The organism is Pseudomonas oryziphila, from assembly GCF_003940825.1.
GTDB classification, from domain to species: Bacteria; Pseudomonadota; Gammaproteobacteria; order Pseudomonadales; family Pseudomonadaceae; genus Aquipseudomonas; species Aquipseudomonas sichuanensis.
Map to the genome: position 1 here is coordinate 3,907,443 of NZ_CP034338.1, position 57,070 is coordinate 3,964,512.

Genomic DNA, 57,070 nt, shown 5'->3' on the forward strand with positions numbered 1-57,070 from the left:
CGTCGCGCAGGGTGATCGGCGCGATTTTCGGCAGGTGCTGTTGGCTGACGGCTTCGACGATCGGGCCGGCTTCACCGCCGACGATCTCCAGCAGCAGCGCGGTGGCGCGCTCCATGGCTTCGCGGGCCAGTTGCGAATCGACACCGCGCTCGTAGCGGTGCGAGGCGTCGGTGTGCAGGCCGTAGGAACGGGCCTTGCCAGCGACGGAGATCGGCTCGAAGAAGGCGCTTTCCAGGAACAGGTCGCGGGTCTTCTCGGTGTTGACGCCGCTGTGCTCGCCACCCATCACGCCGGCAATGGCCAGGGCGCGGGTGTGGTCGGCGATCACCAGGGTGTCGGCGCGCAGGGCAACTTCCTGGCCGTCCAGCAGGACCAGCTTCTCGCCCTCTTCGGCCATGCGCACGCGGATGCCGCCGTTGATTTCGGCGAGGTCGAAGGCGTGCATCGGCTGGCCGAGTTCGAGCATCACGTAGTTGGTGATGTCGACGGCGGCGTCGATGCTGCGCACGTCGCTGCGGCGCAGGCGTTCAACCATCCACAGTGGGGTCGGCTTGCTCAAGTCGACGTTACGGATGACACGGCCCAGGTAACGTGGGCAGGCAGCCGGGGCACTGACTTCCACCGAGCGCACTTCGTCGTGGGCAGCGGGGACAGCCGGCACAACCGGGCGGGTGACCGGGACGTCGTACAGGGCGCTGACGTCGCGGGCCAGGCCGGCCAGGGACAGGCAGTCGCCGCGGTTCGGGGTCAGGCCGATCTCGATGCTGGCGTCGTCGAGGTTCAGGTACTGGCGAATGTCCTGGCCGACCGGGGCGTCAGCGGCCAGCTCCAGCAGGCCGTCGTTCTCTTCGCTGATCTGCAGTTCGGCAGCCGAGCACAGCATGCCGAAGGACTCGACGCCGCGCAGCTTGGCTTTCTTGATCTTGAAGTCGCCCGGCAGCTCGGCGCCGATCATGGCGAACGGGATCTTGATGCCTGGGCGGGCGTTGGGGGCGCCGCAGACCACCTGGAAGGTTTCTGCGCCGTTGCTTACCTGGCACACGCGCAGCTTGTCGGCGTCCGGGTGTTGTTCGGTGGCGAGGATCTCACCCACCACGATGCCGCTGAACTGGCCGGCAGCGGGGGTTACGCTGTCGACTTCGAGGCCGGCCATGGACAGGCGAGCGACCAGTTCGTCACGGGAGACTTGCGGGTTTACCCAACCGCGCAGCCACTGTTCACTGAATTTCATGCTGTTCTCCTAGAATTTGCGTCGATTGGGCCTAGCGGAATTGCGCCAGGAACCGCAGGTCGTTGTCGAAGAACAGACGCAAATCGTTGACGCCATAGCGCAGCATGGCCAGGCGCTCGGCGCCCATGCCGAAGGCGAAGCCCTGGAACTCTTCCGGGTCGATGCCGGACATGCGCAGCACGCTCGGGTGGACCATGCCGCAGCCCATCACTTCCAGCCAGCCGGTCTGCTTGCACACGCGGCAGCCTTTGCCGGAGCACATCACGCACTGGATATCCACTTCGGCGCTCGGCTCGGTGAAGGGGAAGAACGACGGGCGGAAGCGCACGGCCAGTTCTTTCTCGAAGAACACCCGCAGGAACTCTTCGATGGTGCCCTTGAGGTCGGCAAAGTTGATATCGCGATCGATCAGCAGGCCTTCGACCTGGTGGAACATCGGCGAATGGGTGATATCCGAGTCGCAGCGGTAGACGCGGCCCGGGCAGACAATGCGAATCGGCGGCTGGCTCGACTCCATGGTACGCACCTGCACCGGCGAGGTGTGGGTACGCAGCAACATGTTGGCATTGAAATAGAAGGTGTCGTGCATCGCCCGGGCCGGGTGGTGGCCGGGGATGTTGAGCGCTTCGAAGTTGTGGTAGTCGTCTTCGACCTCGGGGCCTTCGGCGATGCCGTAGCCGATGTGGGTGAAGAACTGCTCGATGCGCTCGAGAGTACGGGTGATCGGGTGCAGCCCGCCGGTGGTCTGGCCACGGCCTGGCAGGGTGACGTCGATGCATTCGGCGGCCAGGCGAGCGTTGAGCTCGGCCTCTTCAAAGGCGGCCTTGCGTGCGTTGAGCACGTCGGTGACGCGTTCCTTGGCGTCGTTGATCAGCGCGCCAACCTTGGGGCGCTCTTCGGCTGGCAGGTTGCCCAGGGTCTTCATCACCTGGGTCAGCTCGCCTTTCTTGCCGAGGAATTGGACCCGGATCTGTTCCAGGGTTGTGATGTCTTCAGCGCGTTCCACGGCCTCAAGGGCTTGGGCAACCAGCGCGTCCAGGTTTTCCATGTACAGACTCCAGATACGAAAATAGGGGAAGAGCTTTTGAAGGCTCTTCCCCTATCGATGACGTTTTACACCCGACGGCGCAGGGCGCCGACGGATGATTGTCGTGGGTACTTAGGCCAGAACGGCTTTAGCTTTCTCGACAATTGCAGCAAACGCCGCTTTTTCGTTCACTGCCAGGTCAGCCAGAACCTTGCGGTCGATTTCGATCGACGCTTTTTTCAGGCCAGCAATCAGACGGCTGTAAGACAGGCCGTTGGTGCGTGCACCGGCGTTGATACGAGCGATCCACAGAGCGCGGAACTGACGCTTCTTCTGGCGACGGTCGCGGTAGGCGTATTGGCCTGCCTTGATGACAGCCTGCTTGGCAACACGGAATACGCGCGAACGTGCACCGTAGTAGCCTTTAGCCAGTTTCAGAATTTTCTTGTGACGCTTACGAGCGATGACGCCACGCTTTACACGAGCCATGAGTAACTTCCTCTATCTTTGACCGAAATTAACGTACGCGCAGCATGCGCTCGACTTTTGCAACGTCAGACGGGTGCAGCAAGCTGGCACCGCGCAGTTGACGCTTACGCTTGGTCGACATTTTGGTCAGGATGTGGCTTTTGAAAGCGTGCTTGTGCTTGAAGCCGGAAGCGGTTTTCAGGAAACGCTTCGCAGCACCGCTCTTGGTTTTCATTTTTGGCATGTTGGAACTCCGCATTCGATAAAATTACACATAATCATCAGGCCTGCCGTGCCCGGGAGATTACTTCTTTTTCTTGGGGGCGATGACCATCATAAGCTGGCGTCCTTCCATCTTCGGATGCTGCTCAACGGTGCCGTATTCGGCGAGGTCAGCTTCAACCCGCTTCAACAGCTCCATGCCCAGCTCCTGGTGGGCCATCTCACGGCCACGGAATCTCAGAGAGATCTTGGCCTTGTCCCCATCGGTAAGGAAACGTACCAGGTTGCGTAGTTTTACCTGGTAATCCCCATCCTCCGTCCCTGGACGAAACTTGATTTCTTTAATCTGAATCTGCTTCTGGTTTTTCTTGGCTTCGTTGGCCTGCTTCTTCTTCTCGAAGAGGTGCTTGCCGTAGTCCATGACCTTGCAGACAGGCGGTACCGCGTCTGCAGAGATCTCTACCAGATCCAGCTTCGCTTCATCAGCAATACGAAGCGCTTCATCAATCGAGACGATGCCAACCTGCTCGCCATCAGCGCCAATTAACCGAACCTCGCGGGCCGAGATATTCTCGTTGATCGGGGCTTTCGGTACAGCACGCTTATCGTTTCTCATTTCACGCTTAATAGTCATTACTCCGATTCTTGGCGACCACGCCGGGAAACCGCCTGATTCAGCAGCTCAGCGAACTGGGCGACGGGCATGGAGCCCAGGTCAGCGCCTTCGCGAGTACGCACTGCGACGGTTTGCGTTTCGACTTCACGATCCCCTATAACCAAAAGGTACGGGACCTTGAGCAAAGTATGCTCGCGGATTTTAAAGCCGATCTTCTCATTTCTCAAGTCCGACTTGGCACGGAAACCGCTACCGTTCAGAGATTTCTCGACCTCGAGGGCGAAATCGGCCTGCTTGTCGGTGATATTCATGACCACTGCCTGCGTCGGCGCCAGCCATGCCGGGAACACGCCGGCATAGTGCTCGATGAGCATGCCGATGAAGCGCTCGAACGAACCGAGGATGGCGCGGTGCAGCATCACCGGGCGCACGCGGCTGTTGTCTTCGGCAATGTAGCTGGCGTCGAGGCGCTCAGGCAGGTTCGGGTCGTACTGCAGGGTGCCGCACTGCCAGTTACGGCCCAGGCAGTCGCGCAGGGTGAACTCGATCTTCGGGCCGTAGAACGCGCCCTCGCCCGGCTGGTATTCCCACTCCAGGCCGGAGTCGTTCAGCGCTTCGGCCAGGGCGCCTTCGGCGCGGTCCCACAGCTCTTCGGAACCCACGCGCTTGGCCGGGCGAGTCGAGAGCTTCATGGCGACGTCGGTGAAACCGAAGTCCTTGTACACATCGAGGGTCAGCTTGATGAAGTCGGCGGCTTCTTTCTTCACCTGTTCTTCGGTGCAGAAGATGTGCGCGTCGTCCTGCACGAAGCCACGCACGCGCATGATGCCGTGCAGCGCGCCGGACGGCTCGTTGCGGTGGCAGGCACCGAACTCGGCCAGGCGCAGCGGCAGGTCGCGGTAGGACTTCAGGCCCTGGTTGAACACCTGCACGTGGCATGGGCAGTTCATCGGTTTTACCGCGTAGTCGCGGCTTTCCGACGAAGTGGTGAACATGTTCTCGGCGTAGTTGGTCCAGTGGCCGGAACGCTCCCAGAGGATGCGGTCGACGACCTGCGGGGTCTTGATTTCCGAGTAGCCGTTTTCGCGCTGGACTTTACGCATGTACTGCTCGAGTACCTGGTAGATGGTCCAACCGTTGGCGTGCCAGAACACCATGCCCGGCGCTTCTTCCTGCAGGTGGAACAGGTCGAGCTGCTTGCCGATCTTGCGGTGGTCGCGTTTTTCGGCTTCTTCGATGCGCTGGATGTAGGCCGCCAGCTGCTTCTTGTCGGCCCAGGCGGTGCCGTACACGCGCTGCAGCTGCTCGTTCTTGGCATCGCCGCGCCAGTAGGCGCCGCTCAGCTTGGTCAGCTTGAAGGCTTTGAGGAAGCGGGTGTTCGGCACGTGCGGGCCGCGGCACATGTCGACGTATTCTTCGTGGTAGTACAGGCCCATGGCCTGCTCATTCGGCATGTCTTCGACCAGGCGCAGCTTGTAGTCTTCGCCACGGCTGGTGAACACGTCGATGACTTCGGCACGCGGGGTCATCTTCTTGACCACGTCGTAGTCGGTGTCGATCAGCTGCTGCATGCGCTTTTCGATCGCAGCGAGGTCGTCCGGGGTGAAAGGACGCTCGTAGGCGATGTCGTAATAGAAGCCTTCCTCGATCACCGGGCCGATCACCATCTTGGCGGTCGGGTACAGCTGCTTCACTGCGTGGCCGATCAGGTGGGCGCACGAGTGACGGATGATCTCCAGTCCCTCTGCATCTTTGGGGGTGATGATCTGCAGGGTGGCGTCGTGATCGATCTTGTCGCAGGCATCGACGAGCTTGCCGTCGACCTTGCCGGCCAGGGTGGCCTTGGCCAGGCCGGCGCCGATCGAGGCGGCGACTTCGGCTACGGATACCGGCTGGTCGAACGTGCGTTGACTGCCATCGGGAAGAGTAATAACGGGCATGGCGCCTCCTCTCCTAGTGGTGACCCCTACCAAAGGTCACGTGGGTTGGGATGAGCCAGTACAAGATCCGCCCTGCCTTTCCCGCGGGAAAGCCTGCCTCACAGTGGCAGAGACCTTTCGGCCGGTCAGGGGCGAACCAGAGTGACTGGAGGTATAAAAAGAAATGCGGCTGCCACAGGCATACCGCAAGGGAGGCATGCTAGCACGGGGCTAGAGGGGTCGGCAGAAAATTTTGGTAAGCGTGCCTGCCAGGTGAACTTGTACGGAAAATTTCCTATCAGACCTTCTGAAGCAACCTACTCTTGATGAGACCTTAACCCAAGGAGTATCCGGTTATGCGACTTCCCTCCCTTCTGGCCGCCTGCGCCGTTAGCGCCCTGCTGCTGCCCTTGGCTGCCACTGCGGGCGACTTCCCGGCGGGCAAGGAGAAAAACTACATGGCCCAGTGCCAGCAAACAGCCAAGGCGCAAGGCGTCGACGCCGCGACGGCGACCAGGCACTGCACCTGCGGCGCCCAGATCATCAAAAAGAACTTTACCGACGAGGAGATCAAGGACCTCGACAGCTCGGACGGTGTCGACGCCAAGCTGATGCACCGTGCTCAGGCCGCCGTGCAGGACGCCTGCCAGCCGAAATAGCCGAAATAGCTGCGTTTTATGCGGCCTTGGCCCCCTTCATTTACGCTTTATCGACATAGTGCGAAGGTAATAGGCGCCTGATCCGCAGAATTAGACTATGATGTAGCCGGTGCCCCTGTAGCCTTGGCCACATCGCACCTCGAAAAAAAATCATGTTTCTGGAGATTCATCCCATGTCCAATCGCCAAACCGGCACCGTCAAATGGTTCAATGATGAAAAAGGCTTCGGCTTCATCACCCCACAAGGCGGCGGCGACGACCTGTTCGTACACTTCAAGGCCATCGAAACCGACGGTTTCAAGAGCCTGAAAGAAGGTCAGACTGTTTCCTTCGTCGCCGAGAAAGGCCAGAAGGGCATGCAGGCTGCACAGGTTCGTCCGGAGTAATTCGGATAGCTGTAAAAAACCCGCCACTTGTGGCGGGTTTTTTATTGGCTGCGAAAAGGCGCCATCGCCCTTGCAGGTCTCATCGCGATGCGACTTGCCCCGCGAGCACCATCAGCCGCAGTTGACGCGGGTGACCACACCTTTGTCATCGACATTCAGGTTCAGGCGCTCGGAGCGATACTCCAGGGTGATCATGTCGTGGGGTTTGAGGATGCGCGCCATCTGCGAGCCACTGGCTTTGCGCGCCTGCTCGAGCAACTCCGCGGTAGCCGGCTTGCCGACGGTGAAATCGGCGCCACTGGCTTCGCAGCGGCCATCGTTGCCGGCCGGGGCGGCAGGTGCGGCGGTGCCACCCGAGGTGCCGCCGGTGCTGCAGCCTGCAAGAACGGTGGCCAGCAACAGGGTCGCCAGGGAAGCGCGGGTACGGAACATGAATCCTCCTAATCGATCGTGGGAACTGGCCAATACGACAGCCCCTAAAACTGATTGTTGCAAAACTGCAAGATTCTGCCTGAACCCGGCCGTAGACGCGAAGGGCAATCGTGACGGGATTTTGCACCGAACCACTGGTTCACCCTGGCGCCGCCCTTATGCCTAAGTCGCAGGGCCAAGGTGACCAAGGCATGATTTACTGCAAACAGTGGAGTGCGCAACGCCTCCCCCTCGAACGCCAGGACCCGGTATTCGACCCCTCAGCCCAGGCCCCAGCGAGAACGCTTCATGAGCAACCACAGCATCGATGCCGACATCAAGGTCAAATGGGACGAAGGCCAGAGTGCCTATAGCCCGGGTTCGCCCGAAGAACTGGTACTGATCGCCATCGATCTGCTGGTGCGCGACCGCGGTGGTGAAGCGGCGCGCAGCTTCATCGAGCAGGTACTGGAACGCCACGCGCCTCAGGCTGCTATTGCAATCGAGCCAGGCGCGCGCTGAGCAGGTCGAAGAAGCCTTTTGCGTCACCCTCCTCCACCCAGGTGACATTGGCGGGCTGCTTGAGCACGCCGTACCAGTCGGCAACGGTCTGGCCAAAGGTCGGGCCCTCACGGCTGTCGACCACCATGTGAATGTCCCGCCCCTTGAACAGCTCGGGCTTGAGCAGGTAGGCGATCACGCTGGCATCGTGCACCGGGCCGCCAGGCATGCCGTAGGTGTCCATGTCGAACTTGATGTAGGCGTTGAGGATATCCACCACCAGCTTGCTGGCCTTGTTGTTCACCGCCGCCAGTTGCTTGAGGCGTGCATCGCTGGTGAGCAGCTTGTGGGTGACGTCCAGCGGCAGGTAAGTGAGTTTGACGCCACTGGCCAGCACCACCTCGGCGGCGTGCGGGTCGGCATACAGGTTGAACTCGGCCGCCGGGGTGATATTGCCGCCATTGAAGTGAGCGCCGCCCATGACCACCACTTCCTTGATGCCCTTGGCGATGTCCGGCTGCTGGATCAGCGCCAGGGCCAGGTTGGTCTGTGGGCCGAGCATGGCGACGGTGATGCTGTGGGGCTCGGCGGCGCCCAGGGTATCGACCAGGTATTGCACGGCGTTGCCTTTGGCCAAGGGTTGTTTCGGCTCATGCACCTGGATACCGGTCAGCCCCTCTTCACCGTGCACATTGGCAGCGTAGATCGGCGCGCGTACCAACGGCCGCCCTGCCCCGGCATAGACTGGGATATCTTCACGGCCACCCCATTCACGGGCCAGCCGGGCGTTGCGCGAGGTCTTGTCCAGGCGCACGTTGCCGGCGACCGTGGTGATGGCGCGGATTTCCAGCTCGTCAGGCGAAGCCATGGCCAGCAGTAGCGCGACCACGTCGTCGGCGCCGGGGTCGGTGTCGATGATCAGGTCGCGTGGGGCGGCCATGACGGCGGTAGTGGCTAGCGCGGACATGAGCACGGCTCCTTGCAGCAGGCGTTTGAACATTGGGTTTTCCTTTCTCCAATTGGTTGACCTTATCGCCCCCCTGTGGGAGCGGGTTTACCCGCGAACACCGGCGAAGCCGGTGCCATGCATCGGCGGCGCCTGATTCGCGGGTAAACCCGCTCCCACAAGGGTTGTAGATAGCTTGGCAGCGGCATTACCACCAAGGCTTCAGAAAGTGACGCCCGCCACCAGGGCAATATTGCTGTAAGGCTTGCACTCCCCCGTGCGCACCACGGCCCGGGCCTGCTGGCACAAAACCTTGAACTCAGCGTGGGTCAGTAATTGGCGCAGACCGATCAGCCCCTCGCCACGCAAACGTTCAACCTCCACCAACGCCGGCGGCGCAGCCAGGAGGATTTCCTCGGCCAGTACATGCCGCTCAACCTGCATCTCGCTCAACACCACCCGCAGCACGCTGGCGAAGTCGGGAATCCCCGGCGTCAGCGCCAGGTCGATCAGTTCGACCCCGGGCGGCACCGGCAAACCGGCATCACCGATCACCACAATGTCGCCATGGCCCAACCCGGCAATAACCCGTGACAGGGCAATGTTCAGCAGCGGCGTCTTCTTCATGGCGCCAGCTCCCGCAGATAGGGAATCGAAGGCTGGGCACCCGCGCGGGTAACCGACAACGCCGCTGCACGCTGCCCGAAAACGATTGCGTCGTTGAGCGAAAGGCCACGGGCCAAGCCGGCGGCAAAGCCACCGACAAAGGTGTCACCGGCCGCCGTGGTGTCCACCGCGTTGACCGGCGCGACGGGGAAATGCCTGTCGCCCTGCCCGTCGACAAACAATGCCCCCTGGGCACCCAGGGTGACGATCACCGTCCCTGCCCCCAGCTTTATCAACTGCTCGCCGGCACGGCGAGCACTGTCGAGGTCGGTCACCGCCACCCCGGTCAGCGCCTCGGCCTCGCTTTCGTTGGGGATCAGGTAGTCGACCTGGGCGTACCAGCCCGCCGGCAGCGGGCCGGTGGCCGGCGCCGGGTTGAGGATCACGGTCTTGCCCAGCTCGCGCCCCCGCGCCAGGGTCCAGGCCACAGTCTGGGCAGGCACTTCAAGCTGGCAGATGATCACCTCGGCCTGCTGCAGCAACGCGTCGAAGCGCTGCACCGACTCAGGGCTGAGCAAGCCATTGCCACCCGCAATGATGACGATGGCGTTCTGGCTGGCGGCATCCACCACGATCAGCGCCACGCCACTGGAAACCCCCGGGCAAACGCCGACGCCCCGGCAGTCGACACCCTCCACTTCCAGCGCCTTGCGCAGCTGCTGGCCATAGGCATCGTCACCCACATTGCCGACCATCGCCACGCTGGCGCCCAACCGGGCCACGGCCACGGCCTGGTTGGCGCCCTTGCCGCCGGGCACGGTGAAGAAGCTGTCACCGGCCAGGGTTTCACCGCCCCGTGGCAGGCGCTGGGCGCGGGCCACCAGGTCCATGTTGAGGCTGCCGACCACTACCACCTTGGCATCCATGGGCATTCCTTAACGGTAATCGTTGAACAGGTCCGGGCGCGGCCCGGTGGATTCGCGCAGGACGATGCGCGGCGCGACGATGCGCTGCTCCACCGCCCCACAGCTCGGAGCGCCAATGCGCGACAGCAGCAGCGCCGCCGCGCTCTCGCCCAGCTCGCGGATCGACTGGCCGACGGTGGTCAGCGCCGGGTACACATAGCGGCTCAGTTCGATGTCGTCGAAACCGATCACCGACAGCTCGCCTGGCACGTTGATATTGCGTTCGGCGGCGGCGCGCAGCACGCCAAAGCCGATCATGTCGTTGCCAGCGAAGATCGCCGTCGGCCGCTGGCCATCGAGCAGGCGCGCCGCGGCGGCATGGCCCCCAGGGCTGGTGAAGTCGCTGTGCAACACATGGCCGGCGGCAATGCGCAGCCCGGCCTCGGCCATGGCCCGACGGAAACCGGCCAGGCGCAGTTGGCTGACGCCGGTGTCCACGGGGCCTGCGATGGTGGCGATGTCGCGATGGCCCAGCTCCAGCAAATGGCGGGTGGCCAGGTAAGCGCCATGCTCGTGATCGATCCGCACAAGGTCTGCCTCGACGCCGTCCAGCGCGCGGTCGACGATGACCATGGGCGTGCGCACGCAGGCCAGGCTGTCGAGCAGGTCACGCTCCTCGCCCACCGAGGCGACGACCAGGCCGTCGATGCGTTTTTCCAGCAGCACACGCAGGTAGCTGCGCTGCTTCTGCGGATCGTCGTCGGAGTTGCACAGGATCACGCAGTAGCCGTTGCGCTCGCAGGCATCCTCGATGCCCCGGGCCAGCTCGGCGAAGTACGGGTTGACGCTGTTGGGCACCAGCAGGCCGATGGTGGCGGTGCTGCGGGCCTTCAGCGAGCGGGCCACGGCGCTGGGCACGTAGTCGAGCTCGGCGATCGCCGCCTCGACCTTCAGGCGCACGTGTTCGCTGACCGGACGGGTCTTGTTCAGTACATGGGACACGGTGGTGTAGGAAATACCCGCCAGTGCCGCGACATCTTTGATGGTGGCCATGTTTTATCAGTTCCGCCGGTTCGCACGCCGGCTACGGTAAGTGTCGAGCACCACGGCGATGACGATCACCGCCCCGGTGATGATGCGTTTGGTGGGCTCCGAAGCACCGATCTGGGCAAGGCCTGCGGCCAGCACCGAGATGATCAGCACCCCGAAGAACGTACTGATGACCGAGCCACGCCCACCCATCAGGCTGGTGCCGCCGATCACCACGGCGGCGATCACCTGCAGCTCCAGGCCGGCACCGGCGTTGGGGTCGGCGGCCTCCAGGCGGGAAATCTGGAACAGCGCAGCCAGGCCTGCGAGCACGCCCATCAGGGCGAACACCAGGATCTTGTAAGGGCGCGGGTCGATACCGGCGAGGCGCACGGCTTCTTCGTTGGTCCCAATGCCGATCAGATAACGGCCGAACACCGTGCGGGTCAGCACCAGCTGGGCCAGCACGATCACCAGCAGGCCAATGATGAAGGCCGGCGAAATGCCGAAGGCGATGGGGTTGGAGAACCAGGCGAAGGCATCGCCGATGTAGGCGGTGCGCGAGTCGGTGAACTGGTAAGCGAGGCCCCGAGCCATCTCCAGCACGCCCAGCGAGACGATGAACGACGGGATGCGCCAGGCCACGGTAATGCTGCCGGTGATGCTGCCGGCCAGCGCCGCCACGGCCATGCCGAGCAAGGCGGCGGGCAGCACGCCCCAGCCCCAGCCGAGGATCGCCACGCTGACCGTGGAGGCGGCCAGCGCCAGCACCGAGCCCACCGACAGGTCGATGCCGCCGATGATCAGCACGAAGGTCATGCCCACCGCCAACACCATCAGGTCGGGGATCTGGTTGGCCAGGGTGCTGAAGGTGGCATAGGAGAGAAAGTGGCTGCTGAGCAACGAGAACAGCACGATCATCGCCAGCAAGGCGCCGGCCAGGCCCAGGTAGGTGCCCAGGCCATAATAGTTGCCGCTGCGGCGGGCGGGCACGGCGCCCGAGGTGTCGAGAGGGGAGGTTTTCATGCGTCCATCCTGGGAGCTGCGTCGTGCAGCAGGGCATCACGTTTCTGGTAGCCGGCAAAGGCGGCGGCAAGCAACTGGTCCTGGCTCCAGCGGTCACGGTCGAAGGTGTCGATCAGCCGCCCGGCGGACAGCACGGCGATGCGGTCGCAGATCAGCATCAGCTCGCGCAGGTCGCTGGACACCACCACCAGGGCCTTGCCCTGGCGAGCGAGCTCGGCGAGCAGGCCATAGATGTCGAACTTGGCACCCACGTCGATCCCGCGGGTGGGCTCGTCGAACAGCAGCACCTGGCAGTCACGCTCGAGCCAACGGCCGATCACCACCTTCTGCTGGTTGCCGCCGGACAGCTCGCCCACCGCCTGCGCCGGGCCGGCGCTGCGAATGCGCATGGCGCTGATCTGCCGTTCGGCCAGGCTGCGCTCGGCGTCGCGATCGAGCACACCGGCACGGGACACCGCGCCCAGGTTGCCCAGGGCGATGTTGGCGCTGATCGACTGGGTCAGCAGCAGGCCTTCGCCCTTGCGGTCCTCGGTGATCAGGGCGATGCCGGCGGCCACGGCGGCCTTGGGCGAGTCGATGCTCACCGGCTGCGGCGGCAGACCAAGGGCAATCTGCCCGCTGTCGGCGCGGTCGGCGCCGTAGATCAGGCGCAGCAGCTCGGTGCGCCCGGCACCGATCAGCCCGGAGATGCCGAAGATCTCCCCTGCCCTTACTTCGAACGACACCTCACGCACCTTGTCGCCACGGCTGAGCTTGTCGACCTTGAGCAACGGCGCGCCGATCTGGCGGCGGCCAAGGTCGATGTGTTCACCCAGCTCGCGGCCGACCATCAGGTTGACCAGCTCGTTGCTGCTGTAGCGCTGGATCGGCTCGGCGCATACCAGCTTGCCGTCGCGCAGCACGGCGATGCGCTGGGCTACGCGCTGCAGCTCTTCGAGGCGGTGCGAGATATAGACGATGGCCACGCCACGCTGGCGCAGGCGCTCGATCTGGGTGAACAGCAGTTCCACCTCACGGCTGGTGAGCATGGCCGTGGGCTCGTCGAAGATCAGCACATGACAATCGCCAATCAGGTTGCGGGCGATCTCGACCATCTGCTGATGGCCGATCCCCAGCTCGCCAACCGGGGTGTCCGGGTCGATGGCCTCCAGGCCCACCTGGGCCATGGCCGCCGTGGCCAACTGGCGCAGGCGCTTCTGGCTGATCCAGCCGAAGCGGCTGGGCAGGTTGTCGAGGAACAGGTTCTCGGCCACGGTCAGGGTCGGCAGCAGGTTGAGCTCCTGCATCACCATGCGCACCCCAAGGCGCTCGGCCTCGGCGCGGCTGCCGGGGTTGTAGGGCTGGCCGCGGTAGTGCATCTGCCCGGCGGTGGGGATTTCCAGGCCGCCGATCAGCTTGGACAGGGTCGACTTGCCCGCACCGTTTTCGCCGGTCAGCGCCAGCACCTCGCCGCCGCGCAGCTCGAGGGTGACGTCGCCGAGCACCGGCTGGGCGTAGGTCTTGCCCAGGCCGCTGACGGCCAGCATGGTTTCATTGGCCGGTACTGACATGGCCATCTCTCCCAACATGTTCAAATAGCACACCCCCCTGTGGGAGCTGGCTTGCCAGCGATGACGGCAACTCGGTGCATGGCACCGGCTTCGCCGGTGATCGCTGGCAAGCCAGCTCCCACAAGTCAATCACTGGGTAATCAGTTCCACCGGTGTCTGGATCACATTGTCGGCATCCACGGCAGGCTTCTCGCCCTTGAGCACCGCCAACGCCGCCTGGATGCCAAACACCGCCTGCTGGCTGGCGGCCTGGTCGAGGGTGGCGAGCACGCGGCCATCCTTGAGCATCGGCTTGATGGCCTTGATGTTGTCGTAGCCGACCACCTGCACCTGGCCGGCCTTGCCCGCTGCGCGCACGGCCGAGACCGCGCCCAGCGCCATGCTGTCGTTGCCGGCCAGCAGCGCCTTGAGGTCGGGGTATTCGTTGAGCATCGAGGCGGCCACGGCGTTGCCTTTGTCGATCTCCCAATTGCCGGATTGCACCGAGACGATCTTCATCTGCGCGGCTTCCATGGCGTCCTTGAAGCCGGCGGTGCGCTGCTGGGCGTTGGTGGTGGTCGGCACGCCCTCGATGATGCCGACCTGATCGCCGGCCTTGAGCTTCTCTTTAGCCAGGTAATCGCCGACGAGGCGCGCGCCCTTGCGGTTGTCGGGGCCGACAAAGGGCACGCTGATGCCCTTGCTCTTGAGCAGTTCGGGGTCGAGGCGGTTGTCGATGTTGATCACCACAACGCCTTTGTCCATGGCCTTCTTCACCGCCGCGACCAGCGCCTTGGAGTCGGCCGGCGCGATCACCAAGGCCTTGGCGCCTGAGTTGACCATCTGCTCGACGATGCGGATCTGCTCGCCGGTATCGGTTTCATTCTTGATGCCGTTGGCGATCAGTTCGAAATCTTGGGGGTGGGCTTTCTGGTAGTCCTTGGCGCCGTCCTCCATGGTGCGGAAGAACTCGTTGGCCAAAGACTTCATCACCAGGGCGACCTTGGGCGCGTCCTCGGCATGGGCGGCAGACAGTGGCAGGGCGAACATCAGCGAAGAGAGCACAGCGACGGCCAGCGGACGACCGGAGAACGGCAGTTTCATGGAAATGACTCCGAATTTTGTGTTTTTTATCGGATGCAAACGTTTGCGGTGACTCACTATGGAAACAGGTCCCGCGTTTGTCAAATCCAGTGCGTAGGCAAAGCGCCAGCACGCACGCCAGATTATCCGCAATTTATCCGAAAAACCGAACACTTTTCCTACGCTTGTTCGGGATGCCGAACGACGGCAACCCGCGCAGTCTCACTCATTCAGGTTACACATGATGAATATCAACGGCTTACAGATGAAAAACGACGAACGGTAAGGCCTGGTACGAAATCTGCCTGACTGTGGTGCGACACAGCGAACATCTCATTAGGAAGAGAGAAGAAGAACTATGATCAACATCGCACTCAAGGCCTTCACCCCGGCCACCCTGGCCCTGCTGCTGGCCCTGCCGACCTCCGTTTCGGCCAAGGAAGCCGAGCAACAACAGAAGCTCGCCAACGTGGTGATCCTCGCCACTGGCGGCACCATCGCCGGCGCCGGTGCCAGCGCCGCCAACAGCGCCACCTACCAGGCCGCCAAGCTCGGCATCGACAAGCTGATCGCCGGCGTGCCGGAACTGGCCGACATCGCCAACGTGCGCGGCGAGCAGGTCATGCAGATCGCCTCCGAAAGCATCAGCAACGACGACCTGCTCAAGCTGGGCAAGCGTGTTGCCGAACTGGCCGACAGCAAGGACGTCGACGGCATCGTCATCACCCACGGCACCGACACCCTGGAAGAGACCGCCTACTTCCTCAACCTGGTGGAGAAGACCGACAAACCGATCGTGGTGGTCGGCTCCATGCGCCCGGGCACCGCCATGTCCGCCGACGGCATGCTCAACCTGTACAACGCCGTGGCCGTGGCCAGCGACAAGCAGAACCGTGGCAAAGGCGTGCTGGTGACCATGAACGACGAGATCCAGTCCGGCCGCGATGTGAGCAAGTCGGTCAACATCAAGACCGAAGCCTTCAAGAGCGCCTGGGGCCCGATGGGCATGGTAGTGGAAGGCAAGTCCTACTGGTTCCGCCTGCCGGCCAAGCGCCACACGGTCAACTCCGAGTTCGACATCAAGACCATCAGCAGCCTGCCTGCCGTGGACATTGCCTACGGCTACGGCAACGTCACCGACACCGCCTACAAGGCCCTGGCCCAGGGTGGCGCCAAGGCGATCATCCACGCCGGTACCGGCAACGGCTCGGTATCGTCGCGCGTCGTCCCTGCCCTGCAGGAACTGCGCAAGAACGGCGTGCAGATCATTCGTTCGTCCCACGTCAACCAGGGTGGTTTCGTTCTGCGCAACGCCGAACAACCTGATGACAAGAACGACTGGGTCGTGGCCCACGACCTGAACCCGCAGAAAGCCCGCATCCTGGCCATGGTCGCCATGACCAAGACCCAGGACAGCAAGGAACTGCAACGTATCTTCTGGGAATACTGATCCCGGCCTGAACCCGGCGCGGCGCCCGGCCGCGACGGGTTCACTCCATCAAGCGATGACGATCTGGCCGTCCGCCAGGCCCTGCCCGGCAATGCCCACCAGAGTCACGCTGTCCTTGCCGAAGGTCAGCACCAGGTCATCACCCACCTGGCTCAGGTGATCACGGAAGTCCCGCGACGCCGTGCCACCGTCCACCCCCATGAACACCAGACGGTCCTGGCTGCTGAAGTCCAGCACCCGGTCCTGGCCGAAATGGCCGTCGAACAGGAAGGTGTCGCGCCCTGCCCCGCCGCTGAGCAGGTCGTTGCCGGCCCCGCCCACCAGCACATCATTGCCCGCACCGCCCACCAGGCGGTCGTCGCCGTCCAGGCCGAACAACCACTGGCCCTGCTTGCCGGCCACCAAGGTGTCGCCCGCCTGGCTGCCGCTTTGCGAGGCGGCGTAGAGGTTGAGCTTGCCGCTGGAGAGCAAGCCATCGACGCCCACCGTGTGGCTGACCTCCTTGCTGAAGAACACCAGGCTCGTCTCCTGGCTCACCAGGCTCTCCACGTTGCGAACCAGGCTGATGCCGCCCTCGGCGTCGCGCACGTAAAGCGTCCCTTGCCCGTCACGGGCAATGCTCAGGTTGGCCAGCGCATCGCCGAGCTTCAAGGTGTCGTGGCCGCTGCCACCGTCGATCAGGTTGAAACCGCCTTGGTCACGGAACGTATCATTGCCGCCGCGCCCTTCCAGGTAGTCGTTGCCACGCCCGCCCTGGATAAGGTCGGCCTGCTCGCTGCCGATTATGAAAGTGCTGCCCTTGTGCGTCTCGGCGTTGCGGTTGAGGTCCTGCACCCAGGTCGAGCCCCGGGTGACGTCGGACAGGTTGCTGACCACGATGGTCGAGTCGCGGCTGGTCCACTGATAGAAGCCGGAGTCCAGCACCCGGCCCAGGCCGTCGGTATAGGCCGCCGGCAGGTGCGACAGCCAGGTGGCGATGTTGCCGATGGAGTACGGCAGCAAGTTCCAGGCGTCCGAGGCGTAGTGGTCGTTGAAGTTGACGATGTTGTCGGTGGCCGAAGCCTTGGCACTGTCATGCACGCCCAGGGTGCCCCAGGTGACCGACGTGCCGTCGAGCGCACGGAACACCGGGTCGTTTTCGTAGCCGATGTTGAGCACCTTGTCGGGGTTTGCCGCCTGGGTGGGCGAGGCGAAGGCAACGTAGCGCGCGTCCTCAAAGAAGCCACCCCAGCGCGTACCGCTCAGGTCGGCCAGGCTGTTGACCGCCAGGCCACCCAGGCTGTGGCCGCTGACGGTAATGTCGGCGCCGCTCAGGCCGTTGGCCTTGGCGAAGGCCGCTACGTCACCGAGCAGGCCATCGAAGGCCTTGGCCGCGTAGTCGCGGGCATAGCCGGCCGGCCCCAGCGCCGCCAACAGGTCGTTCACCGCATCGCCCAGGGTGTCCCCCAGCAGGTTCTCGCGGGGCCCACTGGTGCCACGGAAGGCAATGCCGATCGCGCTCAGCTGGCCATTGGAATCGTAGCGCCCGAGGATTTCCACCTGGGCACTGGTGTAGCCCGGCGTTTCCCCGTGAAAGGTACCGCGGGCGTCGGTGTGGCCGTTGTAGCCCAACTGCGCGGCGCTGATCGGCGCCCAGCCGGCTGCCTTCACCTGAGCCAGCGCCTTGGCTTCGGAATCGGGGTTCCACGGGATGCCGGGGATCACCCCCTGGCTGTCGCTGCCGCCGATCAACGCCTTGACCAGCGTGGCCGGCAGGCCCAGGCCGAAGCCATGTTGCTGGTAGCCGGCGGCAAAGCCGTCGTCGATGCCATGGTAGGCGTACATGGCCAGGGCCATGGCGTCCTGGTAAAGCGCGCCGGAGGCGGCGCTGTCGAGCTGCTTGTAATCGAATACGGGCATTAGTTGACGTCCTTGTTGCAGGTAGGAAAAACGCCCCAGCGACATCGTCCACTGACACGACTGACGGGCGAAGGGCCAAGTTCGCACGGGGCTCGACCTCAGGTCCAACGCCGTGCCTGGGGCTACCCTGCCAAAGGTGCGGGCATAAAACCTGTACATTCATACAGATAAAACTTGCCTGCCCGCCCTGCCTTGCGCATCCTAGTGCCCCATCTCCAACGATGAAGCGTTGCCGGCCATGCGCCTCTTTCTCTGCGAAAAACCCTCCCAGGCAAAAGACATCGCCAAGGTGCTCGGCGCCCAGCGCCGTGGCGATGGCTGCTGGCAAGGCACCGACCTGTGCGTCACCTGGTGCATCGGCCACCTGCTGGAAACCGCGCCACCGGACAGCTACGACGAACGCTACAAACGCTGGTCCCTCGATGACCTGCCGATCATCCCCGACAAATGGAAGATGACGGTCAAGCCCAAGACCGCCAGCCAGTTCAAGGCGGTCAAGCGCCTGCTGGGCGAGGCCCGCGAGCTGGTGATCGCCACCGACGCCGACCGCGAGGGCGAGATGATCGCCCGCGAACTGGTCGAGCACTGCCGCTACCGCGGCCCCATCCAGCGCCTGTGGTTGTCGGCACTGGACGATGCCTCGATCCGCAAGGCCCTGGGGCGCCTGCTGCCTGGCCAGGAAACCTTCAGCCTGTACCACTCGGCCCTGGGCCGCTCACGTGCCGACTGGCTGATCGGCATGAACATGAGCCGCCTGTTCACCCTGCTCGGCCGCCAGTCCGGCTACCAGGGCGTGCTGCCGGTGGGCCGGGTGCAAACCCCGACGTTGCGCCTGGTGGTGGACCGCGACCGCAGCATCGCCGACTTCGTGCCAGTGCCGTTCTGGGCAATCGACGTGCAGCTGGAAAGCGCAGGCCAGGTGTTCAATGCCCAGTGGCGCGCGCCGGAAGACGCCTGCGACGACCAGGGCCGCTGCCTGCAACAAGCGTTGGCGCAGCAGGCCGCCGCCGCCATGCAGGCCGCGGGCACGGCGCGGGTGCTCAAGGTTGCCACCGAGCGCGTGCGCGAAGCGCCGCCGCTGCCCTTCGACCTGGGCACGCTGCAGGAGCTGTGCTCGAAAAAGTTCGGCCTGGGCGCCCAGGAGACGCTGGACATCGCCCAGGCCCTGTACGAAACCCACAAGCTGATCACCTACCCGCGCAGCGACAGCGGCTACCTGCCGCTCAGCCAGCACGGCGAGGCACCGGCGATCCTCGCCGCCCTGCAGCGTGCCGACGCCAGCCTCGCACCGCTGCAGGCGCATCTTGAGCCCCAGCGCCGCTCACGGGCGTGGAACGACCAGAAGGTCAGCGCTCACCACGGCATCATCCCCACCGCCGCCGCCAGCGACCCGGCGCGCCTGCCGCCCAAGTACAAGGCGGTCTACACGCTGATCCGCGCCCGCTACCTGGCGCAGTTCCTGCCCAACCACGAATACGACCGCACCCAGGCCGAGTTCGACTGCGCCGGGCAAGCGCTGCGCGCGGTGGGCAAGCAGATCGTCGAGCCGGGCTGGCGCCGCGCCCTGCCCGAGGCTCTCACCCCGGCCAAAGGCCGCGAAGCACCACCGGCCCAGGTGCTGCCCGCCCTGCGCGAAGGGCAGGACTGCGCGCTGCATGATCTGCAACTGAAAGACCTGTGGACCCAGCCGCCCAAGCCCTTCACCGAGGGTGACCTGATCAAGGCGATGAAGAACGTCGCCAAGCTGGTGGATGACCCGCTGCTCAAGCAGAAGCTCAAGGAAACCACCGGTATCGGCACCGAGGCCACCCGCGCCAGCATCATCCAGGGCCTGCTCGATCGGGGTTATCTGGTCAAGCATGGCAAGGCGCTGTCGGCGACACCCGCGGCGTTCAGCCTGATCGATGCCGTGCCCCGCGCCATCGCCGACCCCGGCACCACGGCCATCTGGGAGCAGGCGCTGGATATGGTGCAAAGCGGTGAGATGAGCCTTGAGGAGTTCGTCGCCCGGCAGTCGGCCTGGATGGGCAAGCTGGTACAGCGCTGCGCGGGGATGCGCCTGAACATCAGCGGCCCGCCCCTCGCGCCGGGAGGCAAGGGTGCGCCGTGGAAGAAGAAGCGTGGGAGTGGCGGCAAGCGCAAGACGGAACCAGGAGTGGCCAAAGCCACAACCCCGCGCCGGCGCAAGACTGCCGGCAAGTCATGAATCATCGCGGGGCAAGTCGCATCGGCGCACCGCCGCTCCCACGCTTTGGACTGCCCCAAGAAGTTGGACACCCATCCAACCCTTGAGGAGCAGTTCATAACGTGGGAGCGGCGGTGCGCCGATGCGACTTGCCCCGCGAAAGGTTGGCGAAACTACCTCAACCCTCGGCAGCCTCGCGCTTCAACCGCGCCCGGCGGGCCATGATGTTGAGCATCTCGATCACCGTCGAGAAGGCCATGGCGGCATACACGTAGCCTTTCGGTACATGGGCGCCGAAGCCTTCGGCGATCAGGGTCATGCCGATCATGATCAGGAAGCCCAGGGCCAGCATTACCACGGTCGGGTTGTCGTTGATGAACTTGGCCAGCGGGTCGGCGGCCACCAGCATCACGATCACGGCGCTGATCACGGCGATGATCATGATCGGCAGGTGCTCGGTCATGCCCACGGCGGTGATGATGCTGTCGATCGAGAAGACGATGTCCAGCAGCAGGATCTGGAAGATCGCCGCGGTGAAACCAATGGTCACGGTGCTGCCGAGCTTGGACTCTTCCTTGGCGCCGTGGGGATCGACACTTTCATGGATCTCCTTGGTCGCCTTCCACAGCAGGAACAAGCCACCGGCGATGAGGATCATGTCCTTCCACGAGAAGGCATGGCCGAACACATCGATCACCGGCTCGGTCAACTGGACGATCCAGGCCACGGTGCTGAGCAGCGCCAGGCGCATGACCAAGGCCATGCTGATACCGATGCGTCGCGCCTTCGAGCGGAATTGCTCAGGCAGCTTGTTGGTGAGGATCGAGATGAAGATCAGGTTGTCGATGCCGAGCACGACCTCCATGGCCACCAGGGTGGCAAGGGCAACCCAGGCGGTGGGGCTAGCGGCGAGTTCCAGCAAATATTCCATTGGTCAGTCCTGCTTCGGGTCCGGTGGGTCAGATGTCTTGGGTGTTTTTCTTGTCGTCTTCGGCCTTGGCCTTCTCGCCATCGCTGCCGATGGCGTCGCTCAGCGCCTGCTGGGCGGCATCGTTGGTCTTGTCGATGGCCTGCTTGGCCGTTTCGGCGGCCTGGTCGAGCATCTGCTGGGCGGACTTCTCGGCCTGGTCGCAGCCGCTCATGGCGAACAACGCCAGGGCCAGCACCAGGGGCGTACCGATGGATTTGAGTTGCAACATGGGGTCCTCGCTTGTCGATATCCGTGCGGCGCGCGGGGCGCCTGATGGGGTCGCATTCTAGAGGGGCTGAAACATCCAGAAAATTCGTTTTTTCAGCTGATATACTTCGGTTTTTACGAATCCGGAAACACCATGCTCAACTACCGCCAGCTTCATTACTTCTGGGCTGTAGCAAAGACCGGGAGTATCGCCCGCGCCAGCGAGCAACTGAATCTTACGCCGCAGACGATCAGTGGGCAGATCAGCCTGTTCGAGCAGACCTGGAACCTGGAGCTGTTCCAGCGCGTCGGTCGTCAGCTGGAGCTGACCGAAACCGGCCGCCAGGCACTCACCTATGCCGAGCAGATGTTCCAGATCGGCGGCGAGCTGGAAGCCATGCTGCGTGCCGGCCCTCAGGAACAGATCCTGTTCCGCGTGGGGGTGGCCGACGTGGTGCCCAAGTCCATCGTCTACCGCCTGTTGGCGCCAACCATGGAGCTGGACGAGGTGCTGCGCATCAGCTGCCGCGAAGACAAGCTCGAGCGCCTGCTCGCAGACCTGGCGATCCAGCGCCTGGACCTGGTGATTTCCGACAGCCCCATGCCCAACCACCTGGACATCAAGGGTTACAGCCAGAAACTGGGAGAATGCGGCCTGAGCTTCTTTGCCACGCACACCTTGGCCGCACAGCTCGACAAGCCCTTCCCCGCCTGCCTGGACGATGCGCCGCTGTTGATTCCCGGCCAGGAAACCGTAGTGCGCAGCCGCCTGCTGCGCTGGCTGGCCGAGCAACAGGTGCAGCCGCGCATTGTCGGTGAGTTCGACGACAGCGCACTGATGCAGGCCTTCGGCCAGTCCGGCAGCGGCATCTTCGTCGCCCCCAGCGTGATCGCCGAAGAAGTGTGCCGCCAGTACGGGGTACGGCTGATCGGCCAGACCGAGGCGGTGAACGAGTCCTTCTATGCCATCTCGGTGGAACGCAAGGTCAAGCACCCGGGCATCGTGGCGATCACAGAGGGGGCCCGGCGGGAGTTGTTTCACTGGTGAACACATCGCGGGCGGTTCGGCGTCCCGACAAGCCCGCTCCCACCCTACCTGGATTGCCCGAACGCCCTGCGTGGGAGCGGGCTTGCCCCGCGATAAGTGGCATACCTGGCTGTGGTAAAGTGCGCGGTTCATTCGTCCCGAGATTGCGCTGCACATGACCCCCGTTCTTCGCCTCATCAACCGCACCGGCCTGGTGACGCAGATCTGCATCGGCCTGGTGGCCGGCATCGCCCTGGCCCTGCTCGCGCCCTCCGTGGCCCGTGACCTTGGCTTTCTTGGCAAGGTGTTCGTCAGCGCCCTGAAAGCGGTTGCCCCCGTGCTGGTGTTCATCCTGGTGATGGCCTCGATCGCCAACCACCGCCACGGCCAGGAAACCCATATCCGCCCGATCCTCTGGCTGTACCTGCTGGGCACCTTTGCCGCTGCAGTGGTGGCCGTGGCCGCCAGCCTGCTGTTCCCCTCGCAGCTGGTGCTGAACACCAGCGAAGCCACGCTCAGCGCCCCTGGCGGCATCACCGAAGTAATGCAGAACCTGCTGCTGAGCGCCGTCGACAACCCAATCAACGCCCTGCTCAATGCCAACTTCATCGGCGTACTGACCTGGGCCATCGGCCTGGGCATTGCCCTGCGCCATGCCAATGACACCACCCGCACCGTGGTCGAGGACTTGTCCAACGGCGTCACCCTGATCGTGCGCGTGGTCATTCGCTTCGCCCCGCTGGGTATTTTCGGCCTGGTCAGCTCGACCCTGGCGCAATCCGGCCTGGAAGCGCTGCTGGGCTACCTGCACCTTTTGGGCGTGCTGATGGGCTGCATGCTGTTCGTGGCACTGGTGATGAACCCGCTCATCGTATTCTGGAAAATCCGCCGCAACCCGTACCCGCTGACCCTGCTGTGCCTGCGCGAAAGCGGCATCACCGCGTTCTTCACCCGCAGCTCGGCGGCCAACATCCCGGTCAACCTGGCATTGTCGGAAAAGCTCGGCCTGCACGAGGACACCTACTCGGTATCAATCCCCCTGGGCGCGACCATCAACATGGCCGGCGCGGCGATCACCATCACTGTGCTGACCCTGGCGGCCGTGCACACCCTGGGCATCCCGGTCGACCTGCCCACCGCCGTGCTGCTCAGCGTAGTGGCGGCGGTCTGTGCCTGCGGCGCCTCGGGTGTGGCCGGTGGTTCGCTGCTGCTGATCCCGCTGGCCTGCAGCCTGTTCGGTATTCCCAGCGAGATCGCCATGCAGGTGGTGGCGGTCGGTTTCATCATCGGCGTGCTGCAGGACTCGGCCGAGACGGCGCTGAACTCCTCCACCGATGTACTGTTCACCGCCGCCGCGTGCCAGGCCATGGAGCAGCGCAGCTCCTGATAGGGCCATCGCGGGGCAAGCCCGCTCCCACGGTGGGAGCAGGCCTGCCCCGCGATGTGTTCGGCGATTGCTTAAGCCGGGCACTTTACCTAGGCTAGTGGCCTTTTCCTCGCAATGAGTCAGGGCCATGTCTGAACACGAAAGCACCGGCGAAGGCCGCTTCAACAGCACTGAAATCCGCGTCCTCGGTTCGTTGATCGAAAAGCAGGCCAGCAACCCGGAAACCTACCCCCTGACCCTCAATGCCCTGGTCCTGGCCTGTAACCAGAAAACCAGCCGCGAACCTGTCATGAACCTCTCCCCCGGCCAGGTTGGCCAGGCTTTGCGCGCTCTCGAAGGGCAGAACATGGCCCGCCTGCAGATGGGCAGCCGTGCCGACCGCTGGGAGCAGCGAGTGGACAAGGCGCTGGAGCTGGTACCGGCGCAACTGGTGCTGATGGGCCTGATGTTCCTGCGCGGCCCGCAAACCCTGAACGAACTGCTGACCCGCAGCAACCGCCTGCATGATTTCGAAGACGTCGACCAGGTCCAGCACCAGCTGGAGCGCCTGATCTCCCGTGGCCTGGCCCTGCACCTGCCGCGCCAGGCCGGCCAGCGTGAGGACCGCTACACCCACGCCCTGGGCGATCCAGCGGAAATCGAAGCTATCCTCGCCGCGCGTCAGCAGGAAGGTGGCGCACGCAGCAGTGCCGGCAGTGTCTCGCAGGAGCGCATCGAAGCGTTGGAAGCGCGGATCGCCGCGCTGGAGGAACGCCTGGCCCAGCTGGAAGGCTGAGGTCAGGGCTTGAGTGCTTCGGGGAAGTTGCGACAGCTCTTGCGCTCGGCCATTTCGCGCTCGCTGGGGCGCTGGTCGACAAACACGGTACGACCATCGGCGTAGATTTCCAGGTAGCCCCAGTGCAGGTCCTGCTCTTTCTGCCCGGGCTGGGGTGGCACAAGCCACCAGGGTTCGCGGCTGATCAGGGTCATGGGTAAGGTTCCGAAATAGGCCTGCCCTACATGATAGCCACTGCCACACCAACGCAATCGCGGGGCAAGCCCGCTCCCACGAGCGTGTGTCTAGGCTCGTGGGAGCGGGCTTGCCCCGCGAAGAGGCCGGAACAGGCTTACGCCGGCGCCGAAGTCCGAATCAGGTGATCGAACGCCGCCAGCGAAGCCTTGGCGCCCTCGCCCACGGCGATGACGATCTGCTTGTACGGCACCGTGGTCACGTCACCGGCAGCGAACACGCCGGGGATGCTGGTCTGGCCCTTGGCATCGACGATGATCTCGCCACGCGGCGACAGCTCGACCGTGCCCTTGAGCCAATCGGTGTTCGGCAGCAGGCCGATCTGCACGAAGATGCCTTCCAGCGCCAGGTCATGCACTTCGTCGGTGCTGCGGTCCTTGTAACGCAGGCCGGTCACCTTCTCGCCATTGCCGATCACTTCGGTGGTCAGCGCGCGGGTGATCACCGTGACGTTCGGCAGGCTGTGCAACTTGCGCTGCAGCACCGCGTCGGCGCGCAGCTGGCTGTCGAACTCGATCAGGGTCACCTGGGCGACGATACCGGCCAGGTCGATGGCCGCTTCCACGCCGGAGTTGCCGCCGCCGATCACCGCCACGCGCTTGCCCTTGAACAGCGGGCCGTCGCAGTGCGGGCAGTAGGCCACGCCACGGGCGCGGTATTCCTGCTCGCCCGGCACGTTCATTTCGCGCCAACGGGCACCGGTGGCCAGGATCACGGTCTTGGCCTTGAGCGAGGCACCGCCGGCCAGACGCACTTCGTGCAGGCCGCCATCGGTGGCCGGGATCAGCGCTTCGCCGCGCTGCAGGTTCATGATGTCGACGTCGTACTGCTTGACGTGCTCTTCCAGCGCCGTGGCCAGTTTCGGCCCTTCGGTTTCCTGCACCGAGATGAAGTTCTCGATGGCCAGGGTGTCGAGTACCTGGCCGCCGAAGCGCTCGGCGGCAACACCAGTACGGATGCCTTTGCGTGCCGCGTAGATGGCTGCCGCGGCGCCGGCTGGGCCACCGCCGACCACCAGCACGTCGAAAGCGTCCTTGGCGTTGATCTTCTCGGCCTGGCGGGCGCCGGCGCCGGTGTCGATCTTGCCGAGAATCTCTTCCAGGCCCATGCGGCCCTGGCCGAACACTTCGCCGTTCAGGTAGATGCTCGGCACCGCCATGACCTTGCGGCTTTCCACTTCATCCTGGAACAGCGCGCCGTCGATCGCGACGTGGCGCACGTTAGGGTTGAGCACCGCCATCAGGTTCAGCGCCTGGACCACGTCCGGGCAATTCTGGCACGACAGCGAGAAGTAGGTTTCGAAGGTGAATTCGCCTTCCAGGGCCTGGATCTGCTCGATCACTTCAGCACTGGCTTTCGAGGGATGGCCGCCGACCTGCAGCAGCGCCAGCACCAGGGAGGTGAATTCGTGGCCCATGGGGATGCCGGCAAAGCGCAGGCTGATGTCCGCCCCTGGGCGATTCAGCGAGAACGAAGGACGACGGGCGTCGTTACCGTCCGCGCTGAAGGTAATGAGGTTCGACAGGCCGGCGATTTCCACCAGCAGGTCGTGCAATTCGCGGGACTTCGCGCCGTCATCGAGGGAAGCGACGATCTCGATCGGCTGGGTGACCCGCTCCAGGTAGGTTTTCAGTTGCGATTTAAGCGTGGCGTCCAACATACGGGCGATTCCTTTTTCAAACTTCGGATACAAAAACGCCCAGGCGAGGTCGCCCGGGCGTTTGACGGGGCAGTGAGTACTTCAGCTTTGGCGGCTGCTCACCGCCCGCGATTGGCACATGGCCTTAGATCTTGCCAACCAGGTCCAGGGACGGCGCCAGGGTGGCCTCGCCTTCTTTCCACTTGGCCGGGCAGACTTCACCCGGGTGGGCGGCAACGTACTGGGCAGCTTTGACTTTGCGCAGCAGCTCGGCAGCGTCACGGCCTACACCACCGTCGTTCAGTTCGACGATCTTGATCTGGCCTTGCGGGTTGATCACGAAGGTACCGCGATCGGCCAGGCCGGCTTCTTCGATCAGCACGTCGAAGTTGCGCGAGATGATGTGGGTCGGGTCACCGATCAGCGGGTACTGGATCTTGCCGATGGTGTCCGAGGTGTCGTGCCAGGCTTTGTGGGTGAAGTGGGTGTCGGTGGACACGCCGTAGATCTCGACGCCCAGCTTCTGGAACTCGGCGTAGTTGTCAGCGAGGTCGCCCAGCTCGGTCGGGCAGACGAAGGTGAAGTCGGCTGGGTAGAAGAACACGACGGACCATTTGCCTTTCAGGTCGGCTTCGCTGACCTGAACGAACTCGCCCTTGTGGTAGGCGGTGGCGGTGAACGGTTTGACCTGGCTGTTGATGATAGGCATGTGGTGCTCCTTCATGGGGTGAGTAAGTTGATGGAGGCCATCCTATCCAAGCGACGGCGCAATGGCTCATTGGCAAACCTCATGTTGCTGATTGGTTTTGGCTATAACGTTGCTCGATCAATAGATCTTTTGATTACTACGCGGGCCACATACGGCTACAGCAGAGGCCGCACGCCCCACCTCGAAATCCACCCAGCACGTCTGATGTTCGGCACCGCCCCAACTGATGCGCAGCCGCCCCCGCCTGGCCTGGCTGCGTATCTGAACCTGCCCCCCCTGGCCCACAACTCCCACCTCGTTACCCGTCTCATCGAATACCTGGGCACCGAAGGGCAAAGCCTCGCCCCCCGTACGCTCGGCAAGCAGCACATGGAAATCTCCGGCGCGCGTGGCAAAGCGCAGCAGCGGTGCGGCCCCGGCCCTGGGCACCACGTTGTGCCCGGCAACCAAGAGTTCGGTGGTGCGCGGCATACCCTTGGGGTCGATCTCAACGGTGTTCACGCTGTAGGGTGCCAACGATGGCACCACTGCATAACCTCGACGGTCGACCCGCGACTGGGGCTGTTGCCGCACCCGTGCGGCTGTGGCACCAGGCGCGTGGATGATGGCAAAGCTTTCGCCCAGCGTCGGTGCTGCCGTCACCCCGCCGGCATGGGCCACCACTGCACCGCGTGCGCCCAACGCCAGATGACGCTGGTCACCGCGACTGCCTAGCGCAACGGCAAGGTCGCCGGCACTGCCTCGGTAACGCAGATTGCCATCGATGCCGACCGGATCGGCTGCCGCTGCCTGGTATTGTGCCGCCAGCCCATAGCCCCACTGCGCCTGCTCGCCGGCACGGGAACTCCAGCGCAGGCTGGTACTGGCATGCCGCCGCGAATCGCTGCTCACGGCGCTGCTCAACAGATCGCGGCGGCGCTCGCCGAGCGGCATGCTGAGGGTCAGGGCGATGGTCCGCAACGGCTGGCCATGCTCGCTGCGTTGGCGCCCGATGTTCAGGCCATAGGCCATGGCAGCAAAATGGTTGTTGTAGCCGAGCCGGTAGTCGGTACCGCCCTGCCCCGACCAGCTGCGCGCGCCGTTGACGGCAAAGCTTAGCCGGCCGGCGCCAGGGCCCAGGGCCTGATCGAGAGAGAAGCTGGCGCGCCAGTGGTTCGGGTCTGAATGCCGGCCGCGGCGCGCCTGGGCGAACTGATCGAAACCAAGATAGCCGGTACTCTGACTGCGGCTGATGGACGCCTCCAGGCGTGTCGCCGTGTCAGTCAAGTCCTGTCGCCAGTTCAAGCGCATGGCTTGCCCCCGTCGATCGGCCTCGGGGCTGGGCGCCGCATCTGCGTGATAAGCGGTCAGCCCCACTGCGCCAACAGCGGTGTTCAGGGCAACGCCCAAGGCGCCGCCCAGATAGTCTTCGGCCACCCAGAGCCCGCCATGGACACTCAAACGATCATCCAGGCCTTGCTGCCAACTGCCTTGGCCGAACGCAGGACCAGTGCGACCGAAGCCATCCAGCCAGTGGCCGCCAGCGAAGTCGAAGCGCCTGGCGCCTGGGCGCAATGCCAAGGGCGCCGCCTGGAACGGCACGCTGAACACTGTCACGCTGCCGTCCGCCTCCTTGAGCGTGACCTCCAGGTCGTCACTCAAGCCGCTGGGATAGAGGTCGTCGATTTCGAACGGCCCGGGAGGCACGCTCGATTCGTGCAGCAGCACCCCACGGTGACGAATACTCACCAGCGCCGTGCTATTGGCCACGCCACGCACCGTAGGGGCATAACCCCGCCGCGATTGCGGCAGCATGCGTTCGTCACTGCCTAGTTGCAGACCTCGGAACGCACTGGCCGCGAAGACATCCGAACTGCTCGCGGCATCGCCAAGGGTCAGCTGCGCCGACAGGGCCGGCAAGTCGCGTCGTACCGAGGTCATGCCGCGTTGGTAACGGGTCGGGGCATCGTCCGCCCCCTGCAGGATGCCGTCGTGCCGCCAGTACCAGTCACCGGTGTTGAGCCCGCCGCGCAGGCCGAGGAAACCTCGATAGGCAGTGCCCTGCCGATGTGCCATTTGCTGCTGGTGAAGGTTCAGGTCGTAGTTGACGAAACCCGCGCCAACCCCGCTGTCCCACTGCCGCGAGTCCACGTGGTCGACGGGGCGGCGGCTCAGATGCTGCCGGGCGATGCTCAGCGTCAGCCGCAGTTCGCCGTAGGCAAGCGCCTCGCTGGCTTCCAGGCCCAAGGCGGACAGCGCCAGGCAATCACCTTCTTGCCCCAGCAGTGCCCGTTTCGCTGGCGGCAATCGCAGCAGATCAACGCCCAGCGCTTCGAGCAGCTCGCGCCCATAGCACGGTGTGGGCTGCATAGCGCCTGGCGGCGTGCGCAGCGCTATCTGATAGCGGCCCATCCACCGCTGGTTGAGCGTTACGTCCAGGCTCACCTCACCCTCCGGGATGACGCTGGCCCCCTCGAAGCGCTGCAGGTCGCTCGAAGTCCCCTGGCGCAGCATGCGTGAGTCGAACTCCACCGGGGCGGCCAGGCTGCCGGCCGCAAGCACCAGCAGGCCAGGCAGCAATACGCGCGCGCATGCAACGCCTGTGACCCGCGCGCTCAATGACGCACCACCGCAGTGGCCGGTCGCTCGGCGCCATAGTCATCGATGTAGGAATAGTCCACCTGGTTCGGTACAGGACGCTCATCGGCCAACCCCTCGATGGCGAAGCGAGTCTGCGAAAACGGCAGCACATGCCTAGGTTGTGCCTGCCAGGATCGGCCCTGGTAGCTAACGGCGACGCGCCCGAGATTGACGACATAGGCCCCAGGGTTGTCAGCCTCGAGCTGCCAGCGCCGACCTTCGCGCACCCAGCGCCAGGAGAGCGCGCGATGAGCATCGGCCACCGTCCCGGGCAGGGATGGTGGACGGAAGAACAGCTTGATGCGCGTACGCAACGCAACATTGATCTGGTTGCCGACGCCCTTGGGCGCTATCTCGAGGACATTGAGCCAATACAAGGTTTCACGGTCGGTGGGCATCGACGCGCCGTTATGGAACAGGCGCAGGCTCTGGCTGGTGCCAGGCTCGACGCGAAACAGCGGCGGCATCAGGCTGAATGGCACCTGCGGATCCTGGCTATCGGCCAGGGCCACACCGTCGTCGATCCAGGCCTGCACCAGCGCTGGCCGTTCCCCCAGATTGCGCAGGCTGACGGTAACCTCGGCCTGCTCGGCGGGATAGACGATTCGGGTGGTGGCGATGACCACACTGGCCTGGGCGTGGCCTACGGCCAGCAGCCAACCTGCCAGCAAGACGCGCCGACAGGCCGTGGAGAAAGTCTTCATGTTCAAGGCTCGCGCACAGCGTTGAGGTGTAGCCCCCGAGGGGGCTACCAGGAAGGAGACTCAGAGGTACTCGAGCGAGTAGCGGACGTTGGTCGAGACCAGACCCGGGGTGGTCGCACCCAGCGAGAAGTAGCGAGCGGTGTAGTTGAGGATGGCGTTGCCGTTGACGATATCGACCCGCTGGGAGCTCTGATTGCCTCTGCCACCGGCCAGGTTCATGGGCGCGCGGGCACTGTTGAGCAGTTGCACGTCGACACTGGTGGCGGCGCCCGAGCCAGCATCGACCGTCAGCCGGCCTTCAGGATTCACGGTGGGGCCCGGCTCGAAGTAGGTGGACACCTGGCCGACATGCGAGCACTGGCTCAGCACCAGGCTGAAGGTGCGCTCGCCAGCGGTCTGCCCCGCTTGGCGCAGATCGTAGGTGCTGACTTCCGGCAGGTTGACCTGCACATCGTTGTCGCCGCCGTTGATGACGCAGGTCGGGCCAGCCACGCTGCCACTGAAGCTGATCAGCCCTTGATCGGCTTGTACTACCCCTGCCATCAACAGCCCACTGCAGGTGCCCAGGATGATATTGCGTAAGACATTCATCTGATAACTCCTAAGTCAAGTTGACCTGGCAACGCCAGGCCGACGCCACATACGTGGCACCCAGCGAGTATTTATGACTGCCGAGGTGATGACCGTAGGAAAGACGTGGTGATGCGGGGCGCATTGCACGCCCGCTATGTAGGAGGTTTCGCCACAGAGCCGATGCCTCAACCCTGTGGCGTCTGACAGGCTCAGCGCGTGACGGTACGCATGGTGACGAATTCTTCGGCCGCCGTCGGGTGCACGCCGATGGTCTCGTCGAACTGCAGCTTGGTGGCACCGGCCTTCAGCGCGATGCCCAGGCCCTGGATGATCTCGCCGGCATCCGGCCCGACCATGTGGCAGCCCAGCACCTTGTCGGTCTCGGCATCCACCACCAGCTTCATCAGGGTTTTTTCCTGGATGTCGGTGAGGGTCAGTTTCATCGCCCGGAAGCGGCTCTCGAAGATCTGCACCTTGTGCCCGGCCTGCAGCGCCTGCTCTTCGGTCAAGCCCACGGTACCGATCGGCGGCTGGCTGAACACCGCGGTGGGGATGTTCTGGTAATCCACCGGGCGGTACTGCTCGGGCTTGAACAGGCGACGGGCCACGGCCATGCCTTCGGCCAGTGCCACCGGGGTGAGCTGCACGCGGCCGATCACATCGCCAATGGCCAGGATGGACGGCGCGGTGGTCTGGTACTGCTCATCGACACGGATGAAGCCGCGCTCGTCCAGTTCCACGCCAGTGTTCTCCAGGCCCAGGTTGTCCAGCATCGGCCGGCGCCCGGTGGCGTAGAACACGCAATCGGCGACCAGCTCGCGGCCGTCCTTGAGGGTGGCCTTGAGGCTGCCGTCGTCGAGCTTGTCGATGCGCTGGATATCGGCGTTGAACTGCAGGTCCATGCCACGCTTTTCCAGCTCTTCCTTGAGGTGCGTGCGCACCGAGCCATCGAAGCCGCGCAGGAACAGGTCGCCACGGTACAGCAGCGTGGTATCGGCGCCCAGGCCTTGGAAAATACCGGCGAACTCGACGGCGATGTAGCCACCACCGACCACCAGCACCCGGCGTGGCAGGTCCTTGAGATAGAACGCCTCGTTGGAGGTGATCGCCAGTTCCTTGCCCGGAATGTCCGGCACCTGCGGCCAGCCGCCGGTGGCGATCAGGATGTTCGCAGCGCTGTAGCGCTGGCCTTCCACTTCCACTTCGTTGGCAGCGGTGATACGCGCGTGGCCGGTCAACAAGGTGACGCCGCTGTTGACCAGCAGGTTGCGGTAGATGCCGTTGAGGCGCTCGATCTCGCGGTTCTTGTTGGCGATCAGGGTGCCCCAGTCGAAGTGGCCTTCTTCCAGGGTCCAGCCGAAACCGGCGGCCTGCTCCAGCTCGTCGGCGACATGGGCGCCGTACACCAGCAGTTTTTTCGGTACGCAGCCGACGTTGACGCAAGTACCGCCCAGATAGCGGCTCTCGGCAACGGCCACCTTGGCGCCGAAGCCCGCGGCGAAACGCGCCGCACGTACACCGCCGGAACCGGCGCCAATCACGAACAGATCAAAATCGTAGGCCACTTTCCAGACTCCACAAAAAAAGCCACCCGAGGGTGGCTCTTTTTGCGGCGAGCTGCAAGTTTCAAGCGGCAAGAAAACTGCTCACAGCTTGTAGCTTGTAGCTTGTAGCTTGTAGCTTGTAGCTTGTAGCTTGTAGCTTGTAGCTTGTAGCTTGTAGCTCAATAAGCCTTGCCGGTCTTGTAGAAGTTTTCGAAGCAGAAGTTGGTCGCCTCGATGTAGCCTTCGGCGCCACCGCAGTCGAAACGCTTGCCCTTGAACTTGTAGGCAATCACGTTGCCTTCAGCGGCCTGCTTCATCAGTGCGTCGGTGATCTGGATCTCGCCGCCTTTACCTGGCTCGGTCTGTTCGATCTTCTCGAAGATGTCCGGGGTCAGGATGTAACGGCCGATGATGGCCAGGTTCGACGGTGCGTCTTCCGGCTTCGGCTTCTCGACCATGGAATCCACGCGGAAGATGCCGTCCTTGATCTCTTCACCGGCAATGACGCCGTACTTGTTGGTTTCCTGCGGATCGACTTCCTGGATGGCAACGATCGAGCAGCGGTACTTCTTGTACAGCGCGACCATTTGCGCGAGCACGCCATCGCCTTCGAGGTTGACGCACAGGTCATCGGCCAGTACCACGGCGAACGGCTCGTCACCGATCAGCGGGCGGCCGGTGAGGATGGCGTGGCCCAGGCCTTTCATCTCGGTCTGGCGGGTATAGGCGAACGAGCACTCGTCCAGCAGACGACGGATGCCGACCAGGTACTTTTCCTTGTCGGTGCCCTTGATCTGGTTTTCCAGCTCATAGCTGATGTCGAAGTGGTCTTCCAGGGCGCGCTTGCCGCGGCCGGTGACGATGGAGATTTCATTCAGGCCGGCGTCCAGTGCTTCTTCAACGCCATACTGGATCAGTGGCTTGTTGACCACCGGCAGCATTTCCTTGGGCATGGCTTTGGTAGCGGGCAGGAAACGAGTGCCGTAACCGGCTGCCGGGAACAAGCATTTCTTGATCATATACGTCCTTAACGTAGGGCTTTGCGTACGAATTCGGCGCAGTCTAATCAGGCGGAGGTCACCTTACAATGCCCCCCCTGCTGTCTGCCGACGCCATCATAGAGACATCTCAGTGTAGTTAGTTCCGAGGCAACGTGAGAATTGCGACCAACTACCTGTTCAAAGGCGCAAGCCCACGCCGGTTTTCAGGGCGCTTGCTCATTTGCGCGCATGAAAAAACCGCTCACTCATGACTCCAGGTCAAAGGACTTTGGCCCCCCGACACCTTAATCAAAACCTGTGAGTACCGCACACTGCCGCCTATCCGAACGATGCCACCGCACACAGCCCCGGCATCCCACCACAGGAGCAGCCCCATGAGCATTCCATCCTTCGGCGTCGGCACTTTCCGCCTGACTGGCCAAGCCGTCATCGACTCGGTCAAGTCGGCACTGCAGCTGGGTTACCGCGCCATCGACACCGCGCAGATCTACAACAACGAAGCCGAGGTCGGCCAGGCTATCGCCGAAAGCGGCGTGCCCCGCAGCGAACTGTTCATCACCACCAAGATCTGGGTCGACAACTACGCAGCCGACAAGCTGCTGCCGAGCCTGCGCGACAGCCTGGCCAAGCTGCGTACCGACCACGTCGACCTGCTGCTGATCCACTGGCCGGCCCCCGGCAACGGTGTCGAACTGCCCGAGTACATGCAGGCCCTGGCTGAGGCCAAGAAACTGGGCCTGGCCCGCCAGATCGGCGTTTCCAACTTCAACATCGAGCTGACCCGCCAGGCCATCGAAGCCGTCGGCAAAGGCGAGATCGCCACCAACCAGATCGAGCTCAGCCCCTACCTGCAGAACGACAAACTGACTACCTTCCTCAAGGAGCAGGGCATCACCACCACCTCCTACATGACCCTGGCCTACGGCAAGGTGCTGAAGGACCCGGTACTCGCCCAGATCGCTGCCAAGCACAAGGCCACCGTCGCCCAGGTAGCCCTGGCCTGGGCCCTGCAGCTGGGTTATGCGGTGATTCCGTCGTCTACCAAGCGCGAAAACCTGGCCAGCAACCTGCTTGCCCGCAGCCTGCACCTGGATGCCGACGACATGGCGCTGATCGCGACACTGGAGCGCAATGGTCGCGAAGTCAGCCCCGACGGCTTGGCGCCGACCTGGGACTGATCCTCTGAAAAAAAGCCGCGCGGACGGTGGTCGCGCGGCTGATGCCGCAATTGTTCCGCCGCCAGCAATTATGAAGTGAGCCGGGCACGGATTTCCCTGCGCAATCGGCAGGGCTAGCCTGCAAGCCGTGCACAGCATCCCGCTGACCACTTCAAGCTGAGGAATCGCCCAATGTCCCGCCCTCCACTTCCGCCCTTCACCCACGAAAGCGCCATCGAGAAAGTCCGCCTGGCCGAGGATGGCTGGAACAGCCGAGACCCGGCCAAGGTCGCTCTCGCCTACACCCTCGATACCCATTGGCGCAATCGCGCCGAGTTCTGCCACAACCGTGAAGAGGCCCAGGCCTTCCTCACCCGCAAGTGGAACCGCGAGCTGGAATACCGCCTGATCAAGGAACTGTGGGCCTTCACCGGCAACCGCATCGCCGTGCGCTACGCCTACGAGTACCACGACGACAGCGGCCAGTGGTACCGCGCCTACGGCAACGAGAACTGGGAGTTCGCCGAGGACGGCCTGATGCGCAACCGCCACGCCAGCATCAACGAGCAACCCATCACTGAAGCCGAGCGCAAGTTCCGCTGGCCTTTGGGGCGGCGCCCGGATGACCATCCCGGGCTGAGTGAATTCGGTTTCTGATGCCCCACGGGCAAAAAGCCCCCAAGGCACTCACTGCCGGGGGCATCTGCAACGAGGCGCCGCTGAACTACAACGGGTTGCGGGTGAAGATTTCCTGGGTCAGGGTTTCGATCAGCGCCTGCATGGCGGCGTCACGCGCCCGGGCCACGGCTTCCACGCGTGACAGGTATTCACCCTCGGCCAGATCCGCCGCATTCAGCGCTTCCAACTGCGCATGAAACGGCTGGTCGGCCTGCTCGAAACGTTGTGCATGGGTGTCGCGCAGGTGTGCCTGCCAGAACTCGCGCTGGGCCACCGATGTCGCCAGGCTCGGCGTTCGTTCCGCCGTCAGTACCTGGCTGCGCACCCTCAGCAGGTCGCGTGGCGACACCTCGGCACTGTTCGGGAAACGCATGTGCAGCGGCTGCCCCGGCAAATCCAGTGCATGGGCCAGGCCCACGCGGTATCTCAAGCGCACCTGGACCTCATCGAAATCCGCACCCTGGGCCGTGCGCCAGGCGATTTCCGCAGAGGCCGCGCGATCGACCTCGTCGAGCCGGAACAACGAACGCCCCAGGCGCTGCAGGCCGCGTTCGGCGGCCTGCCCAGTCAACCCGGCAGTGTTCAGATGCACCCACGACTGCACCTCGAGCAGGCTGAAGTTCATCGCCACACTGTCGGAACAGGTACGCGGATGGCCAGCCAGCTCGAACAACCGCGCACGCAACTGGGCATTGCCGGCGCACCCCTCGACCACCATCCAGACCCGCGCAGTCAGGTCACCGCGCTGAGTCAGGAAATCCTCCGTGCCACGCAGGTCGGCGAGCAACTGGAAAAAGTCCGCGGCGCCAGGCTCGTACACCAGGCTGTCCCATTGCAACCCGCGCAACAGGCGCTCGTCCGGCTCCAGCAAGCGCACCCAGGCCTCGCGGTTCTCGGTTGCGCCGCTGCTGTGGCGCACCAGGCGCCGCATGCGATGCGACTCGGCCTGCTGGAAAGCGCTCAGACGCGCCTCACTGCGCAGATCCAATGGATTGTCATGCAGGAAGATCCGCTCGATGCTGCGTGCCGGCATGCCGAAGAAGGCATCATCGAGGCTGTCGATGCGATTGTCGCGCAGGTCGGCGTACTCCAGGACCGGCAGGCGCGCCAAGGCCTGCGGTACCTCGGTCAACCTCGTGCCGCGCAGGCTCAGGTGGCGCAGCCGGGTCAGCCCGTCCAGACGCGGCGCGGCAACCAGCGGATTACGGTTCAGGTTCAGCTGCCGTAACTGCCCCAGTCGCTCCAGGCGCCGGATATTCTCAGGCCCGAGCACAATGCGATTGTCGGCCAGGTCCAGTTCCTCCAGGTTGGCGAGCTGCTCCAGCACGACCGGCAGGCCTGTAAGCCGGTTACCGCGCAGATCCAGGCGTTGCAGCATGCCAAAGCGTCCGAAGAACGCCGGATTCAGATCATCCAGTTCCAGGTTGCGCAGCACCAGACGGGTCACGCTGTCGAAACGGACACTGGCCGGCAGCGCAGGCAGCCCGCCCAGTGCCTCACCCTCGATACTCAGGTGAACCTGCTCGCCATACAACGCCAGTGACTGACGACGCCAGTTGCGCAACAGGTATTTGGCCATCCGCTTGCGCGCCCGCTGCTGCGAGCGCCCCAGCGCCCCCTGGCGCCATGTCGTCAGGTGTTGCTCGAGCAGCGGAAGCTGGCGTTGCAGCGCGGTGACTTGGTCCCAGAGGTTGACCTGCCGCCGCAGCTGGTCGGCGATGTAGGTGCTGAGGTCGGTATCGGTGAATTCGGGGTGGATCTGCCTCAAGGCATGGCGCAGGGCATGCCGTCCGCCCTCGGCGCGACCACTCAGCGGATAGCCCAGGCGCCCGTCGCCCAGACGCACCGGCGGTCGAATCCCACCGCCCACGGGGGCCAGGCCTATCAGGCCAGCAGCGGCTTCACGCTGGCTGACGGCCCGGGCAAGCATCAAATCGCTCAATTGCCTTTCACTGAGCGGGGCACCCGCCAGGCTCAGTTGCTGCACCGGGTCCATGTGCAGCAGTAGCGCCTTGATCAGTGAGTCCTGCGCCGTGGCAGTGACGGGCGCCTGACCGTCCGCGGCAATCGCCAGGTAACCCTCTGCCCCTTTGACGATGCGCCGCGCATCGGTGGCATCCGCCTTGCCCAGCGACTGCAACAACGGGCCATCGACCTGCCCATCGTGCAACGTCACGCGAACACCGTCGGCCCAGGGCGACAGGCTGTCGAGCAGCCCGAACGCCAGGCGCTCGCCATCGGCATTGATCGCCGCGACCTGGCGCAGGCCCGCACAGGCACGGTCCAGACGACTGTCACGCAATGCCCAGCGCGCCTGTTCGGCGAGCGCCAGTGGAACCCGCGAGGTGTTGATCATCTGTTCGCATTGGTGGCCGCTGGCCTGCTCGACGATCTCTTCGGCGCATCGCGGGGTCAGCCCGGGGAAGTCCCGACGCAGCAGTTGCGCGGCATCGCCAACTGGCGCCTGGCGCGCTGCCAGGACGGCCTCGAAGGCCTCCCCGCGCAAACCGGGCTGCTGTTCATGCAGGCGCTGACGCTCCAGGGCGTCGAGCAGACGTGCCGGCGCAGGCGCGTCTTCAAGATGCAGCCGGCGCAGCCGTGCTTCGTCGAACCCCGTGGTCTCCAGCACTTGAGCGATGGTCGGTTCCGGGATCTCGGCCAGATCACTGCCCAATCGGCGCAGCAGCCGCGCCCCCTGCCAGTGCTGGGGGCTCTCCAGCGCGTGATACCAGGCGCCGGCACCATTGTCGCGCACGGTCACCGGCAACGCTGCAGGCCGCTGCGGATGGCGCAACTGCCAAGTGTCGCTGGCGGCATGCCGTTGCACGGCAAAACTGCCCTCGTGGGTACGCACATGTTTCCAGGTTAAGTTGTCGATCACTTCACCCAGCGCATCGTCATCGCTGTGCTCGACCTTGTAGCCATCGAGCTCGGGATGACACAGCCGGGCCTCGCCGTCGGTTCCCACCACCGGCACCAGCTCATCGACCAGACGCACGCGCTGCAACGTTTTACCCAGCGCGGCGCCGCCGGCCATCAACAGCGCATTGGCCGCGACATTTTCGGCCACGCCAAACAGGTGGTTCAAGGCACCTTCCCGGTCGCCGATCTGCCAGTCCTCGTACCCCTCATAGACCTCCTTGACGATATCCAGCGCCGCCACGCCCAGCATGGCAAGGCCAAGCCCGGGCACGAACAGCGCGGCCAGATTGAGCAGGCCCAGGCCTGCGTTCCGATAGCCTTCAAGGCGCTCACTGCGGCTGCGCCGGTCCTCATCGTCGGTCGGTACCGCCAGCACTCGTGCATCGGCCAGGATCTTCCCTACCTGGTCCTGGCGCAGGCGGACGAACAGCTCACCCTCGACCTCCAGGTTTCGCCCGTCCAGTTCGAGGGGAGCCTTGTCGGCCAGCAAGCCCGCAAGCACCCGTTCGAAGGCAATTCGATCGGACTGGGCGAGGAAGCGCTGAAAGAATGCCGGGTAACCGGGCTGGCGAAACCGTCGGGCAAGCGCCTGATACAAGGCGCCCCACGAGGAATGGCGGCTGACTGCGCCCTGGGGGTCGCCCGGGATCCAGGCGATCACGCCGTCCAGCGCCGCGTCTGGCGCGGGGCTTCGGCGCACTTCCAGGGTGACCACGCCGATCACCCGCTTGCCCAGAAGATAGAGCTGACGGGCAATCAAGACCGTGGGCTCGGCGGGTACCAACGGCGTCTGCGCAAGCAGCGGTCGCAGTTGGCGGCCGCTCAAGGCATCCAGTTGCCCTTTGCCCAGCGCCAGTTGCACGGCGGCATCGAAGTTGGCGCGCTGTACCGCTTCGAGCTGTTGCTCGACACGTTGCCGGGCAGCGGCGTCCTCCGGCTCGAAGTGCGTCTTGAGATAGCGCTGGTACTGGCCGCCGACATCGAGCCGACGGCACAACCAGGCGTATTGCTCAGGCTTGAACGCCTCGATCACGTCGCCCAGATCATCGGTCAGCCGGGTATCGGCATGGAACGCCTTGGCATCCAGTTCATCCTCGCTGAAATTGTGCAGTGCAGCGGCCAGCAGAGTCTGCTCGGAACGGTGTGTCCGCCAGGTCAGCGGCAAGCTGGCCACAGCAGGAACGACCACCTCGCGCCAGACGCTGAGAAGCTTGGCGCCACGCACATCGATCTGTTCATCGGCGATCAGCGTCATGGCATCGTCGAGCAGATTCTCGGCAAAGTCCTCCAGCGGCGTGATCACCCCGAGCAGCTGTTGCAGGTGGTGTTGGACTTGCTGCTGAAGCACAAGGGCCTGCTGCAGCGCAACGCGTTGCTCCTGGGACAAGCCGGCAAGCCAGGGCGGCATTCGTTGGGCGATGAGTGTATCGACGGTGACATGGGGAATGAAGGGATTGTGCATGGTGTCCTCCGAGAGCTAGAGGTCCGCAGGACACCATGCCTGCCACGGCTACAGGGCCTATATAACGCTTGGCTGTCCTCAGCCGGGATGACGCTGCCAGGCCGAGTAGGTCAATTCGAAGATCAATGCCCGCTGTGCCTGCTCACGCGCCTGGGCGACCTGATCGATGGCCGCCAGGTACTCACCGTCCGTAAGGTCGTCAGTGGCCTCGAGCAACGCCTCCAGGCGCTCGTGGAAGGGTCGATCGACCACCTCGAACTGCGCGCCATAGGTGCCCCGCAGGTGCACCTGCCAGAACTCGCGGTGAGTAAGGGACTCGACCAGGCGCGGTCCTCGCTCGGCCACCAGCACCTGGGCGCGGACCTGGCTGAGCTGCTGTGCCGTCACCCCGGCGCTGCTGGCGTAGCGCATGCCCTCTGGTTGCGCGGGCAGGCTCAAGGGTTCGGCCAGCCCGACGCGATAGGCCATGCGCACCTCGACGTCGTCGACGAACGCGCCACGCTGCCATCGGTCCTCGATATCCAGCGTTGCCAGGCGCTCCACCTCATCCAGGCGGAACAAGTCACGCCCCAGGCGCAGCAAGTCCCGTTCGGCCCTGGCGCCGGTCACGCCCTGGGTGCGCTGGTGCACCAACGCCAGCACTTCCAGGTGGCTGAAGTTGAGCGCCACGCTGTCGCTGCAACTGCGCGGCCGTGCCGCCAGCTCGAACACCGCCTGGCGCAACTGGCTGTCCTGTTCGCAGGCCTCGATCACACGCCAGACACGCTGACGCAACTCGACCGGCTGATCGCGAAAATCGGCCGCGCCGCGCAGGTCGCTGAGCAGCCTGAGCAATCCGGAACTGAAAGGTTGCTGGGCCAGGTTGTCCCATTGCCCCTGGCGTACGCCGCGAATCGAATGCTCCAGTCCCTCCAGCCATACGTCGCGCGCGCCCGTTTCGGGCTGGAAGTGGCGAAACAACCGATGCAAGAGCCCCTGCTCACCTTGCAGGAAGGTTTCCAGGCGAGCGAGGCTGGCGGCCGACAGGGGATTGTCGTGCAACGCGATGCGTTCCAGGCGTCGCCTTGGCAGCTCGAACAACGCGCTGTCCAGATCGACGATCAGATTGTCGCGCAGATCCGCATATTCAAGCCCACCCAGCCTCGGCAGGCTTGGCGGCACCAGGGTGAGCCCGGTGGCACGCAGATGGACCTGACGCAAGCGGCTCAGTGGGGCAAGCGTCGGCATCTGCTCGATAGGATTGCGATTGACGTTGAGTACTTCGAGCTGGCTCAGCCGACTGATCGCGAGATCGGCCTGATCGTTCCAGCGAATCTGGTTTCCAGAGACGTCGAGTTCGGCCAGCTGGCTCAGCTCGCCAATGGCGTCTGGCAGCGCGGTCAGATGGTTGCCGCTGAGATCGAGCCGACGCAGGCCGGAAAATCGCCGCAGCCAATCACCGCTGATTTCTGCAAGTTCAAGGTGCTGCAAGACCAGGTGCCGTACATGCGCGAAATCGACCCCTTCGGGCAGTGCCGGCAGCGAATGCAGCAACTCGCCTTCGAGCAGTAGCGCATAGCCGCCTTGCACCACCGGTATTTGCCGGCGCCAACAACGCAACAGCCGGGCGGCGATTCGATGACGAGCCTGGGCCTGCTGCGCGTCAGCTGCCGTGCGCTGCCAATCCGTCAGCGCCGAGCGCAGCCCCTGTACCTGCTGATGCAACGCGTTCATGTGGCTCCAGAGGTTGTCGCCGGCGAGCAGGCGCTCGGTGATGTAAGCCTGCAACTGGGCGTCATCGAGCGTCGGAAACACCTGCCGAATACCCTGCGCCAGCGCCTGGCGACTGGACTCGCCGCGACCGCTCAACGGGTACCCGAGACGCCCGTCGCCCCAACGCAGTGGCGGTCGCACACCGGTACCCACCGCTGCCTGGCCGATCCAGCCAGCAGCTTGATCGCGACGGATCGAGGCCTGGTGGAGCAGGTATTGACCCAGCGCCTGCGCGCTGGCGGCATGCTCGCCAAGCTGGGTGCTCTGCGTCGTTTGCAGGTGCCTCGACAATGCCTGAAGCAAGCTGTCGCCGGGCGAGGCCTCGGCAAGCCCCTGGCCTGTCGCATCGGCGGCCAGGTACCCCTCCGATCGCTTGAGGATCAAGCGTATCTGCCCGGACGTTGCGCCACAGTGAGCCAGTAACGCGCCACCCTTGAAACCGTCACGAATTTCCACTCGCACATCGACCGCCCAGGGCGCCAGATGGTCGAGCAGCGCCAAGGTCAATCGTTCGCTGTCCTGGTTGAGCGAGCGACCCTGCAACATGCCTTCGCAGGCCTGATCCAGGCGACTGTCACGCAGTTGCCAGCGCGCCTGCTCAGCCAAGGCGAGTGGCACTTTGCGCTCAGTGCGCAGGGTACGCAGCTCGGAACCCGTGGCCCCTCGAAGCAGGGCGTGGGCGGCACGCCGTGTGAGGCTGGGGAAGTCACGTCGCAACACCGATTCGCCTGCCAGCGCAGGCAGATCGAGCGCCAGCCCGTACTGAAGTGCCTCTGCGCTCAATGCTGGCCAGCGGGCACGCAGGCGCAAGCGCTCCAGGCTGTCGAGCAGGCGCGCAGGGGGTTCGGCCTGCTCGAGCAGCAAGCGCCGCAGTCGGGCGACGTCGAAGCCTGTGACCTGCAACAGCGCCTGTGCCTCGGCATCAGTGATCTCGATCAGCTCGCCCCCCAGACGCCTGCACAACTCAACTGGCGTATCCCAGCTTTGCGGCACCTCGAGGGCATGCCACCACACCTCCACCCCATTGCTTTCGAGTGACGGCGCATGGGCCCCGGCGCGATGCGGATGCCTGATGCGCCAAGGCTCGCCAGGCCTTGTGCGCACGACCGCGTAGCGCCCCTGCTGCATGGTCAGTGAACGCCGGTCCCCCTCACCCACCAGACGCCCGGGCACATGGCCTTCATCGGGCAGTCGATAGTCGCTCAAGGTACCGTCACATAGCTTCACACGCCCGTGCTCGGTAACCACCGGGCGCAGCCCGTCGACGAAGGTACTGCGCACCAGCAGCGAGCTCAGCAGTTGTTCGGAGCCGGTATTCAGGGCTCCCATGGCCAAGCCCTCGGCGACGCCGAACAGATGGCCCAGTGCCGCTTCGCGATCACCCAGCTGCCAGGCCTCATACCCTTCGTAGGCTTCATGGACCACCTGCAAAGCGGCGATGCCCAGCAACACCTCGCCCAGCCCCGGCACGAACAATGCCGCCAGCCCCAGCAGGTCGAGGCCGGCCCCCAGATAGCCCTGCAAGCGCCGATCACGGGCCTGGCGATCCTCGTCATCGGTGGGCACGGCCAGCACGCGGGCATCGTCCAGCAGCTTGCGCACCTGCACTTGGCGCAGGTAGCCGAACAGCGTGCCTTGCACCTCGCGTGCCCGCCCATCCAGGCGCAGCACAGGCGCGTCGCGATCAGCCTGCCGGCGTGCACCAAGGCTCAGCTCGAATGCCAGGCGCTCGGGCTCATCGATGAAGCGCAGGATGAAGCGTGCATAGTCGGCGCCGCGCAGGCGCTGGCCGAGGATCTGGTAGAGCGACTCCCAGGTATCGGCGCTCAGCAGCGCGCCTTGGGGGTCATCCGGCAGCCAGGCGATGACGCCCAGCGTGTCGACACCGCGGCGCACCTCATATGCCGCCACGCCGTGAAGCGGGCGCCCCAGCAGGTACAACTGACGCAGCTCCAGCACCTCGGCGATGGGCGCCACGACCGGCTGCTTCGAAAACAACGGCAGCCAGCGCAGGTAAGCGGTGTCGTCGATGTCCCCCTTCAGGTGGGCCAGGCGCACCGCCACCTCAAGACCGGCGCGCAGTTGCTCCTCCATCAGCCGATTGACCAGGATCCGCGCGCCCGGCGCATCAGCAGGCCTCAGGCGCTGCTTGAGATAGGTTTGGTAGCGGCCTCCCAGATCCAGCCGGCGACAGAGCGCGGCGAACGAGCTGGCCGACAGCGCCACCGGTTTACCGGCGCCATTGAACACGCGTGACTCGGTGCCAAGCCCTCCGTCCTGTGCCTCGCTCTGGGAGAAGTTGTGTAGCGCGGCGGCCAGCAGACTCAGGGTTTGCTGGTGGGTACTGATCGGCAAGGGAAGACTGGCAGGCACCACGGGTTGCACTTCGGTCCAGACCCGCAGCAATCGGCAGGCACGCACGTCCAGGGACAGGCCGCTGGCCTCGCGCAAGGCCTCCACCAGCAGCGGTTCGGCGAATGCATCGATCGCCAGCAACACACCCAATTGCTGGTCAAGCGCATGCTGCGCGCGCTGTTGAGCCTGCAGGCTCTGGTGCAGCGCCCGCCGATGGGTCGTGGAGGCGCGGGTCAACCACGCCGGCAATGTCTGCGCGAGCAGCGCGTCGTTCGAAACGGGTGACGGGAATAAGTGGGGCATGATGTCCTCTGCGTGATTGCAACCAGGCAGCAGAACATCACCCCACCGTCGATCCCGTGCGCTACATACTGCTGGCAACCGCCGCGTCGGTCAGTTGCCGGCGCAATGCCGCCTGGGCGGCCTGATGCTCACGCACGACCGGCTCGATCGCCTCCAGGTAAGCCTGCTCCGGCCCGTTTGCGGCCTCGTGCCAAAGCTGCTCCAGACGCACGTGGAACGGCGCGCTGACCTCGTCGAAACGCTCGGCGTACTGCGTGCGCAAATGTTCTGTCCAGAAATCCCTGCCCTGCAACGACTCGCTCAGTGCCTGTGGAGTTTCCGCCGCCAGCACCGTGTGCAACGCCTGGTCGATCTGCGCGGCGCTGACCGCGCGGCTCTGTTCGTAACGCACGGCCTGCGGCTGATCGGGCAAGCCGAGTCGTTGTGCAAGACGGGTTCGATAGGCCAGGAACACCTCGACGTCATCCGGTGCCGCTGGCCTGGCATCGCCCGGCAGGTTGCCCCAGGCACGCTCGGCCTCCTGGTAATGCGTGCTGGCGATGCGTTGCACCTGATCGAGACGGAACAAGGCCCTGCCCTCCTGCAACAGCTCCCGCTCGACAGTTGCCCTGTCTCGACCGGCCGTGCGCACCGTGATGCGTACGCGCACTTCCAGGGCCGCGAGGATCAGCAAAACCTGATCGGCACAGCTGCGCGGGCCGGCGGCCTGCTGAAAGACCGCCTGGCGGATCTGCCCGTTCTGCTCGCAACGCCTGACGATCTGCCAGATCCGCGCCCTCAAGGGCACGGGCCTGCGGCGAAACTCCAGCGAGTGAGCAAGGTCCGCCAGCAGACGAAAGAAGTCATCCGAGCCAGGGGCGGCACGCAGGCGCTCCCAGCGGCCCAGGCGCGCCGCCCGCTCGGCCCCGGAAAGCTCACCCAGCCAGTGATCGCGCACGGCAGGGTCGGCTTCGGCATGCGGCCGTTGCGCTGACTCGGGTGCTTGCAAGGCCTCGGACAGGCGCCGGGCGCTATCCGGCTGCAGCGGGTTGTCATGCAGGGCAAGACGCTGCAGACGTTGGCGCGGCAAGCTGAGCAACTCGTCATTCAGGCTCTGGATGCGGTTGTCACGGTAATCGGCGCTTTCCAGCAACGCTGGACGACCTGCCGGGCCGGGCAGCGCCGGCAACGCGCAACCGCGCAGCGAGTACTCCCGCAGCCTGTGCATGCTACCCAACGCGGGCTGGCGCCCGAGGGGGTTGCGACTCAAGTCCAGACGACGCAGGCTGGCCAGCCCCTGCAGACGCCGATTGCCCGCCTCATCCAGGACGATGTGGTTGTCACCCAGGCGCAGATCCTCCAGCTTTGGCAGCGCGCCCAGGCCTTCAGGGAACGCCGTCAACTGGTTATGCCGCAGGTTCAGCAGGCGCAGGTTCGGAAAATGCCCGAGGAAGCCTGCCGGCAAGGCGTCCAGCGCCATGTTTCGCAGCGTCAGCTCGGTGATGTGCGCGAAGGCCACGCCCTCTGGCAACAGCGGCAGACCACCGAGCACTTCGCCGTCGAGCGACAAGCGATGCCCGCCTTGCGCGGCTGTCGACGACTTGCGCCGCCAGCAGCGGCGGATGATGTCGCCGACGCGGCGCCGGCGCAGCATTCGCGCAGCGCCCACAGGCTCTCGGCTCCAGCCGTCGAGCGCGGCCCTGAGGGCATCGAGCTGCCGCCGCAGTTCGGCCACTTGCTGCCACAGGTCGATACCCTGCTGGCGCAGACTGGCCCGATACGCTTGCAGCTCGGCATCGTCCAGTGTCGGGAATACCTGCCGCACACCCCGCATCCAGGCTTGCCGGGCGCTTTCGCCGCGACCGCTCAGCGGGTAGCCAAGGCGTCCGTCGCCAAGCCTCATGGGCGGGCGCAGGCCGGCCCCGACCGGCGCCAGGCCGATACCCCGGGCCGCCAGCCCGCGATGCCTGGCGGCGTGCCGCGCCAGCGCATCGAGCATCTCCCCGTGGCTGCCCAATTGCTCCCGCTGGTCGCTGTCGAGCCAGTGCCAGAGGGCCTTGCCAAGGTCGTCCGTTTCTTGCGATGCCGGCAGCGGCGCAGCGTGCTGATCAAAGCAGCGATAGCCGCGCTCACCGCGCACGACCAACCGGAGTTGCCCAGCCTCGGGGGCTCCCGTATGGGCCAGAAGGTTTCCACTAACGCTCGCATCACGTATTTCGATGCGCACTGACGGGGTCACAGGTGCCAGGTCTTCGAGCATCGTCAAAGCCAGCCGCTCAGCATCCACACCGGGCACCCCAGCCCGCAACGCCGTGCAGGCTCGGTTCAGTCGCCCGTCGCGCAGCAGCCAGCGCGCCTGCTCGGCAAGCGCCAGGGGTACCCGCTGTGTTTCGAGCAGGCTCGCCAGCTGCGCGCCAGAAGCACTGCGCACAACCTCCGCCGCCGCCCGCTGTGTCAGCCCGGGGAAGTCGCGCAGCAGTAGCTGTTCGATGGCGTCCGGCTCGGCTTGCTGCGCCCGCAGTTGCAGCTCGAACGCCTCGCCTTGCAGCGCCGGGAAACGCTGGTGCAAACGCAGAAGGGCCAAGGCATCGAGCAGCAGCGATGGCGCTGCAGAACCTTCCAGGGCCAGCCGACGCAGTTGATCGGTGCGCAGCCCCGTGTCCTGCGCCACGGCATCCGCTTCTGCATCAGTCAGCGAACCCAGCTCGGCACCCAGGCTACGCAGCAGTGGCCCCGGCGCCGGCCCATGGCGTGCGGCTTCGAGCTCATGCTGCAAGCCCGACAGCCTCACCCCCTGCGAGGGCGTCAGTACCGGCGACAGGCCATCGACGAACGGGCGACGCGGCAACAGCTTGCCGAGCGCATGACCGGCGGCCCCCACGGCGAGGCCGCCCGCGATCAGCCCTGCAACATCGAACAGATGCTCCAGTGCACCAGCACGGTCGCCCACCTGCCAGTCCTCATAGCCTTGGTAGATATCCTGGGTGAGCTGCACTGCAGTCACCCCCAGCATCACGACACCCAGCGCTGGCACGAACAGGCTGACCACCCCCAGCAGGTCCAGGCCCGCTTCGGCGTACTCGCGTATCCGCCGATCACGCGCGGCGCGGTCTTCATCGCCTGTAGGAACCGCCATTACCCGAGCATCATCGAGCAACTTGGCAAGCTGGCCTGCCGCCAGATGCTCGAACAGATCCCCTTCGCTCGCGGTGTGGCGCCCGTCCAGTTCGGCAGGCGTGAGCGGGCCGGCGGTGGCCAGGGCAGCGAGCAATGCACGGTCGAAGGCAACCCGGTCGCGTTCGGCGATGAAGCGCTTGAAGAACGAGCGGTAAGCGGGGTTGGCCAGGCGTCCCGCCAAGGCGGTATACAGCGCGGTCCACGAGGGGTGCCAGGTGCACGGGCTCAGCGGATCGTCCGCGATCCAGCTGAGGACACCCTCGAACTCGCCGGCCCGGCGCACCTCCACGATGGCCAGGCCAATCACCCGCATGCCCAGCAGGCGCAGCTCGTGCGGCCGAGGCTGAAGTTCGCCTGGCTCGTGCAATGACGCCCAGTGCGCCAGGGCGGTGTCACCCAGCCGTCCACGCAGGTGCTCAAGGTACACCGCAGCCTGCAGATTGGCCTTGAGCACCTCGGCGAACACCGTTTGGGCCGAGGGACTGGCCTGACCGTCCGCCAAGCCGGCGTGCAGGTGGGCCTGATACTGCGCGCCAAGATCGAGCTCGCGGCAAACCCGTGCGAATTCGGCGGGGCTCAGTGGCAATGGCGAGCCTGTGGCATCGAGCACATCACTGTGTGCGGAGAACTGCTCGCGCGCTGCAAAGTTGTGCAGCGCCGCACTCAGGAGCGACTGGCGCGACTCCAGGCGGTGATAGCGCAAGGGCTGACGACCGGGTATCGGATGCGGTTCAGGCAGCAGCGCCACACGCCGCAACTGGCTGCGGCGCACATCCAGGCGCTTGCCGACCAGCTGATACAGGCGCTCGATCAGCAACCGCTCGGCAAATGCCTCAAGTGGCTCGATAGCCTGCAAGCGCCGACGCAAGCGGGCCTGGGCCTGCTCCTGGGCCAGCAGGGCGGCCCGCAAACGTGCCTGCTGCTCAGGCGTGGCGCTGGTCAACCAGGCGGGTAGTTGCCGGGCGATCAGCGTATCGATGGAATCGTCTGGGAAATCGGTCATGGGACACCTGTGGTGGGAAGAACAGGTGCCAGCCAATCAGCAAGGCAGCGTACGCTGGCGGTAATGCTGCATGGCGCCACGCCGTACATGAGCCTGGCCAGCCATCTGCTGCTTGCAACATTTCGATGCAACTGCATGACGCAAAGCGCCTCCGGCATCGTTAAAATGCGCGCCTGGCGTGTGCTGCGTGCGCCCGGGAGCCTTCCCGAATACGGAGAACATTCATTTGTTTTCCGTGAGATTCGTCCATGTTGCACGCATGCCAGCATTCCCCATGGCCTTTCCCGTTCCGTGCCTGCACGGTATGGGGTTTCGCGCCGTTTTACCCATCCTTCTTCTCGTCCATCGCCGCAGTGGCCCGTAACCTTCGGAGCCAGCACCTCGCCGTGCCCGTCGTTCGCCGCGCCCCTGCCCTGGCGAGGGCGAGGGCGACGCCATGAACGAGGAACCCCGCATGAATGCACCTCTCACCTCCCTCCAGCAGCGCTCCGTGCTGCGCCGCCTGCTGACCAGCGAAGCGGCCGGCGGTGTCCTGCTGATGATCACCGCCGCCCTCGCGATCATTCTGGCCAACAGCCCCGGCGTCGATGCCTACCAGCACCTGCTGCACTGGCAGGTAGGCCCCACCCTAACCGACAAGCTCGGCCCGATGACCGTCCACCACTGGGTCAATGACGGCCTGATGGCCGTGTTCTTCCTGCTGGTGGGCCTGGAAATCAAGCGCGAACTGGTCGACGGTCGCCTGGCCAGCTGGGAGCAACGCCGCCTGCCGGCCCTGCCGGCGCTGATGGGCATGGCGGCACCAGCGCTGATCTACCTGGCGGTGTCGAACGGCCAGCCAGGGCTGGCCAGCGGCTGGGCGATCCCCGCCGCCACCGACATCGCCTTCGCCGTCGGCGCCCTGGCGCTGCTCGGCCGCCATGCGCCGCTTTCGCTGAAAGTGATGCTGGTGTCGGTGGCGATCATCGACGACATGGGCGCGGTGGCGATCATCGCGGTGTTCTACACCTCGTCCATCGACCTGCTGGCGCTGGCCGGTGCCGGCGCTGTGGTGGCCTTGCTGCTGACCTTGAACCGCCTGCGCGTGGTCGCATTGTGGCCGTACCTGCTGGCCATCGTCGCGCTGTGGTACTTCACCCTGCTGTCAGGGGTGCATGCCACCATCGCCGGTGTGGTCGGTGCGTTGCTGATCCCCTACAGCGCTGGCGCAGGCCAGCCGCTCGGGGCCAGCCCGTTGCTGCGGCTCGAGCATGCGCTGGCGCCATGGGTGGCGTTCCTGATCGTGCCGGCGTTCGGCTTTGCCAATGCCGGTGTGTCCTTCGGCAACCTGGGGCTCGCCGAGCTCTTCGCCCCGCTGCCCCTGGCGATTGCCCTGGGCCTGTTGCTGGGCAAACAACTCGGCGTGTTCGGCGGCGTGCTGCTGGCGGTCAGGACCGGCCTGGCCAGCAAGCCCCAGGGCGCCAGCTGGCTGCAGATCTACGGCGTGGCCATGCTCTGCGGCATCGGTTTCACCATGAGCCTGTTCATCGGTGAACTGGCGTTCCCAGGCCAGCCGGAGACAGTCGACGCGGCGAAAATCGGCATCCTGTTGGGGTCATTGCTGTCGGCGGTGATCGGCTGCCTGATTCTGCGCTTTGCGCCGAAGCCTGCCTGAGGGGCCGTGCGCCAGGGTACAGCGCCGCGCCCACCTGCCGGGTACGCGTCAGCCGGTCACTACGCGCCGCGCGTCTCGGCGTACCGCCTGCGGCGGCACGCCGAATCCGCGCATGAACACCTCGCGCATGTGTCGGCGGTCCCGGAAGCCGGTTTCCCTGGCCACCACATCCAGGCTGTGCCGGCTCTGCTCGATCATCACCCGCGCGGCTTCCAGGCGCAGGCTTTCCACGGCCTTGGCCGGTGATTGGCCGGTTTCGGCGGTAAACACACGGGTGAATTGGCGGGCGCTCAAGTGCGCGACCTCGGCAAGCTCTTCCACGCTCAGCGGCCGGCTGAGGTGCTTGCGGGCGTAGTCCAGCGCGCTCTGGATACGGTCCGATTTGGGCGACAGCGACAGCAGCTCGGAATGCTGGGATTGCCCGCCGGAACGGCGCTGGTGCATCACCAGCTTGTGCGCCACCGAGCGGGCCAGCTCGGCCCCCAGGTCCTTCTCGACCATGCCCAACGCCATGTCCAGGGCAGCGGTCATGCCGGCGGAGGTCCAGATCGGGCCATCAACGATGAAAATCCGGTCTTCCTCCACGTCCACCTGTGGGTACAGCTCGCGCAGCTTGGGCGCATAAGCCCAGTGGGTGGTTGCGCGCCGGCCGTCCAGCACGCCGGCCTGAGCCAGCACGAAGCAGCCGGTGCACAGGCCGGCGGTGCGGCGCGCACCGTCGACGAAGCCACGCACGCTGGCCAGCACCGCGTCTTCGGGGGGTGTCAGTGGCGTCAGCGTACCGGTGACCATCCAGGTGTCGGCCAGGCCCGGCGCGCCGAGGGGCAGCGTGTCGATGTACATCCCCAGGGAGGAGCGCACCGTACCGCCATCGATGGAGAAGTTCTGGATCCGGTACACCGTTTCGCCCGCCACGATGTTGGCGAACTCGAACACGGCTTGCGTCGCCAGGGACATGACCTGGAAGCCTTCGGTAATCAGGTAGCCGACCCGGTGCATCGTGAAGCTCCTCTGGTTTATGTCCTTAAACCTTACCCTATGCGTCATTTAAGACGCAGACCGCATTCTGCATCATGGCACCACACCCCAGCAACGGAGCATCACCATGACGCAGCAATTCAAAGGCACCGCGCTCATCACAGGCGCTTCCTCCGGCATCGGTTCGATCTACGCAGAGCGCCTGGCCCGCCGCGGCTACGACCTGGTACTGGTGGCGCGCAACCGCGAGCGGCTGAACGCCCTCGCCGACCGGCTCACCAGCGAAACCCGGCAGAACGTCGAAGTATTCCCGGCCGACCTGGCCACCCCCGACGACCTGGCCAGGGTCGAGCGCAAGCTGCGCGAAGATGCCAGCATCAACGTGCTGGTGAACAACGCGGGCATCGGCACCCACACCAGCCTGCTGGAGAGCGACGTCGAGCGCATGGCCGAGATGATCAGCCTCAACGTCACCGCCCTCACCCGCCTCACCTACGCGGCCGTGCCTGGTTTCGTCGCCCGCGAGCAAGGCGCCGTCATCAACATCTCGTCCATCGTCAGCCTGGCGCCAGAGTTGCTCAACGGCGTGTACGGCGGCAGCAAGGCCTATGTCACGGCGTTTACCCAGGCGCTGAACCAGGAGCTGGCGGGCAAGGGCGTGCAGGTCCAGGCGGTATTGCCTGGGGCCACCGCGACCGACTTCTGGCAGATCGGCGGCTTGCCGCTGGAGAACCTCGACCCCGCCATCGTGATGTCGGCCGAGGACCTGGTTGACGGCGCGCTGCAGGACTTCGACAACGGCGTGCTGATCTCCCTGCCGTCGCTGCACGACCTGCAAGCCTTCAACCAGTACCAGGCCAGCCGCCAGGCCCTGTTCGACAAGCTGTCCAGCAACCGGCTCGCCCCGCGCTACAGTGCCAAGTGAACCCTTCGAAGAAGAGCGCTACATGACTCACCTCTTGGCCAGGCCCCTGCCGCTGCTCGTACTGCCCGGCAAGGCGTGGCCATGTGAAGCGCCCGACCACGACGCGTCAAACCATTTTCACTCCGGGTAACTACGTCTTGCGCGTTTCAGGCTGTTTAGCGTCTGAATCGACTCCCAGCACTTGCCCCCACTTTTTCAACACCCTAGAGGAAGCGCCAATGAAGGCCGTCGTTTACACCCAACCCGCTTTGCCGATCCAGGATCCGCAATCGCTGTACGACGCGGAACTGCCCAAGCCAAAACCCGGTGCACGGGACCTGCTGGTCGAAGTCCGGGCTATCGCCGTCAACCCGGTCGATACCAAGATCCGCGCCAGCCGCGGGGGTGAACACCCGCAAGTGCTGGGCTGGGATGCCGTTGGTGTCGTCCGCGAGGTCGGCGACCAAGTAACGTTGTTCCAGCCGGGTGATGAAGTGTTCTACGCCGGGGCCATCGACCGCCCTGGCAGCTACAGCGAATTCCACGTTGTCGACGAACGCATCGTCGGGCACAAGCCCCGCAGCCTGGACAACGCCAGCGCCGCCGCCCTGCCCCTCACTTCGATTACCGCCTGGGAGCTGCTGTTCGACCGCCTGGGCGTCGAGGAAAACGGTGGCAAGGGCCAGTGCCTGCTGGTGGTCGGGGCTGCCGGCGGGGTGGGCTCGATCCTGGTCCAGCTCGCCAGCAAGCTCACGCAGTTGACGGTGATCGGCACAGCGTCCAGGCCTGAGACCCAGGCGTGGGTCAAGGACCTGGGCGCCCACCATGTCATCGATCACAGCGCATCGCTCGCGCTTCAACTGGACGCGCTCAAGCTGAACCAGATCGACTACGTCATCAGCCTGACCCACACCGACAGCTACCTGCCGCAACTGGTGGAAGTGCTTCGCCCACAAGGCAAGCTGGCGTTGATCGACGACCCAATGCAGCTCGATGTGATGGCGCTCAAGCGCAAGTCGCTTTCGCTGCACTGGGAGCTCATGTTCACCCGCTCGTTGTACAAGACCGAGGACATGATCAAGCAGCACCAGTTGCTCGATCGCGTTGCGCAGCTGATCGACGATGGCGTGCTCAAGACGACCCTGGGCGAGCATTACGGCACGATCAACGCCGAGCACCTCAAGCGCGCTCACGCCATGATCGAAAGTGGCAAGGCACGCGGGAAGATAGTGCTGGAAGGGTTCTGATTTGCGGACAGGGCTCGATCGCGGACGTGAAAGGTCCGGATTCTGCAGGTTTGCGGTGCTTTTGCGCAGGAACGAAAAAAGGGCCTTTCGGCCCTTTCTTCGACGATTTACAGATTTCCGTGGAACCCTGTAGATCTATATTTGGAGCGGGAAACGAGACTCGAACTCGCGACCCCGACCTTGGCAAGGTCGTGCTCTACCAACTGAGCTATTCCCGCGTCGTGATGGGGGCCATTCTAGCGTTTTGTAGAACGGCGTCAACCCCTTGATTCAAAAAAGTTTTATTTCTGCTCGGAACCTTCGCGCAGGTGCGGCCAGGCGGCGACCAGGTAGTGCACCATCGACCACAGGGTCAGGCCGGCGGCCACCAGCAGCAGGCCGTAGCCCAGTGCCACCCAGAAGGTCATGGCCGGCGGGTTGGCCAGCAGGATCACCAGCGCCAGCATCTGCGCGGCGGTTTTCCATTTGCCCAGGCTCGACACCGCCACATGCGCCCTCGCCCCCAGCTCGGCCATCCACTCGCGCAGCGCCGAAACCACGATCTCGCGGCCGATGATCACCGCCGCCGGCAGCGTGAGCCAGAAGTTGGCGTGCACCTGCACCAGCAGCACCAGCGCCACGGCGACCATCAGCTTGTCCGCCACTGGGTCGAGGAAGGCGCCGAACGGTGTGCTCTGCTGCAGCCGACGGGCCAGGTAGCCGTCCAGCCAGTCGGTGGCGGCGGCGATGGCGAACACCGTGCTGGCGGCCATGTAGCTCCAGTGATAGGGCACATAGAACAGCAGGATGAAGATCGGAATGAGCAGGACGCGTAGAACGGTGAGCAGGTTTGGAATATTCATCGGTACGACTGGCTGCGAGTTGAGCCCGGCATTCTACTCGCTATGCAGGCTGGCATAAATCGACTCGGCAAGCTTTTTACTGATGCCGGGGGCCTTGGCGATCTCGTCGATACTGGCGCGGTTGAGCTCCTGCAGGCCGCCGAAATGTTTCAGCAGCTCGCGCCGGCGCTTGGGCCCCACCCCGGCCACGTCTTCAAGGCTGGAGGTGCGGCGGGCCTTGCCGCGCCTGGCGCGGTGGCCGGTGATGGCGAAACGGTGGGCTTCGTCGCGGATCTGCTGGATCAGGTGCAGCGCCGGGTTGTCGCCCTTGAGGGTGAACTCGTGGGCCACGTCGTTCAGGTACAGGGTTTCGAAACCGGCCTTGCGGGTCACGCCCTTGGCCACGCCGAGCAGGGTGAGGTCGGCGAAGCCCAGTTCCTGCATCACGTCGCGGGCCATGTTCAACTGGCCCTTGCCGCCGTCCACCAGCAGCACGTCGGGCAGCTTGCCCTCGCCGTCCTTGATGCGCCCGTAGCGGCGCAACAGGGCCTGGTGCATGGCGGCGTAGTCGTCGCCGGCGGTGACACCTTCGATGTTGAAGCGGCGGTAGTCGGACTTGAGCGGGCCTTCGGGGCCGAACACCACGCAGGAGGCCACGGTGGCCTCGCCGCTGGAGTGGCTGATGTCGTAGCACTCCAGGCGCTGCGGGACTTCATCCAGGTCCAGCACCTGGGCCAGTGCTTCGAAGCGCGCGGCCATGTGCTGGCGGTTGGCCAGGCGGGCGTTGAGCGCTTGTTCGGCGTTGGTCACCGCCAGCTGCTGCCAGCGCGCGCGGGTACCGCGCACCCGGTGGCTGATGCTCAGCTCGCGGCCACGCAGGGTCTGTACGGCTTCACTGATTGCGGCGAAATCCTCGTGCACCACATTGACGATCAGCTCGCCCGGCAGTTCGCGCTCGGCATTGCCCAGGTAGTACTGGGAAAGGAACGCGGCCATGACCTCGGCCACCTCCTCCTCGATGCCCACCTGGGGGAAGAAGTTCTTGCTGCCCAGCACCCGCCCGCCGCGCACGCTGATCAGGTGCACGCAGGCGCCGCCGGGGTTGACGAAGGCCGCCACCACATCCACGTCGCCGGAGCCGCCTTCCATGTACTGCTGGTCCTGGACCCGGCGCAGCAGCGCGATCTGGTCACGCAGCTCGGCGGCCTTTTCGAAGTTCAGGACCATGGCGGCCTTTTCCATCTCGGCATTGAGCTCGTTGCCCAGTTGCTGGCTTCGCCCTTCGAGGAACATCACCGAGTGCCGCACGTCCTCGGCATACTCGGCCGGCTCGACCAGGCCCACGCAAGGCGCCTTGCAGCGTTTGATCTGGTACTGCAGGCAGGGCCGGGTGCGGTTGGCGTAATAGCTGTCCTCGCACTGGCGCACCGAGAAGGCCTTCTGCAACAGGCTCAGGCTTTCGCGAATGGCGCCGGCGCTGGGGTAAGGGCCGAAGTAGCGGCCCTTGGCTTTCTTGGCGCCACGGTGGATGCCCAGGCGCGGGAATTCACCGTCGGAGAGGAACACATAGGGGTAGGACTTATCGTCGCGCAGCAGAATGTTGTAAGGCGGCCGCCACTCCTTGATCAGCGTCTGTTCAAGCAGCAGCGCTTCGGTCTCATTGGCGGTGATGGTGGTCTCGACCTGGGCGATGCGCCCCACCAGTGCGGCAGTTTTGGGCGCCAGGCCGGTCTTGCGGAAATAGCTGGCCAAACGCTTCTTGAGGTTCTTGGCCTTGCCCACGTAGAGCAGCCGCGCCTCGCTGTCGAACATCTGGTACACGCCCGGGCGACCACTGCAGGTCGCCAGGAACGCGCTGGCATCAAAAGGTTGTGACATGGGTGTGCTTAAAGACTTGCGTCGACCATACCGTGGCGAACGGCCAGCAAGGTCAGTTCGACGTCGCTGGTAACCGAGAGTTTTTCGAAGATTCGATAACGGTAAGTATTGACGGTCTTGGGGGACAGACACAACTTGTCAGAGATGATCTGCACTTTCTGGCAACCGACGATCATCAGCGCGATCTGGATTTCCCGCTCCGACAGCGTATCGAACGGCGAGCCCTGGGGCTGGAACGACTTGAGCGCCAGTTGCTGGGCAATCTGCGGGCTGATGTAGCGCTGGCCGGCAAACGCCAGGCGGATGGCCTGGACCATTTCGTCGAGCCCGGCGCCCTTGGTCAGGTAGCCGGCGGCACCCGCCTGCATCAGGCGAGTGGGGAACGGGTCTTCCTCGCACACGGTTACCGCCACCACTTTGGTGTCCGGCTGGCTGCGCAACAATTTGCGGGTTGCTTCAAGGCCGCCGATCCCTGGCATTTTCACGTCCATCAGAACCACGTCCGGCTTGAGCTCGCGGGCAAGCTTGAGGGCGGACTCACCCGAGTCCGCCTCCCCCACCACTTGCAGGCCATCGATGTCGGCCAGCATGCGCGTAATGCCGGTACGCACCAGATCGTGATCGTCGACCACCAGGACCCTAATCAAGCAGACACCTCATTAGTGGGGCGATTGGATCCCGCCACCTTAACAAAATTTTTCACAAGCAACCTAGCGTAAAGCGTCATGAAAATAGGCGTTACGCTCTGGTGGGCGCATCCGCACTACCTCAGCGCTTGTAGCTTCTCCAGCCAGACGGTGCAGCAGGTGCCAGACAGCCGCCTGATCGGCTTGCGGCAAACGGCGGAAGGCGCCGAGCAGACGGTCTTCGTCGGCGGTGAGACAATCCAGTGGCGCCGGGGTCGGCACACCGGTCAACACATACAGCGCATCGACTCCCTTGGCCGCGACCGCGGCAAGGTAGTCCATCCGTGGCGTACGTTCGCCGCTCTCGTATTTGCCCTGGGCATTGGGCTCGACACCCCCTACGTCACCGAATACGCGCTGGGTCAGCCCCAAGCGTTCGCGTTCTTCTCTCAGGCGCGGGCCGAATCCACTCATCTGTTTGCCTCCTCTGCATCTGTTCGGCTCGAGCGCGTCCAGCACCCGAGTGAATGCGCTTGCATTCGTCCGGCACTATGCCAATTGGATCCAATTCTGGCAAGCAAAGGGAGCTAGATTGCCCCTGAAAAGGGTTGTGCCAATCATTTGCAGCATGTTCAAACGCGCCCCAGCACACGCACCAAACTCACTATAAACACACTGTCAACTATT

46 protein-coding genes and 1 tRNA gene (1 of these 47 running past the window's edge) are annotated in these 57,070 nt (G+C 64.5%); 13 read left to right on the forward strand and 34 right to left on the reverse strand.

Features of this window, described 5'->3' with window-relative positions:
* From pheT to thrS, 6 genes are all read right to left on the reverse strand, one after another.
* A protein-coding gene (pheT, locus tag EJA05_RS18410) for a phenylalanine--tRNA ligase subunit beta (protein WP_125859346.1) crosses the window boundary here: on the reverse strand, positions 1-1,231 show its 5' portion. The gene continues 1,151 nt to the left of window position 1, outside the view; the window shows 1,231 of its 2,382 coding nt (coding positions 1-1,231); the start codon lies at positions 1,229-1,231; its stop codon lies off the left edge, out of view.
* Positions 1,232-1,262: 31 nt separating this feature from the next.
* On the reverse strand, positions 1,263-2,279 hold the full coding sequence (gene pheS / locus EJA05_RS18415; protein ID WP_110993887.1) for a phenylalanine--tRNA ligase subunit alpha: 1,017 nt from the start codon (positions 2,277-2,279) through the stop codon (positions 1,263-1,265).
* Positions 2,280-2,390: 111 nt separating this feature from the next.
* On the reverse strand, positions 2,391-2,747 hold the full coding sequence (gene rplT, locus EJA05_RS18420) for a 50S ribosomal protein L20 (protein WP_003250671.1): 357 nt from the start codon (positions 2,745-2,747) through the stop codon (positions 2,391-2,393).
* Positions 2,748-2,775: 28 nt separating this feature from the next.
* The gene (gene rpmI, locus EJA05_RS18425) at positions 2,776-2,970 is read right to left on the reverse strand and encodes a 50S ribosomal protein L35 (RefSeq protein WP_003250667.1); all 195 of its coding nucleotides are present in this window, start codon (positions 2,968-2,970) and stop codon (positions 2,776-2,778) included.
* A gap of 60 nt (positions 2,971-3,030) precedes the next feature.
* Positions 3,031-3,582, reverse strand: coding sequence for a translation initiation factor IF-3 (infC, locus tag EJA05_RS18430; RefSeq protein ID WP_012052879.1), 552 nt, complete (start codon positions 3,580-3,582; stop codon positions 3,031-3,033).
* The gene (gene thrS / locus EJA05_RS18435; protein WP_125859347.1) at positions 3,582-5,504 is read right to left on the reverse strand and encodes a threonine--tRNA ligase; all 1,923 of its coding nucleotides are present in this window, start codon (positions 5,502-5,504) and stop codon (positions 3,582-3,584) included. The genes infC and thrS overlap by 1 nt, the downstream gene beginning before the upstream one ends.
* Positions 5,505-5,839: 335 nt before the next feature.
* On the opposite strand from thrS, the gene EJA05_RS18440 reads away from it, so the two are divergent.
* Both EJA05_RS18440 and EJA05_RS18445 read left to right on the forward strand, forming a co-directional pair.
* Positions 5,840-6,142 (forward strand): hypothetical protein, encoded by a 303-nt coding sequence (locus tag EJA05_RS18440; protein WP_125859348.1) that lies wholly within the window; start codon positions 5,840-5,842, stop codon positions 6,140-6,142.
* A 173-nt stretch (positions 6,143-6,315) separates the two neighbouring features.
* Positions 6,316-6,528, forward strand: coding sequence for a cold-shock protein (locus EJA05_RS18445; protein ID WP_007956027.1), 213 nt, complete (start codon positions 6,316-6,318; stop codon positions 6,526-6,528).
* 111 nt (positions 6,529-6,639) lie between these two features.
* Here EJA05_RS18445 and EJA05_RS18450 read toward each other — a convergent pair whose 3' ends face one another.
* Positions 6,640-6,960 (reverse strand): I78 family peptidase inhibitor, encoded by a 321-nt coding sequence (locus tag EJA05_RS18450; RefSeq protein ID WP_125859349.1) that lies wholly within the window; start codon positions 6,958-6,960, stop codon positions 6,640-6,642.
* A 288-nt stretch (positions 6,961-7,248) separates the two neighbouring features.
* Here EJA05_RS18450 and EJA05_RS18455 point away from each other — a divergent pair, with 288 nt between their 5' ends.
* Positions 7,249-7,461 carry a hypothetical protein gene (locus EJA05_RS18455; protein WP_125464739.1) on the forward strand — a complete coding sequence of 71 codons (213 nt, stop codon included), beginning with the start codon at positions 7,249-7,251 and terminating at the stop codon, positions 7,459-7,461.
* Here EJA05_RS18455 and EJA05_RS18460 read toward each other — a convergent pair.
* The 7 genes from EJA05_RS18460 to EJA05_RS18495 form a co-directional block, all read right to left on the reverse strand.
* Positions 7,433-8,440: a nucleoside hydrolase gene (locus EJA05_RS18460; protein WP_125859350.1), complete on the reverse strand. Its 1,008-nt coding sequence runs from the start codon at positions 8,438-8,440 to the stop codon at positions 7,433-7,435. The two genes, EJA05_RS18455 and EJA05_RS18460, sit on opposite strands and share 29 nt — an antisense overlap.
* Before the next feature lie 168 nt (positions 8,441-8,608).
* The gene (rbsD, locus tag EJA05_RS18470) at positions 8,609-9,013 is read right to left on the reverse strand and encodes a D-ribose pyranase (protein WP_125859351.1); all 405 of its coding nucleotides are present in this window, start codon (positions 9,011-9,013) and stop codon (positions 8,609-8,611) included.
* Positions 9,010-9,918: a ribokinase gene (gene rbsK, locus EJA05_RS18475; RefSeq protein WP_125859352.1), complete on the reverse strand. Its 909-nt coding sequence runs from the start codon at positions 9,916-9,918 to the stop codon at positions 9,010-9,012. The genes rbsD and rbsK overlap by 4 nt, the downstream gene beginning before the upstream one ends.
* Positions 9,919-9,927: 9 nt before the next feature.
* On the reverse strand, positions 9,928-10,950 hold the full coding sequence (locus EJA05_RS18480; RefSeq protein ID WP_125464743.1) for a LacI family DNA-binding transcriptional regulator: 1,023 nt from the start codon (positions 10,948-10,950) through the stop codon (positions 9,928-9,930).
* Positions 10,951-10,956: 6 nt separating this feature from the next.
* The gene (locus EJA05_RS18485) at positions 10,957-11,952 is read right to left on the reverse strand and encodes an ABC transporter permease (protein ID WP_125859353.1); all 996 of its coding nucleotides are present in this window, start codon (positions 11,950-11,952) and stop codon (positions 10,957-10,959) included.
* Positions 11,949-13,502, reverse strand: coding sequence for a sugar ABC transporter ATP-binding protein (locus tag EJA05_RS18490; protein ID WP_125859354.1), 1,554 nt, complete (start codon positions 13,500-13,502; stop codon positions 11,949-11,951). Before EJA05_RS18490 ends, EJA05_RS18485 begins: the two co-directional genes overlap by 4 nt.
* A 129-nt stretch (positions 13,503-13,631) precedes the next feature.
* Positions 13,632-14,585, reverse strand: a complete 954-nt coding sequence (locus EJA05_RS18495) for a sugar ABC transporter substrate-binding protein (RefSeq protein WP_125464746.1) — start codon at positions 14,583-14,585, stop codon at positions 13,632-13,634.
* 337 nt (positions 14,586-14,922) lie between these two features.
* Between EJA05_RS18495 and EJA05_RS18500 the strand changes: the two genes are divergently transcribed.
* Entirely contained in the window at positions 14,923-16,014 is a 1,092-nt protein-coding gene (locus EJA05_RS18500; RefSeq protein WP_125464747.1) for an asparaginase, read from the forward strand.
* A gap of 48 nt (positions 16,015-16,062) precedes the next feature.
* On the opposite strand, the gene EJA05_RS18505 is transcribed toward EJA05_RS18500, so the two are convergent.
* On the reverse strand, positions 16,063-17,913 hold the full coding sequence (locus EJA05_RS18505) for a polyurethane esterase (RefSeq protein WP_125859355.1): 1,851 nt from the start codon (positions 17,911-17,913) through the stop codon (positions 16,063-16,065).
* Between the two features lie 238 nt (positions 17,914-18,151).
* On the opposite strand from EJA05_RS18505, the gene EJA05_RS18510 reads away from it, so the two are divergent.
* On the forward strand, positions 18,152-20,119 hold the full coding sequence (locus tag EJA05_RS18510) for a DNA topoisomerase III (RefSeq protein ID WP_125859356.1): 1,968 nt from the start codon (positions 18,152-18,154) through the stop codon (positions 20,117-20,119).
* Positions 20,120-20,276: 157 nt separating this feature from the next.
* Here EJA05_RS18510 and EJA05_RS18515 read toward each other — a convergent pair whose 3' ends face one another.
* Both EJA05_RS18515 and EJA05_RS18520 read right to left on the reverse strand, forming a co-directional pair.
* Complete coding sequence (locus EJA05_RS18515; protein WP_110993902.1) at positions 20,277-21,029, reverse strand: TerC family protein; 753 nt, start codon at positions 21,027-21,029, stop codon at positions 20,277-20,279.
* Positions 21,030-21,057: 28 nt separating this feature from the next.
* Positions 21,058-21,297: a hypothetical protein gene (locus tag EJA05_RS18520; RefSeq protein ID WP_125464750.1), complete on the reverse strand. Its 240-nt coding sequence runs from the start codon at positions 21,295-21,297 to the stop codon at positions 21,058-21,060.
* Between the two features lie 132 nt (positions 21,298-21,429).
* On the opposite strand from EJA05_RS18520, the gene nhaR reads away from it, so the two are divergent.
* The 3 genes from nhaR (at position 21,430) to EJA05_RS18535 (ending at position 24,464) form a co-directional block, all read left to right on the forward strand.
* Positions 21,430-22,323: a transcriptional activator NhaR gene (gene nhaR / locus EJA05_RS18525; protein WP_125464751.1), complete on the forward strand. Its 894-nt coding sequence runs from the start codon at positions 21,430-21,432 to the stop codon at positions 22,321-22,323.
* A gap of 154 nt (positions 22,324-22,477) precedes the next feature.
* The gene (gene sstT, locus EJA05_RS18530; RefSeq protein ID WP_125859357.1) at positions 22,478-23,689 is read left to right on the forward strand and encodes a serine/threonine transporter SstT; all 1,212 of its coding nucleotides are present in this window, start codon (positions 22,478-22,480) and stop codon (positions 23,687-23,689) included.
* Positions 23,690-23,816: 127 nt separating this feature from the next.
* Complete coding sequence (locus EJA05_RS18535) at positions 23,817-24,464, forward strand: YceH family protein (protein ID WP_125859358.1); 648 nt, start codon at positions 23,817-23,819, stop codon at positions 24,462-24,464.
* A 2-nt stretch (positions 24,465-24,466) separates the two neighbouring features.
* Here EJA05_RS18535 and EJA05_RS18540 read toward each other — a convergent pair whose 3' ends face one another.
* The 8 genes from EJA05_RS18540 to galU form a co-directional block, all read right to left on the reverse strand.
* A complete protein-coding gene (locus EJA05_RS18540; RefSeq protein ID WP_110993906.1) occupies positions 24,467-24,658 on the reverse strand; it encodes a hypothetical protein in 192 nt (63 codons plus the stop codon).
* 137 nt (positions 24,659-24,795) lie between these two features.
* Entirely contained in the window at positions 24,796-26,358 is a 1,563-nt protein-coding gene (gene ahpF, locus EJA05_RS18545; RefSeq protein WP_125859359.1) for an alkyl hydroperoxide reductase subunit F, read from the reverse strand.
* 124 nt (positions 26,359-26,482) lie between these two features.
* Positions 26,483-27,046: an alkyl hydroperoxide reductase subunit C gene (gene ahpC / locus EJA05_RS18550; protein ID WP_110993908.1), complete on the reverse strand. Its 564-nt coding sequence runs from the start codon at positions 27,044-27,046 to the stop codon at positions 26,483-26,485.
* Positions 27,047-27,163: 117 nt separating this feature from the next.
* Positions 27,164-29,605 (reverse strand): fimbria/pilus outer membrane usher protein, encoded by a 2,442-nt coding sequence (locus EJA05_RS18555; protein ID WP_125859360.1) that lies wholly within the window; start codon positions 29,603-29,605, stop codon positions 27,164-27,166.
* A 35-nt stretch (positions 29,606-29,640) separates the two neighbouring features.
* Positions 29,641-30,369, reverse strand: a complete 729-nt coding sequence (locus tag EJA05_RS18560; RefSeq protein WP_125859361.1) for a fimbrial biogenesis chaperone — start codon at positions 30,367-30,369, stop codon at positions 29,641-29,643.
* 60 nt (positions 30,370-30,429) lie between these two features.
* A complete protein-coding gene (locus EJA05_RS18565) occupies positions 30,430-30,960 on the reverse strand; it encodes a fimbrial protein (RefSeq protein WP_125464758.1) in 531 nt (176 codons plus the stop codon).
* A 191-nt stretch (positions 30,961-31,151) separates the two neighbouring features.
* The gene (gene gorA / locus EJA05_RS18570) at positions 31,152-32,507 is read right to left on the reverse strand and encodes a glutathione-disulfide reductase (protein WP_125859362.1); all 1,356 of its coding nucleotides are present in this window, start codon (positions 32,505-32,507) and stop codon (positions 31,152-31,154) included.
* Between the two features lie 158 nt (positions 32,508-32,665).
* A complete protein-coding gene (galU, locus tag EJA05_RS18575; RefSeq protein ID WP_046855135.1) occupies positions 32,666-33,505 on the reverse strand; it encodes a UTP--glucose-1-phosphate uridylyltransferase GalU in 840 nt (279 codons plus the stop codon).
* A 356-nt stretch (positions 33,506-33,861) separates the two neighbouring features.
* On the opposite strand from galU, the gene dkgB reads away from it, so the two are divergent.
* Both dkgB and EJA05_RS18585 read left to right on the forward strand, forming a co-directional pair.
* Complete coding sequence (gene dkgB / locus EJA05_RS18580; RefSeq protein WP_125859363.1) at positions 33,862-34,665, forward strand: 2,5-didehydrogluconate reductase DkgB; 804 nt, start codon at positions 33,862-33,864, stop codon at positions 34,663-34,665.
* A gap of 171 nt (positions 34,666-34,836) precedes the next feature.
* Complete coding sequence (locus EJA05_RS18585; protein ID WP_125464761.1) at positions 34,837-35,301, forward strand: nuclear transport factor 2 family protein; 465 nt, start codon at positions 34,837-34,839, stop codon at positions 35,299-35,301.
* 67 nt (positions 35,302-35,368) lie between these two features.
* Here the strand turns inward: EJA05_RS18585 and EJA05_RS18590 are convergent, their stop codons facing one another.
* The 3 genes from EJA05_RS18590 to EJA05_RS18600 all read right to left on the reverse strand — a co-directional run bounded on the left by EJA05_RS18590 (position 35,369) and on the right by EJA05_RS18600 (position 48,275).
* Positions 35,369-39,706 (reverse strand): NEL-type E3 ubiquitin ligase domain-containing protein, encoded by a 4,338-nt coding sequence (locus EJA05_RS18590; protein WP_125859364.1) that lies wholly within the window; start codon positions 39,704-39,706, stop codon positions 35,369-35,371.
* A gap of 78 nt (positions 39,707-39,784) precedes the next feature.
* Positions 39,785-44,116, reverse strand: a complete 4,332-nt coding sequence (locus EJA05_RS18595) for an NEL-type E3 ubiquitin ligase domain-containing protein (protein WP_125859365.1) — start codon at positions 44,114-44,116, stop codon at positions 39,785-39,787.
* 61 nt (positions 44,117-44,177) lie between these two features.
* Positions 44,178-48,275 carry an NEL-type E3 ubiquitin ligase domain-containing protein gene (locus tag EJA05_RS18600; protein WP_125859366.1) on the reverse strand — a complete coding sequence of 1,366 codons (4,098 nt, stop codon included), beginning with the start codon at positions 48,273-48,275 and terminating at the stop codon, positions 44,178-44,180.
* A 454-nt stretch (positions 48,276-48,729) separates the two neighbouring features.
* Here EJA05_RS18600 and nhaA point away from each other — a divergent pair, with 454 nt between their 5' ends.
* Positions 48,730-49,929: a Na+/H+ antiporter NhaA gene (gene nhaA, locus EJA05_RS18605; protein WP_125464765.1), complete on the forward strand. Its 1,200-nt coding sequence runs from the start codon at positions 48,730-48,732 to the stop codon at positions 49,927-49,929.
* A gap of 48 nt (positions 49,930-49,977) precedes the next feature.
* Here the strand turns inward: nhaA and EJA05_RS18610 are convergent, their stop codons facing one another.
* Positions 49,978-50,928 (reverse strand): GlxA family transcriptional regulator, encoded by a 951-nt coding sequence (locus EJA05_RS18610; protein ID WP_125859367.1) that lies wholly within the window; start codon positions 50,926-50,928, stop codon positions 49,978-49,980.
* Positions 50,929-51,034: 106 nt separating this feature from the next.
* On the opposite strand from EJA05_RS18610, the gene EJA05_RS18615 reads away from it, so the two are divergent.
* The gene (locus EJA05_RS18615) at positions 51,035-51,832 is read left to right on the forward strand and encodes an SDR family NAD(P)-dependent oxidoreductase (RefSeq protein WP_125859368.1); all 798 of its coding nucleotides are present in this window, start codon (positions 51,035-51,037) and stop codon (positions 51,830-51,832) included.
* Between the two features lie 218 nt (positions 51,833-52,050).
* Positions 52,051-53,058, forward strand: a complete 1,008-nt coding sequence (locus tag EJA05_RS18620; protein WP_125859369.1) for a zinc-binding alcohol dehydrogenase family protein — start codon at positions 52,051-52,053, stop codon at positions 53,056-53,058.
* Between the two features lie 142 nt (positions 53,059-53,200).
* Here EJA05_RS18620 and EJA05_RS18625 read toward each other — a convergent pair.
* The 5 genes from EJA05_RS18625 to EJA05_RS18645 all read right to left on the reverse strand — a co-directional run bounded on the left by EJA05_RS18625 (position 53,201) and on the right by EJA05_RS18645 (position 56,857).
* Positions 53,201-53,276: transfer RNA gene (locus tag EJA05_RS18625), tRNA-Gly, on the reverse strand.
* Positions 53,277-53,339: 63 nt separating this feature from the next.
* Entirely contained in the window at positions 53,340-53,900 is a 561-nt protein-coding gene (pgsA, locus tag EJA05_RS18630; protein ID WP_125464769.1) for a CDP-diacylglycerol--glycerol-3-phosphate 3-phosphatidyltransferase, read from the reverse strand.
* Between the two features lie 33 nt (positions 53,901-53,933).
* On the reverse strand, positions 53,934-55,757 hold the full coding sequence (gene uvrC / locus EJA05_RS18635; protein WP_125859370.1) for an excinuclease ABC subunit UvrC: 1,824 nt from the start codon (positions 55,755-55,757) through the stop codon (positions 53,934-53,936).
* 8 nt (positions 55,758-55,765) lie between these two features.
* Positions 55,766-56,404 carry a response regulator transcription factor GacA gene (gene gacA / locus EJA05_RS18640; RefSeq protein WP_110993916.1) on the reverse strand — a complete coding sequence of 213 codons (639 nt, stop codon included), beginning with the start codon at positions 56,402-56,404 and terminating at the stop codon, positions 55,766-55,768.
* A gap of 63 nt (positions 56,405-56,467) precedes the next feature.
* Positions 56,468-56,857 carry a helix-turn-helix domain-containing protein gene (locus tag EJA05_RS18645; RefSeq protein WP_110993917.1) on the reverse strand — a complete coding sequence of 130 codons (390 nt, stop codon included), beginning with the start codon at positions 56,855-56,857 and terminating at the stop codon, positions 56,468-56,470.
* Positions 56,858-57,070: the final 213 nt, after the last annotated feature.

Excerpts from the sequence above, each read along its gene's own strand:
- EJA05_RS18455 (WP_125464739.1), top strand. The coding sequence starts at position 7,249 with ATGAGCAACCACAGCATCGATGCCGACATCAAGGTCAAATGGGACGAA.
- rbsD (WP_125859351.1), bottom strand. The coding sequence starts at position 9,013 with ATGAAGAAGACGCCGCTGCTGAACATTGCCCTGTCACGGGTTATTGCC.
- EJA05_RS18520 (WP_125464750.1), bottom strand. The coding sequence starts at position 21,297 with ATGTTGCAACTCAAATCCATCGGTACGCCCCTGGTGCTGGCCCTGGCG.
- EJA05_RS18540 (WP_110993906.1), bottom strand. The coding sequence starts at position 24,658 with ATGACCCTGATCAGCCGCGAACCCTGGTGGCTTGTGCCACCCCAGCCC.
- EJA05_RS18595 (WP_125859365.1), bottom strand. The coding sequence starts at position 44,116 with ATGCCCCACTTATTCCCGTCACCCGTTTCGAACGACGCGCTGCTCGCG.
- uvrC (WP_125859370.1), bottom strand. The coding sequence starts at position 55,757 with ATGTCACAACCTTTTGATGCCAGCGCGTTCCTGGCGACCTGCAGTGGT.
- ahpF (WP_125859359.1), bottom strand. The coding sequence starts at position 26,358 with ATGTTGGACGCCACGCTTAAATCGCAACTGAAAACCTACCTGGAGCGG.
- EJA05_RS18610 (WP_125859367.1), bottom strand. The coding sequence starts at position 50,928 with ATGCACCGGGTCGGCTACCTGATTACCGAAGGCTTCCAGGTCATGTCC.
- EJA05_RS18590 (WP_125859364.1), bottom strand. The coding sequence starts at position 39,706 with ATGCACAATCCCTTCATTCCCCATGTCACCGTCGATACACTCATCGCC.
- EJA05_RS18510 (WP_125859356.1), top strand. The coding sequence starts at position 18,152 with ATGCGCCTCTTTCTCTGCGAAAAACCCTCCCAGGCAAAAGACATCGCC.
- EJA05_RS18460 (WP_125859350.1), bottom strand. The coding sequence starts at position 8,440 with ATGTTCAAACGCCTGCTGCAAGGAGCCGTGCTCATGTCCGCGCTAGCC.
- EJA05_RS18615 (WP_125859368.1), top strand. The coding sequence starts at position 51,035 with ATGACGCAGCAATTCAAAGGCACCGCGCTCATCACAGGCGCTTCCTCC.
- EJA05_RS18485 (WP_125859353.1), bottom strand. The coding sequence starts at position 11,952 with ATGAAAACCTCCCCTCTCGACACCTCGGGCGCCGTGCCCGCCCGCCGC.
- EJA05_RS18620 (WP_125859369.1), top strand. The coding sequence starts at position 52,051 with ATGAAGGCCGTCGTTTACACCCAACCCGCTTTGCCGATCCAGGATCCG.
- EJA05_RS18645 (WP_110993917.1), bottom strand. The coding sequence starts at position 56,857 with ATGAGTGGATTCGGCCCGCGCCTGAGAGAAGAACGCGAACGCTTGGGG.
- nhaA (WP_125464765.1), top strand. The coding sequence starts at position 48,730 with ATGAATGCACCTCTCACCTCCCTCCAGCAGCGCTCCGTGCTGCGCCGC.
- rpmI (WP_003250667.1), bottom strand. The coding sequence starts at position 2,970 with ATGCCAAAAATGAAAACCAAGAGCGGTGCTGCGAAGCGTTTCCTGAAA.
- pheS (WP_110993887.1), bottom strand. The coding sequence starts at position 2,279 with ATGGAAAACCTGGACGCGCTGGTTGCCCAAGCCCTTGAGGCCGTGGAA.
- thrS (WP_125859347.1), bottom strand. The coding sequence starts at position 5,504 with ATGCCCGTTATTACTCTTCCCGATGGCAGTCAACGCACGTTCGACCAG.
- ahpC (WP_110993908.1), bottom strand. The coding sequence starts at position 27,046 with ATGCCTATCATCAACAGCCAGGTCAAACCGTTCACCGCCACCGCCTAC.
- EJA05_RS18600 (WP_125859366.1), bottom strand. The coding sequence starts at position 48,275 with ATGACCGATTTCCCAGACGATTCCATCGATACGCTGATCGCCCGGCAA.
- sstT (WP_125859357.1), top strand. The coding sequence starts at position 22,478 with ATGACCCCCGTTCTTCGCCTCATCAACCGCACCGGCCTGGTGACGCAG.
- dkgB (WP_125859363.1), top strand. The coding sequence starts at position 33,862 with ATGAGCATTCCATCCTTCGGCGTCGGCACTTTCCGCCTGACTGGCCAA.
- EJA05_RS18515 (WP_110993902.1), bottom strand. The coding sequence starts at position 21,029 with ATGGAATATTTGCTGGAACTCGCCGCTAGCCCCACCGCCTGGGTTGCC.
- EJA05_RS18505 (WP_125859355.1), bottom strand. The coding sequence starts at position 17,913 with ATGCCCGTATTCGATTACAAGCAGCTCGACAGCGCCGCCTCCGGCGCG.
- infC (WP_012052879.1), bottom strand. The coding sequence starts at position 3,582 with ATGACTATTAAGCGTGAAATGAGAAACGATAAGCGTGCTGTACCGAAA.
- EJA05_RS18560 (WP_125859361.1), bottom strand. The coding sequence starts at position 30,369 with ATGAAGACTTTCTCCACGGCCTGTCGGCGCGTCTTGCTGGCAGGTTGG.
- EJA05_RS18495 (WP_125464746.1), bottom strand. The coding sequence starts at position 14,585 with ATGAAACTGCCGTTCTCCGGTCGTCCGCTGGCCGTCGCTGTGCTCTCT.
- rbsK (WP_125859352.1), bottom strand. The coding sequence starts at position 9,918 with ATGGATGCCAAGGTGGTAGTGGTCGGCAGCCTCAACATGGACCTGGTG.
- EJA05_RS18450 (WP_125859349.1), bottom strand. The coding sequence starts at position 6,960 with ATGTTCCGTACCCGCGCTTCCCTGGCGACCCTGTTGCTGGCCACCGTT.
- EJA05_RS18500 (WP_125464747.1), top strand. The coding sequence starts at position 14,923 with ATGATCAACATCGCACTCAAGGCCTTCACCCCGGCCACCCTGGCCCTG.
- EJA05_RS18440 (WP_125859348.1), top strand. The coding sequence starts at position 5,840 with ATGCGACTTCCCTCCCTTCTGGCCGCCTGCGCCGTTAGCGCCCTGCTG.
- rplT (WP_003250671.1), bottom strand. The coding sequence starts at position 2,747 with ATGGCTCGTGTAAAGCGTGGCGTCATCGCTCGTAAGCGTCACAAGAAA.
- EJA05_RS18535 (WP_125859358.1), top strand. The coding sequence starts at position 23,817 with ATGTCTGAACACGAAAGCACCGGCGAAGGCCGCTTCAACAGCACTGAA.
- EJA05_RS18585 (WP_125464761.1), top strand. The coding sequence starts at position 34,837 with ATGTCCCGCCCTCCACTTCCGCCCTTCACCCACGAAAGCGCCATCGAG.
- EJA05_RS18490 (WP_125859354.1), bottom strand. The coding sequence starts at position 13,502 with ATGTCAGTACCGGCCAATGAAACCATGCTGGCCGTCAGCGGCCTGGGC.
- EJA05_RS18480 (WP_125464743.1), bottom strand. The coding sequence starts at position 10,950 with ATGGCCACCATCAAAGATGTCGCGGCACTGGCGGGTATTTCCTACACC.
- pgsA (WP_125464769.1), bottom strand. The coding sequence starts at position 53,900 with ATGAATATTCCAAACCTGCTCACCGTTCTACGCGTCCTGCTCATTCCG.
- EJA05_RS18565 (WP_125464758.1), bottom strand. The coding sequence starts at position 30,960 with ATGAATGTCTTACGCAATATCATCCTGGGCACCTGCAGTGGGCTGTTG.
- galU (WP_046855135.1), bottom strand. The coding sequence starts at position 33,505 with ATGATCAAGAAATGCTTGTTCCCGGCAGCCGGTTACGGCACTCGTTTC.
- nhaR (WP_125464751.1), top strand. The coding sequence starts at position 21,430 with ATGCTCAACTACCGCCAGCTTCATTACTTCTGGGCTGTAGCAAAGACC.
- EJA05_RS18445 (WP_007956027.1), top strand. The coding sequence starts at position 6,316 with ATGTCCAATCGCCAAACCGGCACCGTCAAATGGTTCAATGATGAAAAA.